Annotated in this window: 52 protein-coding genes and 2 pseudogenes (1 of these 54 running past the window's edge); 26 read left to right on the top strand and 28 right to left on the bottom strand. The window is 74.5% G+C overall.

Annotated elements, in window-relative coordinates; translation table 11 throughout:
* From ACI792_RS15455 to ACI792_RS15445, 3 genes are all read right to left on the bottom strand, one after another.
* On the bottom strand, nt 1–361 hold the beginning of the coding sequence (locus ACI792_RS15455; RefSeq protein WP_456603370.1) for a diguanylate cyclase domain-containing protein. 1,481 nt of this gene lie to the left of the window's left edge; 361 of the gene's 1,842 nt are visible here — the first part of the coding sequence; its start codon is at nt 359–361; the stop codon falls past the left edge of the window.
* Nucleotides 362–429: 68 nt separating this feature from the next.
* Nucleotides 430–1,440: an ATP-dependent DNA ligase gene (locus ACI792_RS15450; protein WP_456603369.1), complete on the bottom strand. Its 1,011-nt coding sequence runs from the start codon at nt 1,438–1,440 to the stop codon at nt 430–432.
* Nucleotides 1,441–1,548: 108 nt separating this feature from the next.
* Entirely contained in the window at nt 1,549–2,070 is a 522-nt protein-coding gene (locus ACI792_RS15445; protein WP_456582120.1) for an NUDIX domain-containing protein, read from the bottom strand.
* A 38-nt stretch (nt 2,071–2,108) separates the two neighbouring features.
* Here ACI792_RS15445 and ACI792_RS15440 point away from each other — a divergent pair, with 38 nt between their 5' ends.
* Complete coding sequence (locus ACI792_RS15440; RefSeq protein WP_456603368.1) at nt 2,109–2,594, top strand: DnaJ family domain-containing protein; 486 nt, start codon at nt 2,109–2,111, stop codon at nt 2,592–2,594.
* A 16-nt stretch (nt 2,595–2,610) separates the two neighbouring features.
* Here the strand turns inward: ACI792_RS15440 and ACI792_RS15435 are convergent, their stop codons facing one another.
* Nucleotides 2,611–3,141, bottom strand: coding sequence for a hypothetical protein (locus ACI792_RS15435; RefSeq protein ID WP_456603367.1), 531 nt, complete (start codon nt 3,139–3,141; stop codon nt 2,611–2,613).
* Between the two features lie 196 nt (nt 3,142–3,337).
* Between ACI792_RS15435 and ACI792_RS15430 the strand changes: the two genes are divergently transcribed.
* Nucleotides 3,338–3,505 (top strand): hypothetical protein, encoded by a 168-nt coding sequence (locus ACI792_RS15430; protein ID WP_456582117.1) that lies wholly within the window; start codon nt 3,338–3,340, stop codon nt 3,503–3,505.
* Nucleotides 3,506–3,559: 54 nt separating this feature from the next.
* Here ACI792_RS15430 and ACI792_RS15425 read toward each other — a convergent pair whose 3' ends face one another.
* The 4 genes from ACI792_RS15425 to ACI792_RS15410 form a co-directional block, all read right to left on the bottom strand.
* Nucleotides 3,560–5,437: a hydantoinase B/oxoprolinase family protein gene (locus tag ACI792_RS15425; RefSeq protein WP_456603366.1), complete on the bottom strand. Its 1,878-nt coding sequence runs from the start codon at nt 5,435–5,437 to the stop codon at nt 3,560–3,562.
* Nucleotides 5,434–7,506 carry a hydantoinase/oxoprolinase family protein gene (locus ACI792_RS15420; RefSeq protein WP_456603365.1) on the bottom strand — a complete coding sequence of 691 codons (2,073 nt, stop codon included), beginning with the start codon at nt 7,504–7,506 and terminating at the stop codon, nt 5,434–5,436. Before ACI792_RS15420 ends, ACI792_RS15425 begins: the two co-directional genes overlap by 4 nt.
* An 85-nt stretch (nt 7,507–7,591) precedes the next feature.
* Complete coding sequence (locus ACI792_RS15415; protein ID WP_456603364.1) at nt 7,592–7,762, bottom strand: hypothetical protein; 171 nt, start codon at nt 7,760–7,762, stop codon at nt 7,592–7,594.
* Between the two features lie 162 nt (nt 7,763–7,924).
* Nucleotides 7,925–8,341 carry a MarR family winged helix-turn-helix transcriptional regulator gene (locus ACI792_RS15410; RefSeq protein WP_456603363.1) on the bottom strand — a complete coding sequence of 139 codons (417 nt, stop codon included), beginning with the start codon at nt 8,339–8,341 and terminating at the stop codon, nt 7,925–7,927.
* A gap of 80 nt (nt 8,342–8,421) precedes the next feature.
* Here ACI792_RS15410 and ACI792_RS15405 point away from each other — a divergent pair, with 80 nt between their 5' ends.
* Nucleotides 8,422–10,269 (top strand): ABC transporter ATP-binding protein, encoded by a 1,848-nt coding sequence (locus ACI792_RS15405; RefSeq protein WP_456603362.1) that lies wholly within the window; start codon nt 8,422–8,424, stop codon nt 10,267–10,269.
* A 12-nt stretch (nt 10,270–10,281) separates the two neighbouring features.
* Here ACI792_RS15405 and ACI792_RS15400 read toward each other — a convergent pair whose 3' ends face one another.
* Together ACI792_RS15400 and ACI792_RS15395 are read right to left on the bottom strand one after the other, a co-directional pair.
* Nucleotides 10,282–10,719, bottom strand: a complete 438-nt coding sequence (locus tag ACI792_RS15400) for an SRPBCC family protein (protein ID WP_456603361.1) — start codon at nt 10,717–10,719, stop codon at nt 10,282–10,284.
* Nucleotides 10,716–11,126 (bottom strand): nuclear transport factor 2 family protein, encoded by a 411-nt coding sequence (locus tag ACI792_RS15395; protein WP_456603360.1) that lies wholly within the window; start codon nt 11,124–11,126, stop codon nt 10,716–10,718. Before ACI792_RS15395 ends, ACI792_RS15400 begins: the two co-directional genes overlap by 4 nt.
* 140 nt (nt 11,127–11,266) lie before the next feature.
* Here ACI792_RS15395 and ACI792_RS15390 point away from each other — a divergent pair, with 140 nt between their 5' ends.
* On the top strand, nt 11,267–11,734 hold the full coding sequence (locus tag ACI792_RS15390; protein ID WP_456603404.1) for a MarR family winged helix-turn-helix transcriptional regulator: 468 nt from the start codon (nt 11,267–11,269) through the stop codon (nt 11,732–11,734).
* Nucleotides 11,735–11,809: 75 nt separating this feature from the next.
* A complete protein-coding gene (locus tag ACI792_RS15385; RefSeq protein ID WP_456603359.1) occupies nt 11,810–12,892 on the top strand; it encodes an alkene reductase in 1,083 nt (360 codons plus the stop codon).
* A gap of 48 nt (nt 12,893–12,940) precedes the next feature.
* Here ACI792_RS15385 and ACI792_RS15380 read toward each other — a convergent pair whose 3' ends face one another.
* Complete coding sequence (locus tag ACI792_RS15380; RefSeq protein WP_456603358.1) at nt 12,941–14,149, bottom strand: globin domain-containing protein; 1,209 nt, start codon at nt 14,147–14,149, stop codon at nt 12,941–12,943.
* A 160-nt stretch (nt 14,150–14,309) separates the two neighbouring features.
* Between ACI792_RS15380 and ACI792_RS15375 the strand changes: the two genes are divergently transcribed.
* The 5 genes from ACI792_RS15375 to ACI792_RS15355 all read left to right on the top strand — a co-directional run bounded on the left by ACI792_RS15375 (nt 14,310) and on the right by ACI792_RS15355 (nt 18,824).
* Entirely contained in the window at nt 14,310–15,218 is a 909-nt protein-coding gene (locus ACI792_RS15375; RefSeq protein WP_456603357.1) for a diguanylate cyclase domain-containing protein, read from the top strand.
* A 73-nt stretch (nt 15,219–15,291) separates the two neighbouring features.
* The gene (locus ACI792_RS15370; RefSeq protein WP_456603356.1) at nt 15,292–15,915 is read left to right on the top strand and encodes a dihydrofolate reductase family protein; all 624 of its coding nucleotides are present in this window, start codon (nt 15,292–15,294) and stop codon (nt 15,913–15,915) included.
* Nucleotides 15,916–16,158: 243 nt separating this feature from the next.
* A complete protein-coding gene (locus tag ACI792_RS15365) occupies nt 16,159–17,292 on the top strand; it encodes a serine hydrolase domain-containing protein (RefSeq protein ID WP_456603355.1) in 1,134 nt (377 codons plus the stop codon).
* Nucleotides 17,292–17,846 (top strand): hypothetical protein, encoded by a 555-nt coding sequence (locus ACI792_RS15360; RefSeq protein WP_456603354.1) that lies wholly within the window; start codon nt 17,292–17,294, stop codon nt 17,844–17,846. The genes ACI792_RS15365 and ACI792_RS15360 overlap by 1 nt, the downstream gene beginning before the upstream one ends.
* Nucleotides 17,847–17,894: 48 nt before the next feature.
* Nucleotides 17,895–18,824, top strand: coding sequence for an SDR family NAD(P)-dependent oxidoreductase (locus ACI792_RS15355; protein ID WP_456603353.1), 930 nt, complete (start codon nt 17,895–17,897; stop codon nt 18,822–18,824).
* A 74-nt stretch (nt 18,825–18,898) separates the two neighbouring features.
* On the opposite strand, the gene ACI792_RS15350 is transcribed toward ACI792_RS15355, so the two are convergent.
* Entirely contained in the window at nt 18,899–19,366 is a 468-nt protein-coding gene (locus tag ACI792_RS15350) for a winged helix-turn-helix transcriptional regulator (protein ID WP_456603352.1), read from the bottom strand.
* 87 nt (nt 19,367–19,453) lie between these two features.
* Between ACI792_RS15350 and ACI792_RS15345 the strand changes: the two genes are divergently transcribed.
* On the top strand, nt 19,454–20,878 hold the full coding sequence (locus ACI792_RS15345) for an MFS transporter (RefSeq protein WP_456603351.1): 1,425 nt from the start codon (nt 19,454–19,456) through the stop codon (nt 20,876–20,878).
* A complete protein-coding gene (locus tag ACI792_RS15340) occupies nt 20,875–21,627 on the top strand; it encodes a thioesterase family protein (protein ID WP_456603350.1) in 753 nt (250 codons plus the stop codon). The genes ACI792_RS15345 and ACI792_RS15340 overlap by 4 nt, the downstream gene beginning before the upstream one ends.
* A 137-nt stretch (nt 21,628–21,764) precedes the next feature.
* Here the strand turns inward: ACI792_RS15340 and ACI792_RS15335 are convergent, their stop codons facing one another.
* Complete coding sequence (locus tag ACI792_RS15335; RefSeq protein WP_456603349.1) at nt 21,765–22,259, bottom strand: winged helix-turn-helix transcriptional regulator; 495 nt, start codon at nt 22,257–22,259, stop codon at nt 21,765–21,767.
* An 89-nt stretch (nt 22,260–22,348) separates the two neighbouring features.
* Here ACI792_RS15335 and ACI792_RS15330 point away from each other — a divergent pair, with 89 nt between their 5' ends.
* Nucleotides 22,349–22,831: an SRPBCC family protein gene (locus ACI792_RS15330; protein WP_456603348.1), complete on the top strand. Its 483-nt coding sequence runs from the start codon at nt 22,349–22,351 to the stop codon at nt 22,829–22,831.
* 47 nt (nt 22,832–22,878) lie between these two features.
* Here the strand turns inward: ACI792_RS15330 and ACI792_RS15325 are convergent, their stop codons facing one another.
* Nucleotides 22,879–23,709 (bottom strand): SDR family oxidoreductase, encoded by an 831-nt coding sequence (locus tag ACI792_RS15325; RefSeq protein ID WP_456603347.1) that lies wholly within the window; start codon nt 23,707–23,709, stop codon nt 22,879–22,881.
* Between the two features lie 225 nt (nt 23,710–23,934).
* On the opposite strand from ACI792_RS15325, the pseudogene ACI792_RS15320 reads away from it, so the two are divergent.
* A pseudogene (locus ACI792_RS15320) lies at nt 23,935–24,495 on the top strand (peroxiredoxin family protein); the annotation flags it as partial.
* A 147-nt stretch (nt 24,496–24,642) separates the two neighbouring features.
* On the opposite strand, the gene ACI792_RS15315 reads toward ACI792_RS15320, so the two are convergent.
* From ACI792_RS15315 to ACI792_RS15295, 5 genes are all read right to left on the bottom strand, one after another.
* Nucleotides 24,643–25,320, bottom strand: coding sequence for an SRPBCC family protein (locus ACI792_RS15315; RefSeq protein ID WP_456603346.1), 678 nt, complete (start codon nt 25,318–25,320; stop codon nt 24,643–24,645).
* Nucleotides 25,317–27,740: an aerobic carbon-monoxide dehydrogenase large subunit gene (gene cutA, locus ACI792_RS15310; RefSeq protein ID WP_456603345.1), complete on the bottom strand. Its 2,424-nt coding sequence runs from the start codon at nt 27,738–27,740 to the stop codon at nt 25,317–25,319. The genes ACI792_RS15315 and cutA overlap by 4 nt, the downstream gene beginning before the upstream one ends.
* Nucleotides 27,737–28,255 (bottom strand): (2Fe-2S)-binding protein, encoded by a 519-nt coding sequence (locus tag ACI792_RS15305; RefSeq protein WP_456603344.1) that lies wholly within the window; start codon nt 28,253–28,255, stop codon nt 27,737–27,739. Before ACI792_RS15305 ends, cutA begins: the two co-directional genes overlap by 4 nt.
* Nucleotides 28,252–29,121, bottom strand: coding sequence for an FAD binding domain-containing protein (locus ACI792_RS15300; RefSeq protein ID WP_456603343.1), 870 nt, complete (start codon nt 29,119–29,121; stop codon nt 28,252–28,254). Before ACI792_RS15300 ends, ACI792_RS15305 begins: the two co-directional genes overlap by 4 nt.
* A 211-nt stretch (nt 29,122–29,332) precedes the next feature.
* Nucleotides 29,333–30,808 carry a uracil-xanthine permease family protein gene (locus ACI792_RS15295; RefSeq protein WP_456603342.1) on the bottom strand — a complete coding sequence of 492 codons (1,476 nt, stop codon included), beginning with the start codon at nt 30,806–30,808 and terminating at the stop codon, nt 29,333–29,335.
* Nucleotides 30,809–30,991: 183 nt separating this feature from the next.
* On the opposite strand from ACI792_RS15295, the gene ACI792_RS15290 reads away from it, so the two are divergent.
* Both ACI792_RS15290 and ACI792_RS15285 read left to right on the top strand, forming a co-directional pair.
* Nucleotides 30,992–32,497, top strand: coding sequence for an FdrA family protein (locus tag ACI792_RS15290; protein ID WP_456603341.1), 1,506 nt, complete (start codon nt 30,992–30,994; stop codon nt 32,495–32,497).
* Nucleotides 32,494–33,912 carry a DUF1116 domain-containing protein gene (locus ACI792_RS15285; protein WP_456603340.1) on the top strand — a complete coding sequence of 473 codons (1,419 nt, stop codon included), beginning with the start codon at nt 32,494–32,496 and terminating at the stop codon, nt 33,910–33,912. Before ACI792_RS15290 ends, ACI792_RS15285 begins: the two co-directional genes overlap by 4 nt.
* A 112-nt stretch (nt 33,913–34,024) precedes the next feature.
* Here the strand turns inward: ACI792_RS15285 and ACI792_RS15280 are convergent, their stop codons facing one another.
* Together ACI792_RS15280 and ACI792_RS15275 are read right to left on the bottom strand one after the other, a co-directional pair.
* On the bottom strand, nt 34,025–34,771 hold the full coding sequence (locus tag ACI792_RS15280; RefSeq protein ID WP_456603339.1) for a PilZ domain-containing protein: 747 nt from the start codon (nt 34,769–34,771) through the stop codon (nt 34,025–34,027).
* A gap of 142 nt (nt 34,772–34,913) precedes the next feature.
* A complete protein-coding gene (locus tag ACI792_RS15275) occupies nt 34,914–35,669 on the bottom strand; it encodes a DUF2470 domain-containing protein (RefSeq protein ID WP_456603338.1) in 756 nt (251 codons plus the stop codon).
* Between the two features lie 63 nt (nt 35,670–35,732).
* On the opposite strand from ACI792_RS15275, the gene rpsD reads away from it, so the two are divergent.
* The 3 genes from rpsD (at nt 35,733) to ACI792_RS15260 (ending at nt 38,850) form a co-directional block, all read left to right on the top strand.
* Nucleotides 35,733–36,335: a 30S ribosomal protein S4 gene (gene rpsD / locus ACI792_RS15270; protein ID WP_456603337.1), complete on the top strand. Its 603-nt coding sequence runs from the start codon at nt 35,733–35,735 to the stop codon at nt 36,333–36,335.
* A gap of 270 nt (nt 36,336–36,605) precedes the next feature.
* Complete coding sequence (locus ACI792_RS15265) at nt 36,606–38,288, top strand: SpoIIE family protein phosphatase (RefSeq protein ID WP_456603336.1); 1,683 nt, start codon at nt 36,606–36,608, stop codon at nt 38,286–38,288.
* A 16-nt stretch (nt 38,289–38,304) separates the two neighbouring features.
* Complete coding sequence (locus ACI792_RS15260) at nt 38,305–38,850, top strand: RNA 2'-phosphotransferase (RefSeq protein ID WP_456603335.1); 546 nt, start codon at nt 38,305–38,307, stop codon at nt 38,848–38,850.
* 5 nt (nt 38,851–38,855) lie between these two features.
* Here ACI792_RS15260 and ACI792_RS15255 read toward each other — a convergent pair whose 3' ends face one another.
* The 3 genes from ACI792_RS15255 to ACI792_RS15245 all read right to left on the bottom strand — a co-directional run bounded on the left by ACI792_RS15255 (nt 38,856) and on the right by ACI792_RS15245 (nt 42,345).
* Entirely contained in the window at nt 38,856–39,830 is a 975-nt protein-coding gene (locus ACI792_RS15255) for a tripartite tricarboxylate transporter substrate binding protein (RefSeq protein WP_456603334.1), read from the bottom strand.
* Between the two features lie 115 nt (nt 39,831–39,945).
* Nucleotides 39,946–41,019, bottom strand: a complete 1,074-nt coding sequence (locus ACI792_RS15250) for a PP2C family protein-serine/threonine phosphatase (protein ID WP_456603333.1) — start codon at nt 41,017–41,019, stop codon at nt 39,946–39,948.
* An 84-nt stretch (nt 41,020–41,103) separates the two neighbouring features.
* Entirely contained in the window at nt 41,104–42,345 is a 1,242-nt protein-coding gene (locus tag ACI792_RS15245; protein ID WP_456603332.1) for a Cache 3/Cache 2 fusion domain-containing protein, read from the bottom strand.
* A 316-nt stretch (nt 42,346–42,661) separates the two neighbouring features.
* Between ACI792_RS15245 and ACI792_RS15240 the strand changes: the two genes are divergently transcribed.
* Entirely contained in the window at nt 42,662–43,063 is a 402-nt protein-coding gene (locus tag ACI792_RS15240) for a hypothetical protein (protein ID WP_456603331.1), read from the top strand.
* A 62-nt stretch (nt 43,064–43,125) separates the two neighbouring features.
* The gene (locus tag ACI792_RS15235; protein WP_456603330.1) at nt 43,126–44,820 is read left to right on the top strand and encodes a signal peptidase I; all 1,695 of its coding nucleotides are present in this window, start codon (nt 43,126–43,128) and stop codon (nt 44,818–44,820) included.
* 170 nt (nt 44,821–44,990) lie between these two features.
* On the opposite strand, the gene bar is transcribed toward ACI792_RS15235, so the two are convergent.
* Both bar and ACI792_RS15225 read right to left on the bottom strand, forming a co-directional pair.
* Nucleotides 44,991–46,094 (bottom strand): barbiturase, encoded by a 1,104-nt coding sequence (gene bar, locus ACI792_RS15230; RefSeq protein WP_456603329.1) that lies wholly within the window; start codon nt 46,092–46,094, stop codon nt 44,991–44,993.
* Between the two features lie 11 nt (nt 46,095–46,105).
* Nucleotides 46,106–47,059, bottom strand: coding sequence for a carbamate kinase (locus tag ACI792_RS15225; protein WP_456603328.1), 954 nt, complete (start codon nt 47,057–47,059; stop codon nt 46,106–46,108).
* Between ACI792_RS15225 and ACI792_RS15220 the strand changes: the two are divergent.
* Nucleotides 46,949–48,223, top strand: a pseudogene (locus tag ACI792_RS15220) (histidine kinase dimerization/phospho-acceptor domain-containing protein); the annotation flags it as partial. The gene ACI792_RS15225 and the pseudogene ACI792_RS15220 overlap by 111 nt on opposite strands.
* A 175-nt stretch (nt 48,224–48,398) precedes the next feature.
* On the top strand, nt 48,399–49,223 hold the full coding sequence (locus ACI792_RS15215) for an ATP-binding protein (protein WP_456603327.1): 825 nt from the start codon (nt 48,399–48,401) through the stop codon (nt 49,221–49,223).
* Between the two features lie 6 nt (nt 49,224–49,229).
* Here the strand turns inward: ACI792_RS15215 and ACI792_RS15210 are convergent, their stop codons facing one another.
* On the bottom strand, nt 49,230–49,760 hold the full coding sequence (locus tag ACI792_RS15210; protein WP_456603326.1) for an N-acetyltransferase family protein: 531 nt from the start codon (nt 49,758–49,760) through the stop codon (nt 49,230–49,232).
* Nucleotides 49,761–49,864: 104 nt separating this feature from the next.
* Between ACI792_RS15210 and ACI792_RS15205 the strand changes: the two genes are divergently transcribed.
* Nucleotides 49,865–51,028, top strand: a complete 1,164-nt coding sequence (locus ACI792_RS15205; protein ID WP_456603325.1) for a benzoate/H(+) symporter BenE family transporter — start codon at nt 49,865–49,867, stop codon at nt 51,026–51,028.
* A 4-nt stretch (nt 51,029–51,032) separates the two neighbouring features.
* On the opposite strand, the gene ACI792_RS15200 is transcribed toward ACI792_RS15205, so the two are convergent.
* A complete protein-coding gene (locus tag ACI792_RS15200; RefSeq protein WP_456603324.1) occupies nt 51,033–51,878 on the bottom strand; it encodes a PHP domain-containing protein in 846 nt (281 codons plus the stop codon).
* A gap of 79 nt (nt 51,879–51,957) precedes the next feature.
* Between ACI792_RS15200 and ACI792_RS15195 the strand changes: the two genes are divergently transcribed.
* Together ACI792_RS15195 and ACI792_RS15190 are read left to right on the top strand one after the other, a co-directional pair.
* A complete protein-coding gene (locus ACI792_RS15195) occupies nt 51,958–54,180 on the top strand; it encodes a DEAD/DEAH box helicase (RefSeq protein WP_456582762.1) in 2,223 nt (740 codons plus the stop codon).
* Between the two features lie 53 nt (nt 54,181–54,233).
* On the top strand, nt 54,234–54,863 hold the full coding sequence (locus ACI792_RS15190; protein WP_456603323.1) for an alpha-ketoglutarate-dependent dioxygenase AlkB: 630 nt from the start codon (nt 54,234–54,236) through the stop codon (nt 54,861–54,863).
* Nucleotides 54,864–55,223 lie beyond the last annotated feature (360 nt).

The following is a 55,223-nucleotide window of genomic DNA, read 5'->3' as shown; positions in this document are numbered from 1 at the left end:
CGCCGCGGACCACGCCCACGGCTCCCAGGCCGACCGCCACGTAGGCGGCCACGTCGAGGACCGACTCCAGCGGCGCGCTGATGCGGGGGGCCACGCCGGCCAGCGCGGCGACGTCGGCGATGCAGCTCAGCGCGAAGAGGGCGAGCCCGGCCGCCAGTCCCGACCAGGCGACGACGAGCGGGGTGCGGTGCCGCCTCAGCGCGGTCAGCACCCCGGCCAGTCCCAGGGCGTACAGGACGATCTCGGCGGCCGGGCGCCACGGCCCGTCCGGGACGACGGTGACGACCAGCGCGATCACCAGCACGACCAGCGCCGCGTGGAGCCAGGCGGCGCGGGCGGTCGGGGTGTCGGGGCCGGTCACGCGAACCCATCGGCACGGGGACCGCGCTCCTTGACGACCCCACCCACACGAGGGGGGCCCGGTGCAGGTCAGACGCCGGGGAGGTCCTCGGGGCGGAGGTCGGGGCGCACCCGGACGAAGCGCAGCGGGTGGCGGAACACCCCGGCCTGCAGGGCCGCGTCGGCGCTCACCTCGACCACGGCGGTCGGCTCGACGCGGGTGAGGGGCACGGCGAGGCGGCCGCCGCCGAAGCGGCCGGTGCCGATGCGCTCGGGCCAGGGGTGGTCCGGGCCGGCGGGGCGCAGGACGGCGGCCAGCTCGGCCGACTGCGCGGGGGAGAGCGGGCTGCTGCGGCCCACGACGACGAGCTCGCCGTCGCGGTACCGGCCGGCCACCAGCTGGCTCGGCCGCTCGACCGGGCCGATGACGCCGCCGGCCAGCACCTCGGTCGTCTCCCAGCTCTTGACCTTGAGCCACTCGCGGCGGCCGGGGGCGTACCGGCTCGCGGCCCCCTTCACGACCAGGCCCTCCACGCCGGCCGGGCGGTAGTCGTCGAACCACCGCCGCGCCTCGGCGGGGTCGGCGGTCACCGGCGAGAGCTGCATCGGAGGGGCCCAGCGGCCGGCCAGCTCCTCCAGGGCGGCCCGGCGGCGGGTGAAGGTCCGGCCGCGGAGGTCCTCCCCGCCGGCGGCGAGCAGGTCGAAGGCGACGTAGGAGGCGGGCGCGGCGGCGGCCTGCGCCGCGATGCGCCCGGGGGAGGCCACCATGCGCCGCTGCAGGAGCCCGAAGTCCAGCCGGTCGTCGTGCCACACGACGACCTCCCCGTCGACGACGGTCCCGGCGGGCACCTGGGCGAGCGCGGCGGCGGCGACGTCGGGGAACCGGTCGGTGAGGTCACGCCCCTGCTTGGACCACAGCCGCGTGGAGCCGCGGTCGCGCACGACGACCAGCCGGTAGCCGTCCCACTTGGGCTCGTACCGGCACCCACCGCTCAGCGCGGGCGGCGCGGGGATGTCCCGGACGGGCTTGGCCAGCTCCACGGCGACCGGCCCGGCGAGCTCGGGCGGCAGCGCGGGCAGGCCGGGCACGGACAGGGGCACCCGGACAGCCTGCTGGTGGGCGGGGCGCCGCGCACGCCGGCGGGAGCGGGTCACACCCGTTCGAGGGCCGGTCACCACGCTGCGTCGCGGCGCGGGCGCGGCGGGCCCTCAGCGGAGCAGCAGGAGGGCGTAGGCGGCCAGGGAGGGCCCGTCGGTGAAGCGGCCGTCGCGGATCATGGCCCGCAGCTCCTGCTCGGGCACGAACGCCGACACCATGTCGGCCTCGGTCACCTCGCGGGCGGTGGGGCCGGCCGTGAGCTCCGTCGCCAGCCAGACGTCGAACTCCTGGGTGCAGAGCCCCGGCGCCAGGTCCAGGTGCCCCAGGTGGGTCAGGGCGCCGGCGCGGAGCCCCGTCTCCTCGGCGAGCTCCGCCCGGGCCAGCTCCTCGGCCGAGCCCTCCGCGCCGTGCGTCCAGGTGCCCTGCGGGAACTCCCAGGCGCGGCGGCCCAGCGGATGGCGGTGCTGCTGCACCAGCCAGAAGCCGTCCCGCTCGGCGGGCAGCACGAGGGCGAAGTGGGGCCTCTCCACCACGCCGTAGATGCCGCGGGATCCGTCGGCGCGTTCCACGGTGTCCTCCCGCACCCGGATCCACGGGTTGCGGTACACCTCCCGGCTGCTCGTCGTCCGCATGGTGGCGAGCCTGGCAGATACGTGGACCATGGACGGCGATGACCGAGCGCAAGCCGCCCGGGGTCTCCTTCGAGACCTGGGTGGACACCCAGATCGCCCGCGCCCGGGAGCGCGGTGACTTCGACGGCCTGGACGGCGCGGGCAAGCCGATCGCCGGCCTGGAGCGCGAGACGACCGCGTACGACTGGGCCGTCGCCAAGGCCCGTCGCGAGGGCATCGAGACCGCGGAGATGCTGCCCCCGGGCCTGGCGCTGCGCCGGGAGCGGGACGTGCTCCCCGAGCGCGCCGCCCGGCTGGCCACCGAGGAGGCCGTGCGGGCGCTGGCCGAGGACTACAACGCCCGCGTCGAGGCCTTCTGGCGCACCCCGCAGCCCAGCCGGTGGTCGCCGGTGCCCGGCCTGGCCGACGTCGAGGCGCTGGTGGAGGGCTGGCGGCTCTCCCGACCCGCCCCGGAGCCGGAGCCGGCGGCCGCCGAGCAGGCCGCGCCGGCGGTCCGGCGCCGCTGGTGGCGTCGGAGCGGCTGACCGGCGCGGCACGCGGTCAGCCGGTTCCGACGACCTGGCCGACGGCCTCGGCGAGCAGGTACGGCTCGCCCTCGAACTCGGCGAGGGCGTCGTCGTCCAGGTCGACACCGAGGTCCTCCTCGGCCGTCGAGGGGGAGAAGGTGCCCTGGACGGTCCCCGAGACCTCCAGCTCCATGCCCTCTTCCACGCCCTCGGCGCCCTGCGGGGCGAGCACCAGGAGCGGCGGCAGTCCCACGTCGTCGAAGCCGGCGATGGTGAAGGCCACGGGGCTGCTGACGGCCTCCACCGACGCGGAGACGACGACGTCCTCGCCGAGGAACTCGTCGATGACGTCGCGGAACCGGGTGTCGTAGGCACCCTCGTAGGCAGGCTCGCGGTCGCCCTCGGTGTAGTCGAAGCCCTGGTCCTCCGCGGACCCCTCCCCGATGGAGGTGCTGGTCTGCTCCTGCTCGGTGGCGTCGTCCCCGCAGGCGGCGAGCGCGAGGGGGGAGAGGGCCAGCGAGGCGGCGGCGGCGACGGTGGTGAGCGGGCGGAGTGGCAGTGACACGGTCGGTCCTCCTGGCCGGTGTTCCGGGGGTGGCTTCCCCTGCGTGCGTCCCCCCAGGCCTTTCCGGAGCGGCTCGGGCTCACGCGCGTCACGGCGGACCGTCGTCCATTCGTCATGCGGCGTCCGCTCCTGGCGGAACCCGCGTCGGCGGTGCCGGGCGGGGGTAGGGGCCGGACCACCCGACGAGGAGGTCCGCATGACCGAGGTACCAGGCACCGACCGCGACGAGGCCCGCGAGAACGTGGTCGAGGAGACGCCGATCACCCCGGACGGCGTCGAGCAGGACACGTCCACCGGGGGCGACGAGGGCCAGTCCGGCGACCAGGCCAAGCCGGAGGCCGGGACCACCGACCCGGTGACGTGAGCCGGGCGCGTCGCTCTCCGCCCCGCCCGACGGGGCGGAGAGCGATGGTCCCGGCTACCCCTGCAGGACGTCGAACTCGTTGAACGCCGCGCCGCCGGAGAGGGTGGCGTAGCCGGGCCCGCGGTCGAAGAACGGCTCCTCGCCGGTACGGGCCGCCCGCAGCGAGGCCCGCAGCTCCTCGGTGGCGGTCAGGTCGGCCTCGCCCGAGTCGAGGACGACGACGCCGTAGTCCTCCCGCGCGCCGGCGACCGACACCTTCCGCCAGGAGATGTCGCGCAGCACCTCCTCGACCGGCCGGTCCAGCGGGTCGCCCCAGCCACCGCCGCCGGTGGTCCGGATGCGGACGACGGTGCCGGCCTTCAGCGGCTCCGCGTCGGCCAGCGCGTCGACCTCGTGCTCGTCGGGGCCGCCCGGGTCGACGGTGATCTGGAACGGCCGGCCGGCCTTGCCGCCCTTGACACCCCAGCAGGCGAGGATCGAGCGGTCGGCGATCGACATGAAGTGGGCGTCGCGAAGCACCCGGATGTGCTTCTCGTAGCCGCAGCCGCCGCGGTAGCGCCCGGGGCCGCCGGAGTCGACCGCCAGGCCCAGCCGCTCGACCCGCAGCGGGAAGCGGCCCTCGGTGAACTCCGTCGGCAGGTTCCGCGAGTCCGGGACGACGTGGATGGTGTCCTCGCCGTCGGCGTAGTACCGCCCGCCCGAGCCGCCGCCGAGCACCTCGCGCATGAGGTACGGCTCGCCGTCGAAGTCCGTGCCGTAGACGCCGGTGTACCGGATCGTCTCCTGGTCGGCGGGCATGCGGCCGCCGGTGGCCTTCGCCAGCACGCCGGCGAGGACGCCGAGCAGCCGCAGGATGACGAAGGTCCGGGCGTTGGTGGGCGCCGGGAAGATGGGCGTCAGCAGCGTCCCCTTCTCGGGGAAGCGCATCTCGATCAGCGGGACGACGCCCTCGTTGACGTCGAGCTGCGCCATCCGCTCCGGCGTCTCGGCCAGGTTCCGCAGGATCGGCGCCAGCCACTTCTTGAGGAAGTTGCCGTCGGCGTAGTCCCCGCAGTGGTTGATCGGCCCCTTCGCCTGCGGCCCGGTGCCGGTGAAGTCGATGACCAGCGGGACGTCCTTCGTGGAGTCCATGGTCAGCGTGATCCGCTGCCGGTGCAGCTGCGGCTCCTCGACGCCGTCGTGCTCGGCGTAGTCCTCCCACACGTAGGTGCCGTCGGGGATCTGCGACAGGATCTCCCGCCGGTAGACGTCGGTGGAGCTGTCGAGGATCGCGTCGAACGCCGCCTCCACGGCCTGCACCCCGTACCGCTCGAAGAGCTCGCTCAGCCGGCGGGCGCCGGCGAGGCAGGCCGAGCACTCGGCGTCGAGGTCGGCGGCGAGCGAGTCGGGCATCCGCGAGTTGCGGGTCATAATCTTCAGCGCGCTCTCGTTGGGCACGCCGCGGTCCCACAGCTTGATCGGGGGGACCATCAGCCCCTCCTCGTACACGCTGGTCGCCGCGCTCGGCATCGAGCCGGGCACCGCGCCGCCGATGTCGTCGTGGTGGCCGAAGGCCTGCACGAAGGCGACGACCCTCTCCTCGCCGTCCACGTGCGCGAACACCGGGACGGTGACGCAGAGGTCCGGCAGGTGGCCGATCCCGCCCTCGGAGAGGTAGACGTCGTTGTGGAAGTAGACGTCGCCCGGGTTCATCGAGCCGATCGGGTAGTCCCGCACCACCGGCTGGACCAGCGCCGAGTAGGAGCGGCCGGTGAGCTTGCGCAGCTGCCGGTCGTGGATGCCGGCGCGGAAGTCGTGCGCGTCGCGGATCATCGGCGAGCGCGAGGTGCGGCCGATCGAGGTCTCGACCTCCTTCTCGATCGCGGCCAGCGTGCCGGCGACGATCTCGACGAGGACCGGGTCGGCGGTCACGGCGTCGTCGGTGAGGCTCATCGGCCGGTCTCCTTCGTGAGCAGCAGGTTCCCGTGGGTGTCGACGGTCGCGGCGAAGCCGGGGTGCACGGGGACGGTGGAGCCGAACTCCTCGACGATCGCCGGCCCGGGCACCACGTCGCCGGGGGCCAGGCGGGCTCGGTCGTAGGTGGGCGTCTCGACCCACTCGTCGAAGAAGACGGGGCGGGAGCCCGTGACGGCCCGGTCCGCCCCACCCTCGCCGGGCTCCAGCTCGACCAGGTCGGGCCGCCGGATCGGGCCGATCCCGCTGACCCGCAGGTTGACCCACTCCACGGCCTGGCGCGGGTCGTCGGCGAAGTCGTAGCCGTACAGCTGGCGGTGGGCGGCGTGGAAGGTCTGGGCGACCTCCTCGGCGGCCGCGCGGTCGAGCTCGCCGTCGCCCACCGGGACGCGGACCTCGAACGCCTGGCCGACGTAGCGCAGGTCCGCCGTCCGCTGCATGCGCTGCTGCTCGCGGCCGAAGCCCTCGCCGTCCAGGGCGACCCGGGCCTGCGCCTCCAGGTCGGCGTACACCGTGCGCACGCGGTGCAGGTCGAGGTCGGCGTGCCGGCTGATGACCGTCTGCACGTAGTCGTTGCGGACGTCGACGGTCAGCAGGCCGAAGGCGCTGACGTTGCCCGGGTTCGGCGGCACCAGCGTGCGCGGCAGGTTGAGGATGTCCATCAGCCGGCAGGCCAGCAGCGAGCCCGAGCCACCGAACGTGGTCAGGGTGAAGTCGCGGACGTCGAGGCCCTTCGCGACCGTCACCTGGCGCAGCGCGTTGGCCTGGTTCCACGCGGAGATCTCCAGGATCCCGGTCGCGGTGCGCTCGAGGTCCATGTCCAGCTTCGCGCCCAGCTGCTGCAGCCCGTCGCGCGCGGCCTCGACCGACAGCGGGATCTCGCCGCCCAGCAGGTGCGGGGGGATCCGGCCGAGGACGACGTGCGCGTCGGTGACGGTCGGCTGGTCGCCGCCGTTCGGGTAGCAGATGGGACCCGGGTCGGCGCCGGCCGACTTGGGGCCGACCTTGAGGGTCCCCTCCGGGGAGAGCCAGGCGATCGAGCCGCCGCCCGCGCCGACGGTGACGACGTCGATCATCGGGATCTTGGACGGGTAGTCACCGACCGAGCCCTCGGTGGTGAGCGCCGGCTCGCCGTCGATGACGACGGTGACGTCGGTGGAGGTGCCGCCGCCGTCGCAGGTGAGCACCCGGTCGAACCCGGCGGTGCCGGCGATCAGCGCCGCGCCCAGGGCGCCGGCGGCCGGGCCGGAGAGCATCGTGGTGATCGGCTGGTGCACCACCTCGCCGGCGCTCAGGACCCCGCCGTTGCTCTTCATCACGTAGAACGGCACGCCCGGCGCGATCTCGTCGAGGCGGGTGCGGATGTTGGTGACGTACGCGGCGACCTTGGGCTTCACCGCGGCGTCGACCAGGGTGGTCACCGAGCGCTCGTACTCGCGGTATTCGCGCAGCACCTGCGAGCTGATGCTCACCACGGCGCCCGGGTGCTCCTCGCGGATGACCTGGAGCATCTGCTGCTCGTGGGTGTCGTCGGCGTAGGCGTGCAGGAAGCAGACGCCGATCGTGGTGATGCCGGCGTCGCGGAAGAACCGGGCCGCCGCGCGGGCGTCGTCCTCGTCGAACGGGCGCACCTCGGCGCCGGTGTGGTCCAGCCGGCCGCGGACGGTGCGGACCAGGTCGGCCGGGACGATCCGCGGCGGCTTGACCCAGAAGTAGCTGTTGCCGTAGCCGTCGGGCACCGACTGCCGGGCGATCTCCAGCACCGACTCGTAGCCCTCGGTGGTGATGAAGCCGAGCCGGTCGAGCTTGCCCTCGAGCAGCTGGTTCGTGGCGACCGTCGTCCCGTGGCTGACGGCGGTCACCGCCTCGCCGGTCAGCCCCATGAGGTCCAGGACCTTGCGGACGCCGGTGAGGAAGCCCTCGGCCGGGTCGGCGGGGGTGGACGGCGTCTTGGTGGTGGTCGTCCGCCCGGTCTCCTCGTCCACCGCGACGACGTCGGTGAACGTCCCGCCGGTGTCGATGCCGATGCGGACCCGGCGCTCGCTCATGGGACGAAACCTTAGCGTTGAGACATCTCTACGGGAAGCGTCCCGCCGGCATTCGCTCCGCGCCCATGCGACCGGACCGGCGAGATCAGGCGCCCCGGTTCAGCTCCGCGATGATCCGGTCCATGGTCCAGCGGCGGGGACGGGCACGGCGCGCCCGGCCGGCGCTGCGGAAGGTGGCCCGGTCGGCGACGCGGCGGGCGAGGCCGGATCGCGTGGTGGTGCCGGTGGTGGTCTGCTGCGCAGCGGAGGTGGTCACGTCGGGTGCCTGCTTCTCGTCGTCGTCCGGGTGGTTCCCGTACCGATTCAACGACTGCGCGGCCCGCATCCTGTGCCGATCTGCTGTGACTCCTGGCACGACCGGGCCCCACGCTGGTGAGATCGGCCACCCGTGCTGCCAGGAGCGGGCCCGGCCCCCGGCTCAGTCGGCGAGCGCGCGCAGGATCCGGGCCAGCGCGGCGCGGTCCTCGGGCCCCAGGCGGGCGAACAGCTCCGCGGAGTCGGCGGCGCGCGCCCGCCCCACCTCCGCGCGCACCCGCCGGCCCTCGTCGGTGGCGCGCAGCAGCACCGCCCGCCGGTCGCCCGGGTCGGCCGTCCGCTCGACCAGCCCGCGCTCCTGGAGCCCGTCGGCCACCTCGGTCGCGGAGCGGGGCGCGATGTGCAGCGCCTCCGCGAGGTCGGAGAGCCGCACGCCGTCGCGTTCGCAGACCACCCGCAGCGCCCGCGCCTGGTGGGGAGAGAGCTCCCAGGGGGCGAGCGCGTCCCGCCAGCGGCGGCGCTGGGTGCGGGCGACGCGCATCAGCAGGTCGCCGAGCTCACCGGTCCCGTCGTCCGCCACGGGGGAATGGTAACGGCGGTGCGGCGGTTCCCGGACAGTGAGGTAACCTCAGCAACGGAGGTGGCGACATCAGCGAGATGATGACCGGCGGCGGCGGCGGTGGCCGTGGCGGTGGCGGTGGCGGTGGCTCCGGCCGCAGGCCCGATCCGGCCGACCTCGCCCAGCTCGAGCGGTCGCCGGTGCGCTGGAGCCGGGTGGCCGCGCTGTTCCGCCCGTACCGCTGGCAGCTCGCCGTCGTCGTCGCGCTGATCGTCGCGTCGTCGGCCGTGGCGCTGGCCACACCGTTCCTCATCCGCCTGGTCATCGACGAGGCGATCCCCGGCCAGGACGTGCCCCTGCTGCTGTGGGCCGTCGGCGGGATGCTCGCCGTCACCGTGGTGACCGCGGTCTTCGGGGTCGTCCAGACGTGGATGAGCACGACCGTCGGCCAGCGGGTCATGCACGGTCTGCGGACGGCGGTCTTCACCCATCTGCAGCGCCAGTCGCTGGGCTTCTTCACCCGCACCAAGGGCGGCGAGGTGCAGTCGCGGCTGATGAACGACGTCGGCAGCATGCAGTCGGTGGTCACCTCGACCGCCACCTCCTTCGCCTCGAGCGCGACCACCGTCATCGGCACCGTCGTGGCCATGGTGGTGCTCAGCTGGCGGCTGTCCCTGCTCTCGCTGATCGTGCTGCCGCCGGCCGTCTGGCTGACCCGCCGGGTCGCCCGCATGCGCCGCACCCTCACCGCCCAGCGGCAGCGGCACCTGGCCGACCTGCACTCCCAGGTGGAGGAGGGGCTGAGCGTCAGCGGTGTCCTGCTGGGCAAGACCCTCGGCGCCGGGCCGGCGCAGTCCCAGCGCTTCGCCGGCACCTCGGAGTACCTCGTCGACCTCGAGGTGCGCTCGCAGCTCGCCGGCCGCTGGCGGATGGCCACGATGAGCGTCGTCTTCGCCGGCATCCCGGCGCTGATCTACCTGGCCGCAGGCCTGCCGGCGACGTCGGGCGGCATGACCATCGGCACCCTGGTCGCCTTCACCACCCTGCAGGGCGCGCTGTTCCGCCCCCTCATGCAGCTGCTCGACATCGGCGTCTCGCTGACCGCCTCGATGGCCCTGTTCAGCCGGGTGTTCGAGTACCTCGACCTGCCCGTCGACATCGACGACCCCGCCTACCCCGTGCCGGTCGAGCCGGCGGCGGTTCGCGGCGAGGTGCGTCTCGACCACGTCGGCTTCCGCTACCCCGACGGCGTCCGCCCCGCGCTCGACGACGTCGACGTCACCGTGCCCGCGGGCTCCACCCTGGCGCTGGTGGGCGAGACCGGTTCGGGCAAGAGCACGCTCGCCTCGCTGGTGGCCCGCCTCAACGACCCCACCACCGGGCGGGTGCTGATCGACGGCGTCGACATCCGCGACCTGCGGCTGGCCGACCTCGCCCAGGTCGTCGGCGTCGTCTCCCAGGAGACCTATCTCCTGCACGGCACCGTGCGCGAGAACCTGCTGCACGCCCGTCCCGACGCCACCGATGCCGAGATCGTCGACGCCGCCCTCCGCGCGCAGGTGCACCACGTCATCGCCGCGTTGCCCGACGGCTACGACACCGTGGTCGGGGCGCGCGGGCACTGCTTCTCCGGCGGGGAGAAGCAGCGCCTGGCGATCGCCCGCACGCTGCTCCGCGACCCGCGGGTGCTGGTGCTCGACGAGGCGACCAGCGCGCTGGACAACGAGACCGAGCGCGCCGTGCAGGCCGCCCTCGACGAGGTGGCGCGCGGCCGGACGACGATCACCATCGCGCACCGGCTCTCGACCGTGCGCGACGCCGACCGCATCGTGGTGCTCGACGCCGGCCGGGTCGTCGAGCAGGGCACCCACGAGGAGCTCCTGGCGCTCGGTGGCCGGTACGCCCGGCTGGCCGGGATCGCGCAACGGGACGCCGTCCTCGCCGGCTGACGGGGTGGGCCGTCAGCCGGCCACCGGCTGCATCGCCACCAGGGCGTCGGCCTCGCTCGCCAGCCGGCGGCGGTACCCCGGCGCCAGGACCGGGTTGAGGAGGGCGAGCACGCCGGTCAACCGCACGTCGACCTCCAGGACGACGGTGCAGCCCCCGTCCGGCTCTGGGACGACGGTGCGCCGCCCCTCCACCGCGACCTGGGCGTTGCCGCCGGCGAAGGACGCCGACCGCTCCTCCCCGGCGGTGATCGTGGTCGGGGTGACGAAGGTGCGGCCGCCGAACCGCAACCACTCCGTGATCCGCTGACCGACGCGGGCCCGGCCCGGCGGCTCGACCTCCATCCGGGTCACCGCAGCGCGCCACTCGCCGTCCCGCGACCAGTCCAGCACCAGCGCGGCGGCCTCGTCGGCCGGCCAGGTCAGCCGGCGGCTCTCCACGGTGCGGCTCACGACGCCACCTCCCGCGCCACCGGCTCCCCCCAGAACTCGTCGACGGCGTACTGGTCGCGGCTGTGCAGCCAGGACTCCGCGATCCGGCCGTCGCGCAGCCGGGCGACGTGGGCCAGGTTGTTCTCCAGGGGCCGGTCGCGGTCGGGGCGGGTGGCGGTGTAGGTCGCCAGGGCCACGCCCCACTCGCCGTCGTCGAGGACGCGGTGGACGGTGAGCCGCAGCGTCCCGCCGGTCACCTCCGCCGCGTGGCCGACGAACGCCAGGACGGCGTCGCGGCCGGTGTAGGTGCCGGTGTTGGTGCTGCGGCCGGGCACGTGCAGCACGGTGTCCTCGGTCAGGTTCTCGGCGGCGCGGGCCAGGTCGCCCGCGGCCAGGGCGTCGTACCACCGCGTCAGGGGTGATGCCATCTCGTCCTCCAGGGAGTCGTCCCCCGTGCCGGTCGGTGTCGGAAAACGACGGATCGTTTCGACGTCGAAAGCATGCTCGCTCTTCATTTCGATGTCAAACTCTTCCTGTGCGGGATGGAGCAGGTGACGCGGTGGACCAGATGGTGGCCCAGTGGCGGGCGGAGCGGCCCGACGTCGACCCCTCGTCGATGGCGGTCTTCGCCCGTCTGACGCGGGCGCACGTGGCGGCGTCGCGGGCGATCGAGGCGACGCTGGGCGGCCACGGCCTCAACCGGGGAGAGTTCGACGTGCTCGCCTCCCTGCGGCGGTCGTCGGCGCCCTACCGCCTGTCGCCGGGGGACCTCGCCCGCGCCCTCGTGCTCTCCCCCGCGGCCATGACGAACCGGCTGCAGCGGCTCGAGGAGCGCGGCCTCGTCGTCCGCCGGCCCGACCCCGAGGACGGCCGCTACGGGGTCGTCGAGCTGACCGCGGCGGGGAAGGCGCTGGTCGACCAGGCGGTCACCGATCACGTGGCCACCCTCGACCGGCTGCTCGCGGACCTGCCGGGGGCCGACCGGCCGACGTTCACCGCCGCGCTGGCGTCGGTGGAGCGCAACGCCGCCGGCTGACCCGCGCGCGTCCGGCGGGGGTGATGAACGACGCACCGCGGAATCACGCGCGCGCGCCCGCCGGTTGCGCGGGACATGGACCTGTTCTCCCCCGTGCGGCTGGGCGAGCTCGAGCTCGCCAACCGCGTCGTCATGGCCCCGCTCACCCGCATGCGCTCCGGCCGCGCCGCGATCCCCCGCGACGTCGTCGTCGAGCACTACGAGCAGCGCGCCGGGGTGGGCCTGATCATCACGGAGGGGACCTTCCCGAACGACGAGTCCCGCGCCTTCGCCGGGCAGCCCGGCATCGTCACCGACGAACAGGCCGCCGGCTGGCGACGGGTGGCCGACGCCGTCCACGCCCGCGGCGGCCGGATCGTCATGCAGGTCATGCACGGCGGGCGCGTCTCGCACCCCGAGCTGACCGGGACGCGCGTCGTCGCCCCCAGCGCGATCGCGATCGACGGCGAGGTGCACGTCGGCGGCGGGGCCAAGCTGCCCTTCCCCGTCCCGCACGCGCTCACGACCGAGGAGGCGCGCGCGACGATCGCCGACTTCGTCGCCGCCTCCCGCCGCGCCGTGGACGCCGGCCTGGACGGCGTGGAGCTGCACGGCGCCAACGGCTACCTGCTGCACGAGTTCCTGTCCCCGGCGTCCAACCGGCGGGACGACGTCTACGGCGGCAGCCCGGAGAACCGGGCCCGGTTCGTGCTGGAGCTCGCCACCGCCGTCGCCGAGGAGGTGGGCGCCGGGCGCGTGGGCCTGCGCATCTCGCCGGAGCACAACATCCAGGGCGCCCTGGAGACCGACCGCGCCGACGTGCTGGCCACCTACGGCGCTCTGGTGGACGGGCTGCGGCCGCTGGGCCTGGCCTACCTCAGCGTGCTGCACGTCGAGCCCGCCGGCGACCTGGTGCAGGAGCTGCGCCGCCGCTTCGGCGGGCCGCTGATCGCCAACAGCGGCTTCGGCACGGTCACCACCCGCCAGGAGGCCGTGCGGCTGATCGACGCCGCGCACGCCGAGGCCGTCGCCGTGGGCCGGCCGGTGCTCGCGAACCCCGACCTGGTGGAGCGGTGGGCCGGGGAACACCCGGAGAACGACCCCGACCCGCGGACCTTCTACACCTCGGGCCCGGAGGGCTACACCGACTACCCCACGCTGGCTGCGGCGGGGCGCTGAGCAGCGGCGGGCCGGGCGGAGCGCCGCCCGGCCCCCGTTGCGCTCAGCTCAGTCCAGGTCGGCCTGCCACAGGTCGGGGCCGAAGACCTCGTACTGGATGTCCTTCGCCGGGACGCCGCGGTCGATGAGCGTGCTGCGCACCGCCTGCATGAACGGCAGCGGGCCGCAGAGGTAGTAGACGGCGCCCGACGGCAGGTCGACCTGCGAGAGGTCCATCTGACCGGCGTGCACGCCCGCGACCGGCAGCGAGCAGTCGGCACCCTGCTCGAACCAGACGTGCACCGAGGCGTTGGGCAGCTTCTGCACGTCGTCGACGACCTGCTGCCGCAGCGCCCACGACGACTCGTCCACATCGGCGTGCCACAGCCGGACGTCCAGACCCGAGCCGGCGTGCGCCAGGTGGGAGAGCATCCCGGCCATCGGGGTGATGCCGATGCCGGCGCTGACGAAGATCACCGGGCGCCCGGAGTCGTCGAGGACGACGTCGCCGAAGGGCACCGAGAGCTCCAGCCGGTCGCCGACGCCCACCGCGTCGTGCAGGAGGTTCGACACCTCGCCGTCGGGCTTGCCGTTCCCCTGGACCCGCTTGACCGAGAACTGGCGGTGCTCGCCGTCGTCGGCGCGGGTGAGGCTGTACTGCCGCGGCTGCCGGACGCCGTCGGGCATGACCGGGCGCACCGTCACGTACTGGCCGGGCAGCGAGGTCTTCACCAGCCGGTCGTCGACCCGCTTGACCTTGAAGGTGACGACGTCGCCGGTCTCGGGGGTCTTCTCGGTGACCTCCCACTGCCGCCAGACGGTGTCCGGGCGGACGCCCCTGGCGCTGTAGAGCCCGCGCTCCTGGTTGATCAGCGCGTTCGCCATCAGCCAGTAGACCTCGTCCCAGGCTGCGGCGACCTCCGGGGTGACGGCGTCGCCGAGGACGTCGACGATCGCCCAGAAGAGGTTGTCGTGCACCACCCGGTACTGCTCCGGGGTGACGCCGAGCGAGGTGTGCTTGTGCGCGATGCGGCTCATCAGGTGCTCGGGGAGCCGGTCCGGGTGGTTGACCAGCGCGCTGGCGAACACCGCCACCGAGCCGGCGAGCGCCACCTGCTGCGTGCCCTCGGCCTGGTTGCCGCGGTTGAACGTGCCGTCGAGCAGCTCGGGGTGTTCCCCGAAGAGATGCGCGTAGAACCGCTGCGCGATCTCCTGGATGTTCTCCGCGACGACCGGCAGCGTGGCCTGGATGACGGGTGCGGACCTGTCGGACAGCATGCGGATCTCCTTCCCCCTCGGTCTCCGGTACCCCGGCCACGTTAGGCAACACCGGGTGCTGGGGCAGGTCCGGAACGTTCCCCGAGACGGGCACCGCGCCGTATGGTCACCGCTCGGGCGCGGAACCGAGCCGTCCGATGAGTGCCAGGAGCGTGCCCCGATGTCTGCGCAGGAAGGCTGGGCGCGACCGTGCGGCTCCAGCCCTGCTGCTCCGGACATCCGGCTCGCGCACGCCTTCGTGGAGGCGGTGGACGCGCTGCTGTGCATCGTCGACTCGGACGGCCGCGTCGTGCTCGCCAACCCCGCCATGCAGCGCTTCACCGGGCTGGACCGCGACGCGCTGCTCGGCCGGCGGTTCGTCGACGTGTGGGTGCTCCCCGCCGACGTCCCCCACGCCGAGGAGGCCCTGCGGTCGGCGATGCAGAGCGGCGAGGCCTACCCGGTGGAGGCCGACTGGGTCGCCGCCCACGGCGAGCTGCGGCGGATCACCATGCGCAACACCGTCCTGCTGGACGACGACGGGCGGCCGTACGCGATCGCCTGCGTGGGCCTCGACGTCACCGAGGAGCGGGCCCGGGAGGCCCGGCTGCACGAGCAGACCCGCACCGACCCGCTCACCGGCGTCGCCAACCGCGGGGCGCTGTTCGAGGAGCTCACCCGGCGACTGCAGACCAGCGGGTGCGGGCTGCTCTTCTGCGACCTCGACGAGTTCAAGGCGGTCAACGACGAGTACGGGCACGGGGTGGGCGACCGCCTGCTCGCCGAGGCGGCCACGCGGCTGGTCGAGGTGGCCGGGCCGGACCACGTGGTGGCGCGCTTCGGGGGCGACGAGTTCGTGATCCTCAGCAGCGAGGCGAACGAGGCAGCGCTGGCCGACCTCGCGCGGCGCGTGGTCGCCCGGCTGGGCACGCCCTTCCCGGGGCCCGAGGAGCGGCTGGTGATCGGGGTGAGCGTCGGGGCGACCATCGGGCGCTCGGGGGAGCCCGCCGACGACGTCATCGCCCGGGCGGACCGCGCGATGTACGGGGCCAAGAGCACCCAGCGGCGGCGGGCGCGGCGGCTGCCCTGAGCCGGCGGCGATGAGTTCGGGGGAGCGCGGCCGTCTACCCCGCGACATCCGTCCCCGCGCGAAGGAGAGCCCCGTGCGCCCGCTCGTCGTCACCACGTTCCTGACCCTCGACGGGGTCATGCAGGCACCCGGCGGACCGGAGGAGGACACCTCCGGCGGGTTCGGCCACGGCGGGTGGCTCGTCCCGTTCTTCGACGAGGCCATGGGCGCCCGGATGGAGTCGTGGTTCGCCCCCGCGGAGGACTTCCTGCTGGGCCGCGGGACGTACGAGATCTTCGCCGCGCACTGGCCGAAGGCGCCGACGGAGGGGGACCCGGTCGGCACCGCCCTCAACACCAAGACCAAGCACGTGGCGTCCCGCACGCTCACCGGGCCGCTGGAGTGGGACACCGCGCGGCTGCTCGAGCGCGACGTGCCCACGGCGGTGCGGGCGCTGACGGAGCAGGACGGCGGCGAGCTGCAGGTCCACGGCTCGGCGGGGCTGGTGCAGACGCTGCTGCGCGAGGACCTCGTCGACGAGCTCCGGGTGATCACCTTCCCGGTCGTCGTGGGCGGCGGGAAGCGTCTCTTCACCGAGGGCGCCGCGGCACGCACCTGGCGGCTGGCGTCGTCCGAGGTGACCTCCACGGGCGCGGTCATGGCGGCCTACCAGCGGGTCGGAGACCTGCAGACCGGGGACTTCAGCCTGCCCGAGTGAGCCGGCGGGTTCCACGTGGAACCCGCCGCCCGGCCCAGGGCCGGCGGCCGGCAGGGCACGCGCGGTGTCGTGCGGGAGCGGGGACGACCCGGGGACCGGCGGCGGCTGCGAGCGGGCACCTGGTGGGCCGGCCGCGCGCGGTCGTGGACCCCGGACGGGTGGCGCAGCAGGCCCGGGCCGGGGAGTGTGGCCCATGATCGGTTCGGGCGCGACGACGAGGTCGCGGGTGAGCGAGGAGGGTCCATGGCGGAGGTCCACGGCAGGTGCGACGAGCGGTTCGCGGGGGTGCGCGAGGCGCTGGCGCAGCAGCTGGACGGCGAGGAGCTCGGCGCATCGGTCGCCGTGGACCTCGACGGCGAGACCGTCGTCGACCTCTGGGGCGGTCACCGCGACGAGGCCCGCACCCTCCCGTGGTCCGAGCACACGATCGTCAACGTCTGGTCGACGACGAAGTGCGTGGTGGCGCTGGCCGCGCTCGTGCTCGTCGACCGCGGCGAGCTGGACCTCGACGCCCCGGTGGGGGACTACTGGCCGGAGTTCTGCGCGAAGGGCAAGAAGGACGTGCGGGTGCGGCAGCTGCTGTCGCACACCTCCGGCGTCTCCGGCTGGGAGCAGCCCTTCTCCATCCGCGACATGTACGACTGGACCTCGGCCGTCGAGCGGCTCGCCCAGCAGTCGCCCTGGTGGGAGCCGGGGACGGCGTCGGGCTACCACGCCAACAACCAGGGGCACCTGGTCGGCGAGGTCATCCGGCGGATCACCAACACGACGTTCAAGAAGTTCGTGGCCGACCGCATCGCCGACCCGTTGGGCGCGGACTTCCAGATCGGTGCGCGCGAGTCGGAGGTCTCCCGCATCGCGCCGGTGGTGGCGCCGCCGCCCCCGGACGTCGACCCGCGCACGCTGGACCCCGAGTCGGTGGCCGTGAAGACCTTCACGGGCCCCACCGCGTCGGCGAAGGCGGCGAACACCCCGCAGTGGCGGGCCGCGGACCTGGGGGCGCTGAACGGCCACTCGAACGCCCGCGGCGTGATGCGGGTGCTGCGGACGCTCTCGCTCGGCGGTGAGGCCGGCGGGGTGCGGCTGCTCTCGCCGGAGACCGTGGAGAAGGTCTTCGAGGTGCAGGCCGACGGCGTCGACCTGGTGCTCGGCGCTCCGTTCCGCTGGGGGACGGGCTTCTGCCTGGGCTCGCCGACGGTGCCCTACGTGCCCGAGGGCCGGACCTTCTTCTGGGGCGGCTGGGGCGGTTCGCTGGCGGTGATGGACCTGGACCGGCGACTGACGATCACCTACATGATGAACCGGATGGGCGGCGGGCTGATCGGCTCGCCCCGCAGCGAGGCCTACGTCCGGGCCGTGTACGACGCGCTCGGCTGATGGAGCTCGACGACGTCCTGCCGCGGCCGGAGCACGTCACCCGGCAAGCGCGCTGGATCGCGGCCGAGCCGGCGGTCGTCTGGGACGCGCTGCACGCCGTCCGGCTCTCCCGGCTGCCGGTGACGCTGGTGCTCGGTGCCGCCCGCTTCCTGCCGGTGGTGCTCTCCGGCCGGGGGCTCGGGCAGCTCCACGACCGGCCGTTCCTCGACGCCCTCCCGGTGCCGCTGCTGGACGCCGAGGCGCCGTCGTCCGTGGTGTTCGGCGGCCCCCTGCAGGCCTGGCGGCTCGACGGCGGCGACGACGGGCCGGTGCTCGACGCCGACGGGTTCCGCCGGTTCACCCAGCGCGGCTGGGTCAAGGCGGCGATCGACTTCCGGCTCACCCCCCGCGGCAGCGGGACGGAGCTGAGCTCGGAGACCCGCGTCATGGCCACCGACGCGGTCACCCGGCGCCGGTTCGACCGCTACTGGCGGCTGATCCGGCCGGGCAGCTCCGCGGTCCGCTGGGAGGTGCTGACGGCGGTCGAGCTCCGGGCCACCGGCCGCCTGCCCTGAGCCCGCCCGCGGAGCTCATCGCCCGGGCCCGTCGGGGAGGATCTGCCCATGGTGTGGACCGAGGCCGACATCCCCGGCCTGGGCGGGCGCACCGCGGTGGTGACCGGAGCGAACGGCGGGCTGGGCCTGCAGACGTCGCTGGCCCTCGCCGGCGCCGGCGCGCACGTGGTCCTCGCCGCGCGCGAGCCGCGGAAGACCGACGCCGCGGTCGCGCGGATCGCCGAGCGGTACCCGGCCGCGTCGCTCGAGGTCGTGCCCCTGGACCTGGGGGACCTCTCGGCGGTGGCGACGGCGGCGCAGCGGGTGCTCTCGGCCCACCCGCGCGTCGACCTCCTCGTGAACAACGCCGGCGTGATGGCGATGCCGCAGCGCACCACCACCGACGGGTTCGAGCTGCAGTTCGGGGTGAACCACCTCGGGCACTGGGCGCTCACCGCGCACCTGCTCCCGGCGCTGCTGGCGGCGCCGGCGGCACGCGTGGTGACGGTGACGAGCACGGCGCGCCACCGCGCCCGGCGGCTGGACCCGGCCGACCCGCACCTGCGGCAGGGCTACGGGGCGTGGGCCTCCTACGCCCGGTCCAAGATGGCCAACCTGCACTTCGGGCTGGGCCTGCACGAGCGGTTCTCCCGGGCAGGGGTGGCGGCGCAGAGCCTCGTCGCGCACCCGGGCCTGTCCAACACCGATCTGCAGGCGCGCTCGGTGCGGGAGGGCGGCGCCGGGTGGGTGGGCGCGTTCTTCGAGGCGCTGACGGCCCGGTCGGGGATGGCGCCGTTCGAGGGCGCCCGGCCGCAACTGCGCGCGGCGACCGATCCGCAGGCCCGGGGCGGGGAGCTGTACGCGCCCCGGTTCGGCTCCCACGGCCCGGCGGTGCGGCGGCCGGTCCTGCGCCGGCGCGGCCTGCAGGAGCAGATCGACGTCCTGTGGGAGGTGTCGGCACGGCAGACCGGCATCCCGCTGGAGGTGCCGCAGGCCTGACCCGCTACCGGGCCGCGGGCTCCGCGAGATCGGGGCCCGGGGAGGCCGCCGGCCCGGTCTCCCCGACGTCGGGGTCAGCGGGGGAGCGGGCCGTGCCCCGGCTCGGCCTCGTCGGCGACCCGCCGCTCGGTTCCGCGGCCCACCCGCTCCCCGCAGACGTCGCACACCCACGAGGCGGCGATGCGGTGCCCGTGGTGGTGCAGCTCGACCGGCGGGGTGTCCGCGACGTAGCGGTCGCCCCACTGCATGAGCGCCTGGAGCACCGGCAGCAGGTCGCGGCCGGCCTTCGTCAGGTGGTAGCCGGCCCGTGGCGGGCTCTGGCTGTACTCCCGGCGCTCCAGGACCCCTGCGTCCACGAGCGCGCCGAGGCGGACCGCCAGCCGCTCCCGCGGAGCACCGGTGCCGCGCAGGATCTCGCTGAACCGGTGCGCGCCCAGCGACACCTCGCGGACGATCAGCAGCGCCCACCTGTCGCCGACGACGTCCAGCGCGCCCGCGATGGAGCACCGCCGGCCCGGGAGCCCGTCGAGTCGCGTCGTCATGCCACTAGGTTCGCATATCGAACCGACTCGTGTAGCGTCCCGGCTCAGTCGGTTCGGATGTCGAACCGCTTTGGTCCGGGGGTGCGCATGAGCACGACGGTGGAGCCGCAGGCAGCGCGGGGGACCCGGCCGGGGCTGGTCCTGCTCGTCGTGTCGGCGGCGGTCTTCCTGGCCAGCCTCGACCTGTTCATCGTCAACGTGGCGTTCCCGGCGCTGAGCCGGTCGCTGGACGCCTCCACCGCGGCGCTGTCCTGGGTGCTCAACGGCTACACGATCGGCTTCGCCGCCCTGCTCGCCCCGGCGGGCCGGGTCGCCGACCGCATCGGCCGGCGACGGGTCTTCCTCACCGGGCTCGCGACGTTCGGCGCCGGGTCGCTGGGCTGCGCCCTGGCCTGGGACGTCGGCAGCCTGGTCGCCTTCCGCGTCGTCCAGTCCACCGGTGCCGCCCTGGTGACGGCGACGTCGCTCGCGCTGCTGCTGCACACCTTCCCGCCGGCCCGGCGGGCGCACGCGATCGCGATCTGGTCCGCCGTCGGCGGGGTCGCCGCCGCGCTGGGGCCGCCGATCGGCGGGCTGCTGGTCGAGGCCTCCTGGCGGTGGGTGTTCCTGGTGAACCTGCCCGTCGTCGTCGCGGCGCTGGTCGTGGGCCTGCGGGTGCTGCCCGAGTCGCGGGACGGGTCCGAGACCCGCCGCCCGGACGTCGTCGGCACCACCATGCTGGTGCTCGCCGTCGGCCTGCTCGCCTACGCCCTGGTCGAGGCCCCCGAGCGGGGCTGGGACGACGCCGTCGTGATCGGGTCGTTCGCCGCGGCCGTGGTCGGCGCCGTGCTCGTCGTCGTCCGGGCGGCCCGGGCCCCGGCGGGCACGGTGCCGGTGCTGCCGCTGCGGCTGTTCCGGGCGCGGGCGTTCTCGCTGGCCTGCCTGTCGATCGCCGCCTTCATGGCCGCCTTCGCCGCCATGCTGCTGGGGAACGTCCTCTGGCTGACCGGCGGCTGGGGCTACACCGCGGTCGAGGCCGGCTTCGCGCTGGTGCCGGGCCCGCTGCTGGCCGCGCTGGCGGCGGTGCCGGCCGGGCGGCTGGGGGCCCGGGTGGGTTGCGGGGTCGTGGCGGCGGCCGGGACGGCGCTGTTCGCGCTCGGGTCGCTGTGGTGGCTCACCGAGGTGGGCGGCGAGGCCGAGTACCTGACCGCCTTCCTGCCCGGGCAGCTGCTCGCCGGGCTGGGCGTCGGGCTCACGCTGACCAACCTCTCGGCGGCGGCGGCGTCCGCCCTGCCCCCGGGCGCCCTGGCCACCGGGACCGCCACCTTCGGCGCCGCCCGGCAGCTCGGCGCGACCCTCGGCGTCGCCCTGCTGCTGGCCGCGGTCGCCCGCAGCGGCGGCGAGCTCCCCGGCGCCGACCGCGGCTGGCTGCTCGTCGTCGTCCTCGCCGCCGGGGCCAGCGCGCTGGCGCTCGCCATCGGCCGCGCCCAGCACCCCGATCTCCGTCCCGTTGCCCGAGAGGAAGCCCCATGACCGCCGTGACCACCGCCGGACGCCGGCTCTCGTTCGACCCCACCTGGCGGTCGTTCACCAGCACGCAGGGTGGGCTGGTCGTCGGCCACCTGCTGGCCGCGGCCGGCGAGCTCGCGGGGGCCGCACCGCGCGCGGTGACCGCGCACCTCACCGGCGGGGTCGCCGCCGACCTCGAGGCCGAGGTGGGCGCCGTCGCCGATCGGGCCGGCCGCACGGGCAGCGTGCGCGCCGAGCTGCGGCAGGGCGGCGAGCTGAGAGCGGTCGCGCAGGTCCTCACGCTGGCCCGCCCGGCGTCGCCGGGCGTCGAGCACGGGGCGCCGGCGGAGCAGCCCCGGGTGGCCGACGGCGTCCCGTTCGAGCTGCCGCGCGAGTACGTGCCCGTGGCGGAGCACACCGAGATCCGGGCGCTGGGGGCCGCGCGCCCGCTGGGGGGTGGTGTCGAGCCGCGGCTGCACGCGTGGGTGCGCATCCGGGGCGCGGAGCTGGCGCCCCTGGTCCAGCTGGGCGTGCTCCTGGACGCGCTCCCGCCGTCGCTGTTCGCCGTCCGCACCCTGCCCGCGGCCATGCCGACCGTGGAGCTGACCGCGCACCTGGCCGGGCCGGTGCCGGCGACGGGGGCGTGGGTGCGGGTGGACCAGCGGACCGTGTGGTGCGACGACGACGTGGCGGTCGACGACGTGGAGCTGCGCGCGGAGGACGGCGCGCTGGTCGCCCTGGGCCGGCAGACCCGGCGGCTGCTCGTCGGCTGAGCCGCCGGTGTGGCGTCCGGTCCAGGCAACGCTGGAGCTCGCCCAGGGGGAACCGGTGAGGCAGTCGGTGCTCGTGCTCGCCGGCTGGGTCGTCTCCGCGGTGGCCGGCTGGGTAGTCACCTCGCGGCGCGCTGCGCCTACCGGCCGGCGGCGCGCTGCTCCATGCGCTGCCGGCGGTCGGCAGGCATGCCCGGCCCGGGCAGCGCCCGCACCTCGGCCGGCTCGTCGACCGGGCCGCAGGTCGCGCAGACCACCTCGTGGGTGACGGCCGATCCGCAGGTCGCGTGGCGGTAGAGGACCGGCGGGCCGTCGGGGGCTGCCCAGCGGTCGCCCCACTCGGTGAGCGCGATGAGCGCGGGGGCGAGGTCGCGGCCCTTGGCCGTGAGGAGGTACTCGTAGGCCTCGGGCTGCTCGGAGTAGCGGCGCCGCTCCATGATGCCGGCGGCCACGAAGCCGTCGAGCCGCGACGCCAGGACGTTGGTCGCGATGCCCAGGCTCCGCTGGAAGTCGCCGAACCGCGTCGACCCGGCGAACAGCGCGTTCCGGACGATCAGCACGCTCCAGCGCTCACCGACCACCTCGAGCGCCCGCGCGATGGAGCACACCTCGGCGTCGTACGTCCTGCCCAGCATGCCGACCAGCGTACCCAGCCACTTGCATCACGAAAGCGCGCTCCCTAGAGTGACTTGCGTCATGCAAGTCCCTCGCTGATCGGAGCGCCATGGACGAGACGAGCTACCGCACGAGCTTCACGGTCGACCGCACGCCGGAGGAGGTGACCGAGGCCGTCGCCGACGTCCGCAGCTGGTGGATGACCCAGGTCCAGGGCAGCGCCGAGGCGGTCGGGGACGAGTTCGGGTACGAGGTGGCGGGCGTCCACCGCGTGCGCATGAGGGTCGAGGAGCTGGTGCCCGGCCGGACGGTCGTCTGGCGGGTGGTCGACAACTGGTTCGGGTTCGTCCAGGACCAGCGGGAGTGGAAGGACACCGCGATCCGGTTCGACGTCTCCGCCGTGGACGGGGGGACGGAGCTCCGGTTCACCCACGCCGGGCTGACCCCCGCCGACGAGTGCTTCGACGTCTGCTCGGCGTCCTGGGACCGCTACGCCGCGGAGAGCCTGCGGCGCCGCATCACCACGGGCACCGGCACGCCGGGGTCGGACGACGAGGCGACCCGGTCGCGCGCGCCCCAGCACGCGGGATAGGAACCGGGCGAGCGGTGCCCCTCCGCTCGGGAGGGGCACCTGCCACGTCAGCGCTTCGGGCCGTGCGCAGCCTTGGACAGCGGCTCCCAGGCGCGCCACTCGGCCAGCCGGGACTCGTAGTCGCGGGTGGCGATCGACAGCGGGCCGTCGCCGAAGAAGACGCGCAGCGGCGGGTTCTCCATGTCGACCAGCTGGAGCACGGCCTCGCGGGTGGCCAGCGGGTCACCGGGGTTGCCGGCGCGGGCCTTGCGCGCCTCCGCGGCCTGCACCCGGAAGTCGTCGTAGGCGGGTTCCGGGGCGGCGTGCCGTGCCGAGGATCCGGCCCAGTCGGTGGCGTAGGCGCCGGGCTCGATGATCGTGACCTTGATGCCGAAGCCGGCGACCTCCGCGGCCAGTGACTGGCTGAAACCCTCCAGCGCCCACTTGGAGGCGTTGTAGATGCCGATGTTCGGGAAGGCGCTGATCCCGCCGATGCTGCTCACCTGGAGGATGTGGCCCGACCCCTGGGCGCGCAGGTGGGGCAGCGCCGCCTGGGTGACGAACAGGGCCCCGAAGACGTTGGTGTCGAACTGGGCGCGGGCCTCGGCCTCGCTGACCTCCTCCACCATGCCGAACTGGCCGTAGCCGGCGTTGTTGACGACGACGTCGAGCCCGCCGAAGTGCTCGCGCGCCTGCTGCACGGCCGCGAAGACGGCGTCCCGGTCGTCGACGTCGAGCCGGATCGGCAGCACCCGGTCGCCGAACTGCTGCACCAGGCCTTCGAGGCTCGCCGTGTCGCGGGCGGTGGCGGCCACGTTGTCACCGCGTTCGAGGGCGGCGATCGACCACTCGCGGCCGAAGCCGCGGGATGCGCCGGTGATGAACCAGGTCTTGGCCATGCGGGGGTCTCCTTCGTCGGGCGTCCGCCGTCGTCAGCGCGTGCGTCCCCCGTCCTGTTCCGGCGCGGGCACCTCGGAAACCTGGGCTGCGTCGGGAGGCGGGCCGGGGGCCGCCCTCCCTAGGCTCGGGCGATGGAACCCGCCGACCTGCTCTCCCTGCGCTCCGACGAGCGCGCCGCCCTGCTCCTGATCGGCCTGCGGGGCGACTGGTAGCCGTACTGCTGCGCCCAGGCGGTCCGCCTGGCCCGGTCGACCTCCCGCCTCGCCGACGCCGGCACCGAGGTGGTGCTCGCCTCCACCGACCCACCTGAGGTGCAGGCGGCGATGAACCGCACCTGGCACCTGCCGTTCCGGTGGGTGAGCGATCCGGACGGCTCGCGGCTGGCGAAGCCGCTGGACGCGTGGAACCCGGATCGGCAGATCTTCAAGCCGCTCGTCGTCGCGGTGGCGCCGGACGGTCGGGAGGTGTTCCGCGAGCTGTCGCGCGACTTCACCGACCGCCCGGACGACGAGCCGGTCCTCTCCGCCCTCGAGTCGCTGGGCCTCGACCCGGTACCGGTCCTGCCCTGGGAGCCGGACGTCGAGCCGCAGCCCACGGAACGGGCCTTCAAGCCGCAGTCGTTCATCCCGTACTTCCGTGCGATCAAGATGAACACGGGCGCGCTGGCGGAGCGGATGGTCGACGAGCGCGACCGCGAGCAACTGCTCACCGAGCACCGGATGGCCGACTCGTTCCTCGCCGCCTTCGACGAGTGGCGGGCCGAGCACCCGCCGCACCGCCAGTAGCGGGGCTCGGGTCCCCCACCGCCGCCCGTCGGCTCGGGCGGTCGCCCTCTGCCCACTCCTGGTGGGCAGAGGGCGACTGGTCCGGGCAGTGCTGCCGCGGCGCCGCGGCGACCAGGAGGGCCCGGCCGGGGCGCCCGCGCCCCGGGCTCAGCGGCGACCGAGGCGGTAGCCGACCAGGATGCCGATCAGCGTCAGCACCGCGCCACCCACGGCGCCGAGCGCCAGGGTCTGCACGTCGCCGCCCACACCGGCCGGAGCGGCGGCGCGGCCGGCGAACACCGCCGGCGCGGCCTCGGCCGCCGGGGCGGGGTGCTTGGCCGCCGTGTCCGCCTCCGCCGTCGAGCTCACCGCGGCCGCGGACGGCACCGCCACCGCCGGCACCGCGGCACCGGTCAGCTCCGCGTCGATCGCCTTGAAGAACTGCCCGGCCATCCGCTTGGCGACGCCGGTGATCATCCGCTGCCCCACGCCCGCCACGGGGCCGCCGATGACGGCGTCCGCGGAGTAGGTCAGGTTCGTCGCGCCGTCCTCGGCGGGGGACAGGTCGATCCGCACCGTCGCCCGCGCGTTCCCCGGGGCGCCCGCGCCGGATGCGTGCATCACGTAGGAGGACGGCCGCTGCTGGTCCGACAGGCGCACCTCGCCCGCGTAGGTCCCCTTGATCGCCCCCACGCCGACGGAGACGTTCATCTTGTACTCGTCGTCCCCGACCTGCTCCAGGGTCTCGCAGCCGGGGATCGTGCGCGCCAGCACCGCCGGGTCGGTGATGACGGCCCACACCTTCTCGGGGTCGCCGTGCAGCACCGCAGAGCCGTCGAGCTTCACGCCATCACTCCAGTCCCCGCCCGGCGCCCGGCCGTGGCGGTCATCTCCGAATCAGGGGAACGCACCAGGTCGTACAGCTCGGTCGGGGAGATCGGCATCGAGGCGATCCGCCGGCCCACCGCGTCCTCGATCGCCGAGGCGAGCGCCGCCGTCCCCGGGATCACACCGGCCTCGCCGGCGCCCTTGATCCCCAGCGGGTTCAGCGGCGAGGGCGTCTGCTGGTGGTCGATGTCGATGTCGGGCACCTCGGAGGCGTACGGCATCAGGAAGTCCATGAACGAGGCGTTCTGGAGCTGCCCGTCGGCGTCGTAGGCCATCCGCTCGTACAGCGCGCCGCCGATGCCCTGGGCGACGCCACCGTGCACCTGCCCCTCGACGATCATCGGGTTCACCACGTTGCCGCAGTCGTGCACGACGGCGTACTTCACGACGTCGATCTCCCACGTCGCCGGGTCGATCTCCACGATCGCCGCGTGCGCGCCGGACGCGAACGTCGACCGGATCGGCGAGTAGTAGTCGCGGTGCTCCAGCCCCGGCGCGTCGCCCACGGCGACCGGCGGCTTGTCGTCGTCGCCGGCCTTGGCGAACTGCGTCGCCTGCTTGGCCGCCTCGTCGAAGGCGTAGCGCAGCGGGTTGGACAGGACGGCGACGGTGCGCAGCGGGATGGATGTCCCCGGCACGCCCTTCACCTGCACCAGGCCCTCGTCGATCTCGAGGTCCTCCGGCGAGGCCTCCAGCACGTCTGCGGCGATCCGCAGCGCCTTCTCCCGCACCCCGCGGGCGGCCAGCGCGATCGCGTTGCCGCTCATCACCGCGGCCCGGGAGGCGAACGTGCCGACGGCGTACCCGAAGCGCCGGGTGTCCCCGGTGGTCACCTCGACGTCCTCGATCGGCACCCCGAGCTCGCTCGCGACGATCTGCGCGAAGGCCGTCTCGTGCCCCTGGCCCTGCGAGGTGAGACCGGTCGACACCAGCACCTTGCCGCTGCCCAGGACCTGCACGTGCCCGCCCTCGTACGGCCCGGGGCCGGTGCCCTCCACGTACAGCGCCATCCCGACGCCGAGCAGCCGGCCGCGCGCCTCGGCGTCGGCCCGGAGCTCCTCGGCCGCCGACCAGCCGACCAGCGCCTTCAGCTTCTCCAGCAGCCCCGGGTAGTCGCCCGAGTCGTAGATGACCGGCCGGCCGTCCTGGAACGTCAGGTGGTGGTCGTAGGGGAACTGGTCGGGCCGGATCAGGTTGCGCTCGCGCACCAGTGCCCGGTCCAGGCCCAGCTCGTCGGCGATGCGGTCCATCGTCCGCTCCATCGCGTAGCAGCCCTGGGGCCGCCCGGCGCCGCGGTACGGCGTCACGATGACGGTGTTGGTGAAGACCGACTCCACGATCACCCGGTACACCGGGATCGCGTACGGCCCGACCAGCTGGGTCGCCGTCACGATCGGCACGATGATCCCGTAGGGCGTGTAGGCGCCGTTGTCGTGCCAGATGTGGACGTCGAGAGCGGTGACCCGGCCCTCGTCGTCGTAGCCGACGGTGATCTCCTGCCGCTGCTGGCGCTCGTGGGCCGAGCCGATGAAGTGCTCGCGCCGGTCCTCGGTCCACTTCACCTCGCGGCCCAGGGCGATGGCGGCCATCGGCACCAGCAGCTCCTCGGGCCACGGGTGGACAATCTTCACGCCGAACCCGCCGCCGACGTCGGGCGCGATCACCTCGACCGTGTCCAGCGAGAGCTCCAGCTTCGCCGCGATCGCCGCGCGCACCGACGTCGACGCCTGGGTGCTCGTGTAGACCCGCAGCGAGGAGTCGTCGGCGTCCCACTTCGCGTGCACGCCCTTCCCCTCCATGGGCATGCAGGCGCTGCGCTCGATGTACTGGGTGAAGGAGAGCGTCCGCGGCGAGGAGGCCAGCACCGGCTCGACGTCGCCGGTCTCCTGGTGGTGCCGGGCCGCGACGTTGTCGGGGATCTCCTCGTGCACCGCGTGCTCCGCGGCGCGCGCGGCGTCCACCCCGACGACGACGGGCAGCTCCTCGTAGGTGACGACGATGCGGTCGCAGGCGTCCTCGGCGACGTACCGGTCGGTGGCCACGACCATGACCACCGGCTCGCCGACGTGGTTGACCTCGCCGTTCGCCAGCGGGAACCCCGTGCGGGGTGAGTGCAGCTGGGGGTGGGGGATGAGGACCGGCAGCGGCTCGGCCATCGGGCCGGTGAGGTCCTCGTAGGTGTAGATCGCCACCAGGCCCTCGACGTCCAGCGCCTCGTCCACGTCGATCGAGACGATCCGGGCGTGCGCGTGCGGCGAGCGCACGAAGGCGGCGGCCAGGGCGTCGTGCCCGATGTCGTCCAGGTAGCGGCCCTTGCCGGTGATCAGCCGCTGGTCCTCCCGCCGGCGGACCGGCTCGCCGAAGAGCTTGGTGGTCATGCGTCGCCGTCCCGCATCGCGGCGGCCGCGTGGTGCACGGCCTTCTTGATGTTGGCGTAGCCGGTGCACCGGCAGAGGTTGCCGCCGACCATGTCGTCGACCTCCTCCTCGGTGAGCTCCTCGGAGTTGTCGCGCCCTTCGAGCCCGGCCGCGATCGTCATGAGGAAGCCCGGTGTACAGAAGCCGCACTGCAGGGCGTGGCACTCGCGGAAGGCCTCCTGGACCGGGTGCAGCACCTGCCCGCCCTGGTGGTCCCCGCGCGCCAGCCCCTCGACCGTGCGCACCTCCGCGCCGTCCACCTGCACGGCGAGCATCAGGCACGAGCGCACCGGGGCCCCGTCCACGACCACCGTGCAGGCCCCGCAGACGCCGTGCTCGCAGCCGACGTGCGTGCCGGTCAGCCCGAGGTCGTGGCGCAGCGCGTCGGAGAGCAGCCGGCGCACCGGTACGGTCGCTTCACGTGGAACACCGTTCACGGTGACGGTGATGGTCCGCTCGGTGTCGATGCTGGTCATGTCGCCTTCTCCCCGGCCTCGGCAGCCGCCGAGGTCAGCGTTCGCTCGGTGAGCACCCCCACCAGCAGGCGCCGGTAGTCGGCGCTGGCGTGGATGTCGGTGTCCGGGTCGACCAGGGTGCGCGCGAGCGCCCCGGCGGCGGCCCAGTCGGCCTTCTCCACCGGAACCCCGGCGACGGCCTCGGTCAGGTCGTGCACCTCGGGGGTCAGCCCCACCGAGACGTAGGAGGCCAGCACGCGCTCCACCCGCCGGTCCTCGGAGAGGGTGACGACGACGCCGGCTCCGCAGACCGCGTAGTCGCCCTTGCGCCGCGCGACCTCCGCGAAGGCGGTGCCCGAGCGCGGCGGCAGCGCGGGGAAGGTTGCCGCGGTGACGACGGCGCCGGGGGCGATCGAGGTCTCCAGCGGCCCGACGAAGAAGTCGCGCCAGCCGACCTGCTCGGTGCCGGCCGTCGTCGCCACGGTGACCGAGCCGTCGGTCAGCGCCAGCACCGAGGTCATCTCGCCCGAGGGGTCGGCGTGGGCGATCGAGCCCACGGTGGTGCCCCGGTTGCGGATCGCCGGGTGGGCGACGTTGGCGGTGGCGCGGCCCAGCAGCGGCTGCACCCCGGCGGCGCCCTCGTGCCGGAGCAGTGCGCCGTGGCGGACGAGCGCCCCCACCGTCACGCCGTCGTCGGTCACCTCGACGGTGTCCAGACCGGGGATCCGGTTGATGTCGACCAGCGTGGTCGGCGCCGCCAGGCGCATGGAGAGCAGCGGCAGCAGGGACTGGCCACCGGCGAGCACCTTGGCGCCCTCGTCGGACAGGACCGCCAGGGCCTCTCCCAGGGTGCTGGGATCGGCGTAGCGGAAGGGGGCGGGCTTCACCGGCTCCGGTCACCTCCGTGCTCGCTGCGAGACGTCACTCTGTCACCGGCGGGAGGGTGGGCGAAAGTACCTCAGTGCTAAAACTTCGTCGCGAGTTTCCGTAGCGGACGGTTCCGGGCGGCGGCGCCGGTGGCCGACGCCCGTCCGCAGACGCACGCCGCCCCCGGTGCCGGACGGTGGGTCCGGGCGCCGGGGGCGGCGGGAGAACGGGTCAGCGGTTGCGGCTGTCCGTCCCTGGGGTGTTGCCACCCAGCACGCCGGGGCGGCCCACCTCGTCGACCGACGACGGGTCGGAGCTGACCTCGTCGCCGGCGTCGTGGCCGAAGGTGCTGCCCGCGGCCGGGTGCGCGCCCTCGCGGAGCAGCGCGGCCTTCATGTCGGCCGGCGCCAGCGCCCGCGCGACGTGCCAGGCGACGACCGCGACGATCGACCCGAGGGCGATGCCGGTCAGCGAGAACTCGTCGGAGAAGACCAGGGTCACGTTGCCGATGCCGATGATGATCCCGGCGGCCAGCGGCACCAGGTTGATCGGGTTGGCGAAGTCGACCCGGTTCTCCTTCCAGATCTTGGCGCCGAGCAGGCCGATCATCCCGTAGAGGACGACGGTGATCCCGCCGAGCACCCCACCGGGGACGATGCTGATCAGCGCGCCGAACTTGGGGATCAGCCCCAGCAGGATCGCCACGAGCGCCGCGACGTAGTAGGCCGCCGTCGAGTAGACGCGGGTGGCCGCCATGACGCCGATGTTCTCGGCGTAGGTGGTGGTGGGGGAGCCGCCGACCGAGGTGGCGACGACGGTCGCGATGCCGTCGGCCGCGACCGCGCGGCCCATGTACGGGTCGAGGTCGCGCTTGGTCATCTCCGCGACCGCCTTGACGTGGCCGGCGTTCTCCGCCACCAGGGCGATCACCGCGGGGATGACCAGCAGGCTGAAGTTCAGCGAGAAGGTCGGCCCGGTGAAGTCGGGGAGGCCGAACCAGTCGGCGTCGGCGACCGAGTCGAAGTTGATCCGGTCGCGGGTGGACTCGGCGCCGGTGCCGTCGGGCGAGGTGATCGGGCCGGCCGTGACGTCCAGCAGCACCGAGAGCAGGTAGCCGAAGATCAGGCCCAGCAGGATCGAGATGCGGGCGAGGAAGCCGCGCAGCGCCAGCGAGGCGACGATCACGAACGTCATCGTGGCCAGGGCGACCCACTGGTCCTGCGGCCAGTAGATGCCCGCGGCGACCGGGGCGAGGTTGAAGCCGATCAGCATGACGACGGCGCCGGTGACGGCCGGGGGCAGCACCTTGTTGATCAGCCCGAGCCCGGCGAAGTGGATCAGCACACCGACGAGGGCCAGGACGATGCCGGCGATCAGCAGCGCGCCGACGACGTCGCTCGAGTCACCGCCGTTGGCCCGGATCGCCGCCACACCGCCGACGAAGGCGGCGCTGGTGCCCAGGTAGCTCGGTACCCGGTTCTTCACGATCAGCAGGAAGATGATCGTGGCGACGCCGCTCATCATGATGGCGAGGTTGGGGTCCAGGCCCATGATGATCGGGAAGACGAAGGTCGCCCCGAACATCGCGACGACGTGCTGCGCGCCGATCCCGGCGGTGCGCGGCCAGGAGAGGCGTTCGTCGGGGGCGACGGCCTCTCCCAGTGGGGGCGTCTTACCGTCCCCGTAGAGCTTCCACCCGAACGACATGAGTGCCTCCTCGACGTGCACTTCCGATGTGGTCCGGTGCTGGTCGACGGGGGTGTGCCCGCACCGGGAGGCGCCAATGTGGCACGGCTCCCAGGTGTCGCGGAAGTACCTCAGTGCTAAATCGTTGTTGCACTGAGATGCCGATACTTCACCGCTGAGAGATCCATCGGTACGGTTTCGAGGATGAGCCCCTCAACCCCCTCCGGTGGAGACGCCGCGGTCTCGGTGCAGTTGCGATCCGGCGTCTACGCCGACTCGGTGAAGCTCATGCAGGTGAGCCGCCGGATCGGCGCGCGCGAGGGCGTCTCCGCCGTCCTCGTCGCCATGGCCACCCCGCTCAACCTCGAGCTCGCCGCCGGCATGGGCCTGGCCCCCGAGGAGCCGACGAGCCCCGAGCAGCTGCTGGTCGCCGTCCGTGCCGCCGACGACGAGACGCTCGCCGCCGCGCTTGCCGACGTCGACGCCGCGCTGGCCGAGCGCGAGCGCTCCACCGGCAGCGCCGCCGCGGTCCCGCACCGCACCATCGGCGCGGGGCTCGACGAGCTCTCCCCCGAGTCGCCCGCCCTGGCGATCGTCAGCGTGCCCGGGCAGTACGCCGTCGCCGAGGCCGCCGACGCGATCGCCGCCGGGCGCAGCGTGCTGGTCTTCTCCGACGGCGTCCCGGTCGAGCACGAGGTCGCGCTCAAGCGAGCCGCGCACCAGGCCGGCGTGCTGGTCATGGGGCCCGACTGCGGGACGGCGATCGTCTCCGGCGTCGCCCTGGGGTTCGCCAACGTCGTCCGCCCCGGCCCGGTGGGCCTGGTCGCGGCGAGCGGCACCGGTGCGCAGCAGGTGTCCTGCCTGCTGGACATGGCCGGGGTCGGCGTCTCGCACGTGCTCGGCGTGGGCGGGCGCGACCTCAAGGAGGAGGTCGGCGGGCTGGCCACCCTCGACGCGCTCGCCGCCCTCGACGCCGACCCCGCCACCGAGCGGGTGCTGCTGGTCTCCAAGCCGCCCGCGCCCTCGGTCGCCGCCGCGGTGACCGACGCCGCCGGGCAGCTCTCCGTGCCGGTGCGCTCCGCCGTCCTCTCGCCCGAGACCCCCGACCTCACCGCCGCCGTCGAGGCGCTCCTCGCCGACATGGGGCTCGACGTGCCGGTGTGGCCGTCGCGCCCGGGCTCCGCCGAGGCCGCCGTCCCGGGCGCGGCGCTCAAGGGGCTCTACTCCGGCGGCACGCTCGCCGACGAGGCGATGCTGCTGGCCTCCCCGGCGCTGGGCGGCATCCGCTCCAACATCCCGCTGCGGCCCGATCTCGACCTGGGTACGGACCTGTCCGCCACCGGCCACCTGGTCGTCGACTTCGGCGACGACGCCCTCACGGTGGGCCGCGCGCACCCGATGATCGACCCGACGCTGCGGCTGGAGGCGATCGAGGCGCTGGCCGCCTCCGACGAGCCCGCCGTCCTGCTGCTCGACGTCGTCCTCGGGTACGGCGCCGACCCCGACCCCGCCGGCGCGCTCGTGCCCGCGCTCACCGCCGCCCGCGAGCGGCGCGCGCTGCCGGTCGTCGTCGCGCTGATCGGCACCGAGGGCGACCCGCAGGGCTGGTCCCGGCAGGCCGACGCCCTCGCCACCGCGGGAGCCGCGGTCTTCTCCTCCAACGCCGCGGCCACGCGGTACGCCCTCGACCTGCTGGGAGCCACCGCATGAGCCTGCAGAACCTGCTCTCCGGCCCGCCGGCGATCGTCGCCGCCGGCGTCGACGTCTTCTCCGATGCGCTGCGCGCGCAGGGCGCCGACGTCCAGGACGTCGACTGGCGCCCGCCGGGCTTCGGCGACGCGGCCGACCTCGCCGCGCTGGCCCTGGACCCCCGCCGCGCCACCGCGAACCGCACCGCCGTCGAGCGGCTGATGGCCGCGGGCTCGCTGCTGGTGGACGTCCGCCCCGCGCGCGAGGTCATCGGCCTCACCGACCGCACGCTCCTGCACTCCGGCCCGCCACTGGAGTGGGAGAACGCCTCGGGCCCCATGCGCGGCGCGCTGGTCGGGGCCTGCCTGTTCGAGGGCTGGGCCGACGACGTCGAGGAGGCCGAGATCCTCCTCTCCACCGGCGCGGTGACCCTCGAGCCCTGCCACCACCACCGCACCGTCGGGCCGATGGCCGGCGTGACCAGCCCGTCGATGTGGATGTGGTGCCTGGAGGACCCGGTCACCGGCGGCCAGGCGTTCTGCAACCTCAACGAGGGCCTCGGCAAGGTGCTGCGCATGGGTGCCTTCAACGAGGAGGTCCAGATCCGGCTGCGGTGGATGCGCGACGTCCTCGGCCCGGTGCTGTCCAAGGCCGTGCGCGGTTCGATCGACGCCGGCAACGACCCGCTGGACGTCAAGGGCGTGCTCGCCCAGATGCTGCAGATGGGCGACGAGGGGCACAACCGCAACCGCGCCGGCTCGCTGATGGCGCTGCGCGAGCTCTCGCCGTCGATCGTGGCCAGCGGCGCCCCCTCGTCCGACATCGCCGACGTGCTGCGCTTCATCGGCGGCAACGAGCACTTCTTCCTCAACCTCGGCATGCCGACGGCGAAGCTCGCGCTGGACGCGGCCAGGAACATCCCGGGCTCCACGATGCTCACCGTCATGTCGCGCAACGGCACCGAGTTCGGCATCCAGACCTCGGGCACCGGTGACCGCTGGTTCACCGGCCCGGCGAACACCCCGGTCGGCCTGTTCCTCGGCGACTACGGCCCGGACGACGCCAACCCCGACATCGGCGACTCCGCGATCATGGAGACCTACGGCATCGGCGGCTTCGCCATGGCCGCGGCGCCGGCGATCGTCCGGTTCGTCGGCGGCACCGTGCCGGACGCGCTCGCCACCACCGAGCGCATGTACCAGCTGACGCTCGCGGAGAACCCGGCGATGCAGATCCCGATCATGGGCTTCCGCGGCTCGCCCACCGGGATCGATGTGCTGAAGGTCGCCCGCACCGGCTGGCTGCCGCAGATCAACACCGGGATGGCGGGGCGGGTCGCAGGCACCGGCCAGGTGGGCGCCGGGCTGGTGCAGCCTCCGCAGCAGTGCTTCGAGCAGGCGCTGGCGGCGCTGGCCGAGGAGGCCCGCACCGCCTGAGCCCCCCAGCGCGACGAACCCGTGGCCATGGGCAGGGCTGATGACCACGGGTTCGTCGCGCTCGGGGGAGCGTCGGGTCAGGGGCGGCCGGTGCCGCCGGACGGGGGCCGGATCAGAGCAGGCCGCGGGCCCGCAGCGACCGCAGCCCGGCGAAGACGTGCCGGCGGACCAGGTCCTGGGTCTTCTCCGGCATGTCGACGAACCGCAGGCTCAGCTCGATGCCGCGATCCTGCCGCGGGATCCGCCGGATCACCTCACCGCGGCAGGGCAGCTGCTCGCCGTCCTCCAGGCAGACGACCAGCGGGAGCACCGCCCCGAGGCGCAGCGGGCTCTCCGGTTCCGCGGGGGGTGCGTCCTCGGCCACCGGTTGCTCGGCCACCGGTTGCTCGGCCACCAGTTCCTCGGCCGCGGGCTGCGACGCGGACGCGCGCGCCGGGTCGGGCGGCGAGAAGAGCGCCCGGATGCCGCCCTCGCTGATGTCCACGGTCAGGCCGTTCAGGACGTCCGGTCCGACCGCCATCTGCACCTGCAGGCTCAGCGGCGCGCGGACCGCGGACCGCCGCTGACCCCGGGTGGACGGGCCGACGGGGCGCAGCCGCCACTGCGCCGGGTGGAGCTCCGCCGCGACCAGTTCGGTGGGGAGGGAGCGGAGCTCCTCGGGTCCGCGCCAGAGCACCTCGACGTGCTCGCCGACGTCCAGGCGGACCCGCCGTCGCGTGCGGTCCTCGCCGATGGACACGACGATCTCGGTGGGGTCCGAGGACTCGACGAGGCTGATCAGCACGTCGCCCCTGCTCGTGGCGAGAAGGTCGACGACGGTGCGCGCCTCCGGGTAGTCCACCCCCGGGTTCTCCAGCATCCCTGGCCCCTCCTCCTACTAGAACGGACGCGTCTTGGATCGCGCGCAGGCTAGTGGGGCGAGCCGGGCATCGGGCTGCATTGGCGGCGAACTCCCGTCCCGGCGTGTCGTCGCGATCAGCGACCGGGAAGGCCGAGCGCGGTCAGGCGGGGCCGCAGGTGAGCAGGTGGTCGACGGCGGCGGCGAACCCCTCGACGTCGTCCAGAGCCTCGGTGAAGGGGACCCGCAGGTCGGAGCAGCCGCTGCGGCCCTGCACCCGGAACCGGACGCCGAACCGGTCCAGCCCGAGCAGCCGCACGTCGTCGCGCCGCCCGGCCCAGTCCTGCACGCGCGCGCAGAGCCGGCCCAGCGGCTCCCGGTGGGCAGACATCAGCTCGGTCTCCGCGCCGCTGACCGCGTCGGGCCGGGCGGCGCGGAAGTCGTCGGGGTCCACAACGGCGCGGGTGCCGGACTCCTCGAGCTCCACCTCGGCGAGGTCCAGCCGCACCAGCGTCGCGCCGAGCCCCACCTCGAACAACGCGTCCGCCGGCGTGGACTCGGCGAAGTCGAGCAGCAGCCGCGGGACCTCCGGCTCGGCCACCGGCGCGAGCCAGCCCGTCAGCTGCACCAGCCCCCGGACGGGGAGGCGCAGGGGGAAGGGGGCGCGGTCGGCGACGGTGAGCCGGGCGGGGGCGTCGCCCAGCGGCGAGCGGCGCAGCGCCGCCATCGCGCCGCCGTCGGTGGGGACGACGAGCAGGACGTCGCCGCCGGCGGTCGTGGTCGCCGCGCGCACCTGGCAGGAGCCGGCCCCCGCCAGGTGCAGCGTGGCGGCCGGGCGGATCGCGACGGTTCGGGCGCGCTCGGCGGCGGGCGGCTGCCGGTCGACGGCCGTGGGCGGGTGGGTCGGGCCGGCCGTCATGGACCACCTCGGGGAGCTCGTGGAGGAGTAGTAAGGTGAGCCTAACCAAACCGGAGGTCCCCAGTGAACACCCCCCGTCCCAAGGTCCGGCTCAGCCGCGCGCTGGGCATCCCGCTCACCCCGAAGTGCGTCCCGTACTTCGAGCGCCGCCCCTACCCGCCGGGCGAGCACGGGCGGAAGCGTCGCAAGGACAGCGACTACTCCACCCGCCTCAAGGAGAAGCAGCGGCTCCGGGCGCAGTACGACATCAGCGAGACCCAGCTGCGAGCCGCCTTCGACCGCGCCAAGCGCACCGGCGGCAAGACCGGCGAGGCGCTGATCCAGGACCTCGAGTCGCGCCTGGACGCGACCGTGTTGCGCGCCGGCTTCGCCCGCACCATCTACCAGGCCCGCCAGTTCGTCACCCACCAGCACGTGCTGGTCAACGGCAAGCGCGTCGACCGCCCCTCCTACCGGCTCGACCCGGGCGACTTCGTGCAGATCGCCGAGAAGTCGCGTGCCAAGGACCCGTTCGTCGTCGCCGCCTCCGGGGCGCACGCCGAGGCGCCGACGTACCTCGAGGTGCACCTCGCCGACCTGGTCTGCCGCTACGAGCGGACCCCCACCCGCGAGGAGGTGCCCGTCGTCTGCGAGGAGCAGCTCGTGGTGGAGTACTACTCCCGCTGACCGCTGCGAGACCTGCGCACCGGCCTCGATCGCCCGTTCGGCGGGGCCGGTGCGGCGATCCCGCCCCGGCCGAGGTGGCAACCCGGCGGGGTGGCTTCTGATCGCGCCCAATACGCCGGCTGCGGCCGCGGGTGCGAAGATGCCGGGCAGCACGAGCGAACGGCCGCCGGGACGGCGGCGCGAGGCGTGCCCGGGCGGGCGGGGAGCGGAGCGCTGAACAGGCATCTGGCGGAGTTGATCCCCGGCGGTCCGCGGTCGGAGCTGCAGCGCATGGTCCTCGAGCACGACTGGTCGACCACCCCCCTGGGGCCGCAGGCAGAGTGGTCGTCGACGCTCCGGACCGCACTGAGCAGCGCGCTGAACTCGCGCTTCCCGTTCCTGCTCATGTGGGGCCCGGAGCTCGTCATGATCTACAACGACGCCTACGCCCCGATGCTGGGGGCCCGCCACCCCGCCGCCCTGGGTCGCTCGGCGCGGGAGGTCTGGTCGGACATCTGGAGCGCCCTCGACCCCATGGTCGGGGAGGTGATGGCCGGGCGGGCCACCTACTCCGAGGACCTGCCCCTCGTCATGACGCGCAACGGGTTCGAGGAGGAGACCTACTTCTCCTTCTCGTTCAGCCCGGTGGTGGAGCCGGGCGGCGCGGTGGTCGGCCTGCTCGACACCGTCGTGGAGACCACCCACCGCGTGCTCGCCGCCCGCCGGCTCGGCGTCCTCCAGCGGCTCGGCAGCCTCCCCCGGGCCGCGCACGGGGACACGACCGAGGCGGTGTCCACGGCCCTCGGGGTGCTGGCCGACGCCCGGGCCGACTGCCCGTTCGGGCTGGTCTACCTGTCGGACGGGGGCGACGGTGCCCCGCGGTTCGTCGCCGGCCAGGGCCTCGCCGTCGACGGCGAGCTCGCCACCAGCTCGATTCCCGAGCGGGTGCGCCGGGCCGTGGCGACCGGGGAAGCGCAGACGGTGACCGGGCTCGCCGCGCGGTTGCCCGGACTGTCCAGCGCCGGTGCGAGCCCCGCCGGCCAGGCCGACGTCGACACCGCCGTCGTCCTGCCGCTCACCGCCGCCGGCGCCGAGCGGCCGATCGGCGCCCTGGTCCTGGGTGCCAGCCCGCACCTCCCCCTCGACGACGACTACCGCATCTTCATGACGCTGGCCGCGGGCCAGGTCGCCGCGGCGGTCGGCGATGCCCAGGCGGTCGCGGCCGAGCGCCGGCGGGCCGAGGAACGGGCGCGCTCCGAGCGGGTGCGGGCGCAGTTCTTCACCGACGTCGCCGTCACCCTGCAGCGGGCGGTCCTCGGCCCCACCGTGCTGCCCGAGGGGTTCGCCGTCCACTACGAGCCGGCCACCGGGACCCTCGAGGTGGGCGGCGACTGGTACGACGTGGTGGACCTGCCCGACGGCGGCTACGGCGTGGTGGTGGGTGACGTGGTCGGTCGCGGGTTGCCCGCCGCCGCGGTGATGGGTCAGCTGCGCAGCGCCGGGCGGGCGCTGCTGCTCGAGAGCCGGTCGCCCTCCCACGTGCTCGAGGCGCTGGACCGGTTCGCCGCCATGGTGCCCGGCGCCGCCGTCAGCACCATGTTCTGCGCCGTCATCGACGTCCACGCCGGCACCCTCTGCTACAGCAGCGCGGGGCACCTGCCGGCGGTGCTGGTCCAGGAGGACGGCACCAGCCTGCTGCTGGAGGACGCGCGCGGCCTCCCGCTCGCCGTGGTGGACGGCGCCCGCCCGGAGGTGGAGCGGCCGCTGCCCGCCGGCTCGACGCTCCTGCTCTACACCGACGGCCTGGTGGAGCGGCGGGACGAGGTGCTCGACGAGGGGATCGACCGGGCCGCGGCGGCGCTCGTGGAGGGCCGCCACCTGGGCCCCGCGGAGCTGAAGACCCTGCTCACCGAGCGGCTGCTGGGCGACGCCCCGGACGACGACGTCGCCTTCGTCCTCCTCCGCCGGGGCTGAGGCGGGCGGAGCGGGGGTGGACGTCGTGCGGACGAGCAAGCGGCTGTCGTTCCTGCTGCGCCACCGCCCCGACGCGGCGGGCCTCACCCTGGACGCGGCCGGCTGGGCCGACGTCGACCGGCTGCTCGCGGCGCTGGGGATCTCCCGGGAGGAGCTCGAGCACGTCGTGGCCGCGAACGACAAGCGCAGGTTCGCCTTCGACGACACGGGCACCCGGATCCGGGCGAGCCAGGGGCACAGCGTGCCGGTCGAGCTCGGCTACCTGCCCGAGCCGCCGCCGGAGGAGCTGTTCCACGGCACGGTCGAGCGGTTCCTCCCGGCCATCCTGGCCGAGGGGCTGCGGCCGGGCCGCCGGCACGCGGTGCACCTCTCGGCCGACGTCGCCACCGCCCGGGCCGTCGGCGGACGACGGGGACGCGCGGTGGTGCTCCGGGTGGACGCGGCCGGCATGGCCGCGGACGGGTTCGCCTTCCGCCGTTCCGCCAACGGCGTGTGGCTGGTGGACGACGTCCCCCGGCGGTACCTGACCGTGGTGGGCGGCGGCTCCGACCGAGGAGGGTGACCGGCTCAGTCGCCCAGGACGCCGCGGAACGTCTCCTCGGTCTCGGCGAACAGCTCCTCCAGCCCGGCGCTGCCGATGAACTCCTCGGGGACGTAGCGCTCGTCGAGCGTCTCGACCACGGCCGGCTCCTCCCCGGCGCTGCGCAGCGTGTCCTCCAGGGTCTGCCGCACGTCGTCGGGGAGGCCGGCGGGGGCGATGACCCCGAAGGTGGTCGTGCTCTGGACCAGCTCGGGGTACCCCTCCTCGACGAAGGTGGGGGCGTCCACGTACGGCAGCGGCTCCTCGCTGCCGACGGCGAGGACGCGGAGGTCGCCGGACTCGATCGCCGGCAGCACGTCCTGGGAGAGGTTGAGGAAGCCGGCGGTCACGTTCTCGCCCAGCAGCGCCGTCTGCACCTCGGAGTTGCCGTCGAACGGGACGACCGTCAGCGGCACGTCGTAGAGCTGGGTGATCCGCCGCGTCTCGGCGGCGTGCGTGTTCGTGGCGCCGGGGGTGCCGACGGTGACCGAGTCGGGATCCGACTGCGCGGCCCCGAACAGCGAGGCCAGGTCCTGGTGCGGCGAGTCGGCCGGCACCACGATGCCCGACGGCACGCGCGTGACGACGCCGATCGGGGTGAAGTCCTCACGGGTGTAGCCGACGTCGTTGGTCAGGTAGTTGAGGACCGCCGTCGGCAGCGCCGTCATGGACAGGGTGTGGCCGTCGGCCTCGGACTGGATCAGCTGCTGGTACGCGGTGGCGCCCGACGCCCCGGGGAGGTTCTCCACGACGACGGTCTCGCCGAGCTCCTCCTCCATGTGCGCCGCCAGGGCCCGCGCCGCGATGTCGGTCGGCCCGCCGGCGGTGTAGGGGACCAGCAGGCGGATGCTCTCCGTGGGGAAGCCGGCCGCCTCCCCTCCTCCCGGTCCGGGGTCGTCGCCGCCGCACGCGGTCAGCAGGGCGGCGGTGAGCAGGGCGGCGGGCACGCGGGCAGATCGCATGATGGCTCCTGACGTGGGGATGCCGGCATCGCCGTCCCCGGCGGGTGACCGTCCGTGTCCGGCGGTGGCACCCATCGTCCGGCATGGTGGCCGCCGCGGCACCCGCGCACGCCGGTCAGGCGGGGAGGCGGACCGCCAGCAGCGCGATGTCGTCGTCGCCGCGGCTGCCCAGGGCGCTGAGCAGCCCGTCGCACATGCGGTCCAGCGGCTCCCGGCCGAGCTCCCGCAGCGTCCGCACCAGCCAGGTCGTGCCGTCGTCGAGGGTCATGCCGCGGCGCTCGACCAGCCCGTCGGTGTAGAGCAGCAGCGTGTCGCCCCGGTGCAGCAGCAGGTCGTGGTCGGTGCGCGCCGGGCCGTCGCCCGGGCCGGCGCCGAGCAGCCGGTCGGGCATCCGCTCCAGCACCTCGACGCGGCCGTCGGCCCGCACGACCACCGGCGGGGGGTGACCCGCGTTGGACCACTGCAGCGGCACCGAGCCCGCGGGGACGCCCTCCGGGTCGATCGTGGCGACGGCGACGGTGACCAGCGTGTCCAGGCCCAGGCCCGCCAGGACGTCGTCCAGCACGGTCAGGGCGGCCGCGGGGGAGCCGTGCCCCACGCGGGCCAGGGCCCGGAGCATGCCGCGCGTCTGCGCCATGGTGGCCGCGGCGGGCGCATCGTGGCCGGCGACGTCGCCGATGACCAGCATCGTCCGCCCGTCGGCCAGCGGGAAGGCGTCGTACCAGTCCCCGCCCACCTGCGCGTCCCGGGCACCGGGGAGGTAGCGCGCGGCCGTCTCCAGCCCCGGCACGCTCGGGATCTCGCCCAGCAGCGCCCGCTGCAGCGTCTCCCCGGTCCGGACGGCGGCCCGCGTCGCGGCGGCCTCCGCGCCGAGCCGGGCGACGTGGGCCTCCCGGCGCAGCCGCAGCTCGCAGGTGACCACGGCGAGAGCGCCGCCGAGGGCGACGGCGACCAGGCGGATCGTCTGCGCCACCGCCGTCTCGGCGGTGTACTGCTGGCTGTAGAGGCCCAGCAGGGTGGCGACGACGAACGCGGCCGCCGCGTAGAGCACCGTGGCCCGGCGGCCGAGGAAGGTGGCCGAGGCGAGCGGGGCGATGACGCTGAGCCCCAGGACCACCTGCCCACGGCCGCTGACGACCTCCGCGATCACGACGAGCAGCAGCACCAGGGCCGGGAGCGCGGCGTTCACGCGACGTGACCGCTTCACCGCATCCCCCTCGTGCTCGCCCAGCGACGCGGCGCGTCCGGTGGACAACCTAGACGGAGGACGTCGTCACGGGGCGGTGCCGGGCATCGCGTCCATCGGCAGCCCGACGTAGAGCATGCCGATCAGGGCGCCGTCCTGGGCTCGCAGTCCGGTGTAGGCGGTGAAGTAGGGCCGGTCGGCCACCGTCGCGGCACCGGTGTAGGTCTCGCCGGCGAGGACCGCCGCGAGCACCGGGTTCGGGCGGCCGTCGGGGCCGGTGCGCCCGATGGCGGTGCCCACGTTGCGCCGCCCGGCCGGGGTGAGGACGGTCGTCGCGACCCGGACCATGCCGCCGTCACCGTTCAGGCGCTGGAACAGCGTGCAGCTGCCCCCGACCTGGCGCACCACGTCGTCGACGAGCGGGGCCGGCCGGCGGGGGTCGTCGCTGCGCTCCAGCGGCCGCCCGCCGAGCAGGAGGTCGGGGAGCGCGGCGGTGTGCGTCGCGCCGGTGGTCTGGTCGCGCACGGTCAGGGAGGTGCGGCCCTCGCCGAGGCCTGCGCCGCCCAGGTCGGCCAGGTGCTGCTCGGCGACCGCGAGCGCCCGGCGGACGTAGACCACCCGCTGGCTCTCGGCCAGCTGCCCGACGGCGTCGCTGATCCGCGCGGAGCCACCGGCGGCGCGCTCGACGTTCTCGACGACGCGGTCGGTGGCCGCCCGCTGCTGCTCGACGGCGGCGGCGATCGTGTCCTGCGCCTCGGCGATGGAGCCGAGCGTCCCGGTGATCCGCTGCACCGCTTCCACGGCCTGCTGCGTCTCCCGCTGCACCGCCGTGATCTGGGCGTCGATGTCGCGGGCGGCCTGGGCGGTGCGGTCGGCGAGCTCCTTCACCTCGTCGGCCACGACGGCGAAGCCGCGGCCGAGGTCGCCGGCCCGGGCGGCCTCGACCGAGGCGTTGAGCGCGAGGAAGCGGCTCTGCTGGCTGATCGCGCCGATCAGGCGGACGAACTGGGTGATGGACTCGCTGGCGGTCTGCAGGGCGGCGATCCGCTCGTCGACGGCGCGCGCGTCCCGCACCGCCTCCTCGGCGATGGCGGAGGCCCGGCCGGTGCTCGTGGAGATGTCGCCGATCGCGGCGCGCAGCTCGGCGAGCGTCGCGGCGGCCTCCGCGGACGTGTCGGAGACCTCGCGCGAGGCCTGGGCGAGGACGCCTGCCTGCCGCGCCGCGTCCTCCATGCTGGTGTCGCGCTCGGGCGCGCGCCGCGGCGTCGGGGAGGCCGGGGCGACCGCCGGGGGGAGCGGCGCGGAGCCTGACGACGTGGACGAGCGCACGACCCGTTCCTCCCTGCGGTCGACCGGCGGACCGGCCCGCGGACGGGCCGTCCCGGAACCGTAGGCCGCTGGTCGCCGGGCCGGGGAAGGCGCGCCGGGTGGGGCCGGAGGAGCCGCCGGAACGCCATTTCATCGCCATTCGGTGACCGCCCTGTAATTGTCGACTCGGCGACTCGAGTTTCTTTTGGGGCAGGAGTTGAGAATGCGCGGGGCTGTGCCGAGAACAGTGCCGTCAATGATTCGGCGCAGCCAGCACGTGGACCGGGTGACCAGCATCCCGGCGGGTCTGGGCCACTGAGAGAACGGGATCACTGCCATGCGCCTGTCGCGCGTTCTGCTCGCCGGTGTCGCGGTCGCCGGCGTCGCCGCCACCACCTCCGCCTTCACCGCCAGCAACAACTTCACCGGCGTCGACAACAACGTCGCCGGCTACGGGGAGATGACGGCGACCGGTGTGGCCGTCAGCAACATCGCCTACAACCCGGCATCGGACGCGACGAAGCTCGCCAGCGTCGTCTTCACGGTGGGCCAGGACACCAGCAGCATGGACGCGGTGATGACGCTCACCTCCGGTGAGCCCGACGTCGTGACGCCGGGCAGCACGTCGGTGTGCTCCCCTTCGGGCACCAGCGCGCCGTACCTGGTCACGTGCGTGCTCGACGCCGCTGTTGATTTCACCGCGTTCGACAAGACGGCCCTCACGGTCACCTCGAACTAGCAGTCCGCCTGGTCGAGGCGGCCTCGGGTCGCCTCGCCCGAGATCCCGATCGGTGCCTTGACATGACCGCCGCGTCACGAGTCGCGAGCACCAGCGCCGTCGTCGCGCTGGTGCTCGCGACCGTGTGGCTGTTCTGGCCGCAGGGCCTGGGCGGTGGCACGACGTACGTGACCACCTTCGGGCAGAGCATGGAACCCGGGTTTTCTGCCGGTGACCTGGCCGTCCTCAGCAGGGCCGGGTCCTACTCGGTCGGTGACGTCGTCGCCTACGAGAGCGAGTCGCTCGGCACGATCGTCATGCACCGCATCGTCGCGGCGGACGCCGAGGGCTTCGTGACCCAGGGCGACAACAACGACTGGCTCGACGAGGACCGCCCGACGCAGGAGGAGATCCTCGGCCGGCTGCTCGTGCGCATCCCGCAGGGCGGCACGGCGCTCGAGGCGATCGGTTCCCCGTGGGTGCTCGGAGCCGTGGGCGTCGCGACCTCGCTGGTCCTCTCCGCGACCCGGCGCAGGGGCGGCGGCCACCGTGCCCGCGCGCTCCGCCGCCGGCTGCCCGCCCTGCGTACGCCGTCGTTCTCCCTGCCGGCCTTCTCCGCGCCGGCGGTCTCGCTGCCCCGCGTCGCCGGTGGCTCCGTGCCGATGATCGTCCGGGCACGCGCCCGGCAGGTGGCGCTGACCGCCGCGGCCGTCGCCCTGGTCGCCGCCCTCGGTGCCGGCGCCCTGCACCTCCTCCCCGGCACCGAGACGGTCGAGGAGCCGGCCACGGTCACCCAGCAGGGGCGCTTCTCCTACACCGGGACCGCCGAGCGCGGCACCACCTACCCGGACGGGGCGGTGGCGACCGGCGACACCGTCTGGACCAAGCTGTCCACCGGCCTGGCCGTCTCCTACGAGGGCACCGTCACCGGTCCCGACCTCGCCCACCTCCAGGGCGCCCTGCGCCTCGACGTCACCATGACGGCCGCCGACGGCTGGAGCACCTACCTGGACAGCGGCCCGGTCGTCGGTTTCGCCGACGGCCTCGCGACGGCGTCGGTCGACGTCGACGCCGCCCGCGCCGCGGAGGTGCTGGCCCGGCACTACGCCGAGGTCGGCGTCTCCGGCAGCTCCGCGACGCTGACCGTCACCCCTACCGTGGCGCTCTCCGGCACCACACGCGGCACCGCTTTCGAGGCGGGCTCCCCGGCCGGCCTGGACTTCGCGCTCGACCCGACGGCCCTGCGCCTGGCCGGAGACCCCGAGACCGTGCTCTCCACGCTGACCCCGACGTCGGTGCCGGTGACGACGGTCGGGCCGCGCTCGTTCGACGTCCTCGCGCTGTCGGTCCCCATCGGGCTCGCCCGCGGCCTGGCCCTCGTCGTGCTGGCGCTCGCGCTGCTCGTCGCCGGCATCGGGACGCTGCTCGGCCGGGCAGGCCCCGGTGACGCGGCCGACGAGTTCCTCGTGCGGCACGCCGACCGGATCGTGCCGGTGGCCGGCCTCGGCCCGGGCGGCACGGTCATCGACGTTTCCGACGCGGACTCCCTGCGTCGGGTCGCCGAGCGGTTCGACACCGTCGTCCTGCACCACGCCGGCCCGGACGGCGACGTCTTCGCCGTCCGGGACGTGGACGCCACCTACCGCTTCGTCGTCCCGGGTGGTGCGGGGCGCCGCGCGCGGCCGCCGGTGCCGGCGCCGACCCCGGGACGGCGTCCGGCCGCGGACGAGGACCTCACCGCGCCCCTCCCGACCGGCCTGCCCGGCCTCCTGGCCTGAGGCCCCGGGGACGACTTCGGGGAAGCAGGGCTCCGGACCGCCGTCCGGACCCCCGCTTCCCCGAAGTCGTGCTGTGGGCTCTTACGCCTCGCTCGTGGCGCGACTCCGCGCCCCGGTCCGCTCCCCGCTCGCCCCTCGCTGCGGGGCTCCCGGGGCTCCCGGGGCTGTCGTCACGCCTTGACGATCGCGGCGACCGGACCGCCGCCGGACGGGCCCTGGTGCACCGCGGCCACCGAGACGAAGACCGCCGGGTCGCCGGTCACCGACGCCGTCACGCCACCGACGCACGCCTTGATCTGGCGGTGCCACGAGACGTCGGAGTCGTCGAGCATCGCGTTGCGCCGCCCGCGCACCTTGCCGTCGGGCGAGGCCTCGCACTTGAGGAAGACGTTGACCAGCCGGTCGCCCAGATCGGTGTGGTGCGGCCGCTCGGGCAGCTCCAGGCCGGCGTCGCGGATCGCGGCCCAGATGCCGTCCTGGTCCAGCGCGTCCTTCATGACCGAGTGGCCCACGCGGTAGCTACCGCCGTGGCCGCGGGCGTTGCCGACGACGACGATCTGCGCCCGGTCCAGCTCCACGCCCGACGAGCACGAGGCGACGGAGGAGTACAGGGAAAGGTCCCGCATGATCTGCTCCTGCGTCGGCATCTCGATCTCGCCGAGCGCCACCGCGATCCCCAGTGCCGTCGTGCCGTTGGAGATGTCCATCGAGCCGTGCGGCTCCTCCAGGATCGTCGTCTCCCCGCGCTGGTGGGCGTCGCGGATCGTGTCGATCGTCAGCAGCGGCGTCTTCGTCTGCACGTAGTGGACGTCGGCCGGGTCGGTGATGCCGGCGGCCGCCATCGCCTTCTTCACGCCCTCGGCGACCTTCTCCACCATCGCGACGCGGCCGATGTCCTCGGGCAGCAGGACGTCGCTCATCGCGTAGCCGACGGTCAGCCGCGGCTCGTCGGTCTTCTCGACCGCGTCCTCGGGCAGCGTGGCGAAGATCGTGGCGTGCGGGCTGATGACGCCGTCGGTGCCGCCGGACCACACGATGGGGATGTCACCGACCTCCTCCTTGCTCCGCGAGCCCTTCTCGAGCAGCACCTCGCGGAAGGCGCGGTCGGCGATGATCCGCGTGTAGTCGTTGATCCCGCCGTTGCCCTCGGTCTTGCCGATGACGGCGACGACGCGGTCGGCGTCCATCACGCCGTCGTCGATGAGCTTGGCGAGCTCGGAGGCGTCGCTGACGTTGTGCAGCGGGACCTTGCGGACCTCGATCGGTGCGGGCATGCGCATTCCCTTCAGGAGGAGGTGAGGACGGTGCCGGCGTCGTCGCCACGGACGGCGTCGGCGATGTGGTCGAGCGAGGTGATGACGGCGCGCGTTCCGCCTGCCTCCACGAAACGTAGGGCCGCCTCGACCTTGGGGCCCATCGAGCCGCGGGCGAACTGCCCGGCCTCGGCGAGCTCCCGCAGCTCGGCGGCGGTGACCCGGCCCAGGGGGCGCTGGTCGGGCGTCCCGAAGTCGACCATCACGTTCGGGACGTCGGTGGCGATCACCAGGGTGTCGGCGTCGACGTCACGGGCGAGGATCGCGGCGGTCAGGTCCTTGTCGATGACCGCCTCCACGCCGCGCAGCGCGTGCCCGTCCACGTGGTCGTCGACCACCGGGATGCCGCCACCGCCGGCGCAGACGACGACGAACCCCGCCGCGGCCAGGGCGTGGATGGCGGGGGAGTCGACGACGGCCAGCGGTTCGGGGGAGGCGACGACGCGCCGCCAGCCCTTCTCCCCGCGGTCCTCCCACCGCTGCCCGAGCGAGACGAACCGTTCCGCCCGCTCGCGGGGCAGGAAGCGGCCGACCGGCTTGGAGGGCTCGGCGAAGTGCGGGTCGTCGGCGTCGACGAGGGTGCGGGTGACCAGTGCCGCGGTGCGCTGGGCGAGGCCGCGTGCGGCGAGGGCGGCGTCGAGCTCGTCGGCGACGGTGAACCCGATCGTGGCCTGGGTCTGCGCGACGTTCCAGTCCAGCGGGACGGGCGGCACCTCGTGCGCGGCCAGCTCGTTCTTGACGAGCAGGTTGCCGACCTGGGGCCCGTTGCCGTGCGTGAGCACCACCTGGACACCGGCGGCGACCACCTCGGCGACGTGCCCGGCGGCCTCCCGGATCGCGCCGCGCTGGGCCTCCGGCGTGGCGGAGCCGTCGGCGCCGGTCATGGCGTTGCCGCCGAGGGCGATCACCACGCGCGTCGACGTCACCCCGGGGACCCTAGCCGCATTTTCCTTAGCGGTGAAGTAGTTGTGGGGGAGGTGTTCAAGGACCTGTCCCCGGACGCCGACAAGGGCAGGGTGACGCCGCACCCCGTCCCGCCGACGGCCACCCCCGCGCAGGACCTGCTCGCCGAGTACGGGTTGCCGGACGACGCTCCGCACGAGCAGCTGCGTGCGGTGACGCGGGTCGCCGCCACGGTCTGCGGCGTCCCGAACGCGGTGGTGAACCTGCTCGACGAGTGCTTCCAGCACGGCGTGGGTTCCGTGGGCTTCGAGGGCGGCCGGACCGATGTCCGGTCGTCCATGTGCTACTACGCGCAGCGCGACGAGTCGCTGCGGTACGTGCCCGACGCCACGCTCGAGCCCGTCTTCGCGGTCAACCCGTGGGTCGACGGCCGGTCGGGCTCCATCCGCCTCTACGCGTCGGCACCGCTGGAGCTGCCCGACGGCCGGGTGCTCGGCAGCCTCTGCGTGTTCGACGAGGAGCCGGGCCGCATGTCCCCGGCTCAGATCTCGGCGCTCGAGGACCTCGCCGCGCAGGCGGTGGCCCTGTTCGAGCAGGGGCGGCTGGTCCGCGAGGCGGAGCGGCGCGGCGCGCTGACCGCGGCCCTGCTGGAGAGCATCGACGTCGGCGTGGTGGCCTGCGACGCCGAGGGGCGCCTCACCCTGTTCAACCGGGCGTCCCGCGACTTCCACGGGCTGGCGGAGGACGCCGGGCTGGACGAGGAGCAGCAGGCCGTCGCCTACTCGCTCTTCGAGACCGACGGCGTGACGCCGATGCCGGCCGGGCGCATCCCGCTGTTCCGCGCGCTGCGCGAGGGCGGGGTGCACGACGCGACCCTCGTCATCCGCCCGGCCGACCGCGAGGCGCGTACCCTGCGCTGCGACGGCGCGGCGATGCGGGACAGCTCCGGTCGCCTGCTCGGGGCCGTCGTCGCCATGAAGGACGTGACGGGGGAGCGCGCCGCCGCCCGCGAGCTCGCCGCGGCGCGCGACCAGGCGCTGGCCGCGACCCGTGCGAAGACGGCGTTCCTGGCCGCCGCCAGCCACGAGATCCGCACCCCGCTCAACGGCGTCCTCGGCATGCTCGAGGCGCTCACCCTCGGCTCGCTCGACCCGCGGCAGGCGGAGTACGTGCAGCTCGCCCGCAGCTCGGGTGAGTCCCTGATGGCGCTGCTCAACGACGTCCTGGACCTGTCCAAGGCCGAGACCACCTCGGTCACCCTCGCCGAACGCGAGCTGCGGCCGGGCGACGTCGCCACCGAGGTCGTGACGGCGCTGGCCCCGCTGGCCCACCGGAAGGGGCTGGACCTCGTCGTCGCGGCCGGTGACCACCCCGTGGTCGTCGGCGACCCCCGTGCGGCTGCGCCAGGTCGTCATGAATCTCGTCGGGAACGCGCTGAAGTTCACCGAGCGCGGCCGGGTGGACGTCGCCGTCCGCACCGACAGCTGCGCCACCGGGTCGACGGTCCGCCTCCGGCTGTCGGTCCGGGACACCGGCCCCGGCATGGAGCCCGACGAGATCGACCGGCTGTTCCGGCCGTTCACCCAGGGCGCCCAGGGGGCCCGGGCCGGGGGGACCGGGCTCGGGCTGGCCCTGAGCCGGCAGATCGTGGAGCTCATGGGCGGGCGGATCGACGTCGTCAGCAGGCCCGGCGCCGGCTCGCTGTTCACCCTGGTCGTCGACCTGCCCGCCGCGGCCGCGCGGCCGGACGCCCCGGCGCCCGCGCCGGAGCTCGCCGCCCCACCCGCCGGCACCACCCCGGCCGCCCCGCTCCGCGGGATCCGGGTGCTGGTCGCCGACGACAACGACATCAACCTGCGCGTCGCCGAGGCGCTGCTGCGCGCCGAGGGCGCCGACGTCGTCACCGTCGGGGACGGCGAGGAGGCCGTGCGGGCCGTGGAGCTCGGGGACTTCGACCTCGTCCTGCTGGACATGCAGATGCCCCGCATGTCGGGTCCGGAGGCGGCGCGGGCCATCCGCGGCCTGCCCGGCCCCGCGGCCGGGACGACGCTTCTCGCGCTCACGGCCGCCACCGCCGAGGAGGAGCGGGCCACCTGCCTGCGGGCCGGGATGCAGGGCGTGCTGACCAAGCCGGTCCGCCGGGCGCAGCTGCGGACCCTGCTCGACGGCCTCCCCGCCCGGGTCTGAGCACGGTCAGGCGGGCTCGGCCGGGTCCTCGTCGTAGGGGCCCAGCGGCCGCTGCGCCCACAGCACGTCCCGCCACCGGCCGTGCTTCCACCCGATCCGCCGGTAGGTGCCGATCGGCTCGAAGCCCATCGCCGCGTGCAGCCCCTCGCTGGGCTCGTTCGGCAGGGTCATGCCGGCGATCGCGGTGCGGTAGCCGCGCCGGGCGAGCCGCTCGAAGAGGGCGGCGTAGAGCGCGCGCCCGCCCCCGCGCCGTCCTCGGCCCTCGGCCAGGTAGACGCTGACCTCGCAGGACCACCGGTAGGCGGCGCGCTCCTTGTACGGCCCGGCGTAGGCGTACCCGACGACGCCGCCGTCGTCCTCGAGCACCAGCCAGGCGTGCGTGCGCAGGGCCGCGGCGATCCGACCGGCCATCTGCTCGGCCGTCGGCGGCTCCGTCTCGAAGGTGATCGCCGTACCCGTGACGTAGGGCGCGTAGATCGCCGCGCAGGCCGCGGCATCGGCCACGGTGGCGTCCCGGACGGTCGGAGCGAGGCCCATGATCAGCAACGTAGGCCCGGTGCGTCCTCGCGCGGGCGTGAGGTCGGCCACCTCGGCCCGCCGAGGGCGGGGCGCCCGGGGCCGCTGGGCTACCGTCCCGCGCCGTGCCTGCCGCCCCCTCCTCGACGACTGTCGCGGGGCTGGTGACGGCGCTCGTCGGGTTCCTCAGCTCCTTCGCGGTCGTGCTGACCGGGCTCCGGGCGGTCGGCGCCACCCCGGGGCAGGCGGCCTCGGGCCTGGTCGTCCTCTCGCTCGCGATGGGGCTGGCCACCGTGCTGCTGGCCCAGCGGACCCGCATGCCGATCACCGTGGCCTGGTCCACGCCCGGCGCCGCGCTGCTGGCGACGGCCTCCGCGCCCTCCTGGGAGGTGGCCGTCGCCGCCTTCGTGGTGGTCGGCGCGCTCGTCCTGCTCACCGCGGCGTGGCCCCGGCTGGGCGGCGCGATCGCGGCCATCCCGCCGGTGCTGGCCCAGGCGATGCTGGCCGGCGTCCTCGTCCCGCTGTGCCTGGAGCCGGTCCGGTCCGCGCTGGAGATGCCGTGGCTGGTGGTGCCCGTCGTCCTCGTCTGGGCGCTGCTGCTGCGGTTCTCCGCGCGCTGGGCGGTGCCGGCCGCGTTTGCCGTCACCCTCGGCATCATCGGGGTGCTCGCCCACCGCGAGGGCGGGGTCGAGGTGTCCGCGCTCGTCCCGGCCCTGGAGTGGACGACACCGGACTTCACCTCCACGGCCGTGCTCGGGCTGGCGCTGCCCCTGTTCGTGGTGACCATGGCCTCGCAGAACGTGCCGGGCATGGCGGTGCTGGCCGCCTACGGGTACCGGGCGCCCTGGCGGTCGGCCATGGCGGTGACCGGCGCCGGGACGGTGCTCGGCGCCCCGTTCGGCGGCCACGCGGTCAACCTGGCCGCCATCAGCGCCGCCCTCGCCGCCGGCCCGGAGGCGGACGCCGACCCGGCGCGCCGCTACCTGGCCGCGCGGACCGCGGGCCTGGCCTACGTCGGTTTCGCGCTGGTCTCGGCCGCCGTCGCCGCGCTCGTGGTCACGGCGCCCGCCGGCTTCGTCGCGGCGGCCGCGGGGCTGGCGCTGTGGCCGGTGCTGGCTGCCTCGCTGAGCGGGGCGCTCGCGCGGGCGGAGGACCGGATCCCCGTCGTCGCCACCTTCCTCGTGGCGATCAGCGGCGTCACCGTGGGCGGCATCGGATCGGCGTTCTGGTCGCTCGTCGTCGGCCTGGCCTTCTGGGCCTGGTACCGGCCGGCGCCGGCCGTCGCCTGATCCCTCAGCGGCGCCAGAAGTCGAAGCGGTCGCGCCCGGGCCGGAAGCCGGCGGCCTCCGCGACGGCGACGGCGAGGTCGAACTTCTGCCCGACGGGGGCGGGCGCGTGCGCGTCGCTGCCGAAGCTGACCGCCTCGCCGCCGGCCTCGTGGAACCAGCGCACCTGGTCGGCCGACGCCAGCGGGCTGCTGGTGTTGATCTCCAGCGCGCGGCCGCTGCCGGCGAGGGCCCGGAAGACCGCCCGGTACTCCTCCTCGTAGTCCTTCTCGACGTACCGGTGGCTGCCGCCGGGCCAGTAGCGCCGCGGGAAGTCCACGTGGGCGAGCACCTGGAAGACGTCGCTGCTCTCGATCATCCCGACCATCTCGCCGAGGTAGCGGCGCATGGTCGCGTCGGCGTCGACGTGCAGCAGCCGCCCCACCCCGACCAGCCGCCCTTCGTCGGTCAGCGAGTGCAGCGAGCCCAGGATCCGGTCGACGGGGGAGTCCTCGAGGTGGCGGGCGATGCTGGCGGCGAAGAGGTGCGGCTCGCCGGTCTCGACGCCCGACCAGATGCGCAGCTCAGGGAACCGGTCGCGCACCTCGGCCAGCTCGGCGAAGTACCCCTCGACGTCGATGGGCAGCTGGTGGGCCGGGTGGCGGTCGACCAGCCCCTCGGCGGTCGCCCGGTCCTCGTCGTGCCAGACGGTGAAGTCCAGGTGCTCGGTGAACGCGACCGCCGGCAGCCCCTGGGCGATCGCCCGCTCGCAGGCCCTGCGCATGGTCGACGAGTCGGGCGTGTCCCACGACCAGTGGGTGTGCACGTGGTTGTCGGGCGGCAGCTGCCCCTGGTGTGCCCTGTCCCTTGCCATCGCCTGTGGATTCTCCCCGCCGTCCCCAGGTGGCGCGCGGCCACCCGTTCCGTCCCTGGTCGTGCCTACTGTCGTCGCCATGAGCACCGCCGCACCGCCGTCCTCGATCGCCGACGAGGCCCTGGAGATCCTCCGGGAGCTCACCGGCCGTCCCGACGCCGTCTTCCGCGAGGGGCAGGACGCCGCGGTGGCCGCGCTGGTGGAGCGCTCCCAGCGCGCGCTGGTCGTCCAGCGCACCGGCTGGGGCAAGTCCGCGGTGTACTTCGTGTCCACCGCGCTGCTGCGCCGCCGCGGCGCCGGGCCGACGCTCCTGGTGTCGCCGCTGCTGGCGCTCATGCGCGACCAGGTGGCGGCGGCGGCCCGCGCCGGCATCCGGGCGGTCGAGATCTCCAGCGCCAACATGACCGAGTGGGACGACATCGCCGCCCGCCTGGCCGCCGACGACGTCGACGTCCTGCTCGTCTCCCCCGAGCGGCTGACCAACCCGCGCTTCCGCGAGGAGCAGCTGCCGGGCCTGGTCGCCCGGTGCGGCCTGGTCGTGGTCGACGAGGCGCACTGCGTCTCCGACTGGGGGCACGACTTCCGGCCCGACTACCGCCGCATCCGCGACCTGCTGGGCACCCTGCCCACGGGGACGCCGGTGCTGGCGACCACCGCGACCGCCAACGAGCGGGTGGTGGAGGACGTCGCCGAGCAGCTGGGCGCCGGCGGGGTCGAGGTGACCACGGTCCGCGGCCCGCTCTCCCGGGACTCCCTGCGGCTCGGGGTGCTGCGCCTGCCGTCGGACCGCGCGCGCCTGGCCTGGCTCGCCGCGCACCTCGGCGACCTCCCGGGCAGCGGCATCGTCTACACGCTCACGGTGGCGGCGGCGGAGGAGACGGCGAACCTGCTGCGCGACGCCGGCCACGAGGTGCGCGCCTACACCGGCCGCCTCGACGACGCCGACCGCAAGGACGCCGAGGAGGCGCTGCGGGAGAACCGGGTGAAGGCGCTGGTCGCCACCTCCGCGCTCGGCATGGGCTTCGACAAGCCCGATCTCGGCTTCGTCGTCCACCTGGGTGCGCCATCGTCGCCGGTCAGCTACTACCAGCAGGTCGGCCGCGCGGGCCGCGCCGTCGAGCACGCCGACGTCCTGCTGCTGCCCGGGCCCGAGGACATCGCCATCTGGCAGTGGTTCGCCACCTCCTCCATGCCGCGGGAGGACCACGCGGCCGCGGTGCTCACCGCCATGGCGGACGGCAAGGCCTGGTCGGTGGCGCGGCTGGAGACGGTCGCCGACGTCCGCCGCTCGCGGCTCGAGCTGCTGCTCAAGGTGCTCGCCGTCGACGGCGCGGTCGAGCGCGTGCAGGGCGGGTGGCGGTCCACCGGGCGGCCGTGGGTCTACGACGCCGACCGCTATGCCCGGGTCACCCGCACCCGGGAGGCCGAGCAGCGGGCGATGCTCGCCTACGCCAAGCCCGTCGACGAGGCCGAGTGCCGCATGGCTTTCCTGCAGTCCGCGCTCGACGACCCGACGGCGTCCCCCTGTGGCCGCTGCGACGTCTGCGCGGGCCCCTGGTACGCGACCGACGTGCCCGAGGCGGCGTCCGAGGCGGCGTCGGCCGCGCTCGACCGGCCCGGTGTGGAGCTGGCGCCCCGCGCGATGTGGCCGACCGGCGCCGACCGGCTCGGTGTCGACGTCAAGGGCAAGATCGCGCCCGGGGAGCAGCTGCAGACCGGCCGCGCCGTCGCCCGGCTCACCGACCTCGGCTGGGGTCAGCGGCTGCGCTCCCTCCTCGGTGACGACGGCGTCGGCGGGGTCGTCGAGCTCGACCTCGAGGCGCCGAGCATCGAGGAGGACCCGGACGCCGCCTTCGACGTCCCGGTGCGCCGGTCGGTCTCCGACGTGCCGCCGGACGAGGAGCTCCTGCGGGCCTGCGGCCGGGTGCTCGCCGCCTGGGACTGGGCGGAGCGCCCGGCGGCCGTGGTGGCGATGCCGTCGCGACGCCGTCCGCAGCTGGTGGACGGCGTCGCGCAGGGCCTGGCCCGGATGGGGCGGCTGCCCTACCTCGGCGAGCTCTCGCTCGCCCACGGCGGGCCGACGGGACAGCCTGGTGGCAACAGCGCGTTCCGGCTGGCCGCGGTCTGGGACCGCATCGCCGTGGGCCCGGAGCTGCGCGCCCGGCTGGCGGAGGTGACCGGGCCGGTCCTGCTCGTCGACGACCTGGCCGACTCGCGCTGGACCATGACGGTCGCCGGCCGGGAGCTGCGCCGGGCGGGTGCGGTCGCCGTGCTCCCGTTCGCCCTGGCTCTCACCGCCTGAGTTCTCCACAGGTTTTCGCACACATGTGCGAAAAGTCGGGGTAGCGTGCCGGCATGCACGTGGCGCACCAGCCCTCGATGTGGGACCTCGCCGAAGAGGCCGCGGTCACGCCCCTCGCCGGGCACGTCGTCCGGCACCGGCTGTCTGCCGGCGCCTGGGTCGACCATCTCCCGGGTTGGGTGACCGGCTCGGACGAGGTGCTCGAGGTGCTGCTGGGCGACATCGGCTGGCGGGCGGACCGCCGCCAGATGTACGAGCGGGAGGTCGCCGTTCCGCGGCTCCTCCGGTGGTACTCCGGTCACGAGCCGCTGCCGCACCCGCTGCTCACCGACGCCCGCGACCTGCTGAACCGTCACTACCTGCCGGAACTGGGCGAACCCTTCGTCACCGCCGGCATGTGCCTCTACCGGGACGGGCGGGACAGCGTGGCCTGGCACGGCGACCGCATCGGCCGCGGCCGGTCGGCGGACACGATGGTCGCCATCGTCTCCTTCGGCTCACCCCGCCCGTTGCTGCTGCGCCCGGTCGGGGGCGGGGAGTCGCTGCGCTTCCCCTTGGGCCACGGCGACCTGGTCGTCATGGGCGGCTCGTGCCAGCGCACGTGGGAGCACTGCATCCCGAAGACGACGAAGCCGGTCGGTCCCCGGGTGAGCGTCCAGTTCCGCCCCCGCGGGGTCGCCTGAGCCCCGGAAGGCCCGGAACGACGCGGCTCGGGGGGCTTCGGAGGCGACCGAGGGACCCCCCCTGCAGACCCCCCTCCAGAGCGTGTATCGTTCTCCATGCACCGAGCGAGAACGGACCGGGCCGCGAGGCCTGGGAAACCGCCGGCGGAGCCCCTGAGGGCGAGCTGCTGCGGAACTCGGTGTACAGTGGGGAAACCGCCTAGGACGAGGGCCAAGAAATTGGCCGGACTTCTTGCGCGTCCGCTCCTTGAGAACTCAACAGCGTGCCGAAAGTCAGTGCCAAGTAATACCCCGTGCCGCGATTCTTGTGGTCGTGGCTGGGATTCCTTTGGTTGATTGATATCGCGAGTGTCAGCTCGC

The organism is Blastococcus sp. SYSU DS0669, from assembly GCF_054050895.1.
The sequence above is the reverse complement of the archived record's forward strand: the minus strand, read 5'-3'. Positions and strand labels throughout refer to the sequence as shown.

What these genes read in the sequence shown, in the direction of transcription:
- ACI792_RS15445 (WP_456582120.1), bottom strand. Translation starts at nt 2,070, where the DNA reads ATGCGGACGACGAGCAGCCGGGAGGTGTACCGCAACCCGTGGATCCGG.
- ACI792_RS15440 (WP_456603368.1), top strand. Translation starts at nt 2,109, where the DNA reads ATGACCGAGCGCAAGCCGCCCGGGGTCTCCTTCGAGACCTGGGTGGAC.
- ACI792_RS15430 (WP_456582117.1), top strand. Translation starts at nt 3,338, where the DNA reads ATGACCGAGGTACCAGGCACCGACCGCGACGAGGCCCGCGAGAACGTG.
- ACI792_RS15425 (WP_456603366.1), bottom strand. Translation starts at nt 5,437, where the DNA reads ATGAGCCTCACCGACGACGCCGTGACCGCCGACCCGGTCCTCGTCGAG.
- ACI792_RS15420 (WP_456603365.1), bottom strand. Translation starts at nt 7,506, where the DNA reads ATGAGCGAGCGCCGGGTCCGCATCGGCATCGACACCGGCGGGACGTTC.
- ACI792_RS15405 (WP_456603362.1), top strand. Translation starts at nt 8,422, where the DNA reads ATGACCGGCGGCGGCGGCGGTGGCCGTGGCGGTGGCGGTGGCGGTGGC.
- ACI792_RS15395 (WP_456603360.1), bottom strand. Translation starts at nt 11,126, where the DNA reads ATGGCATCACCCCTGACGCGGTGGTACGACGCCCTGGCCGCGGGCGAC.
- ACI792_RS15390 (WP_456603404.1), top strand. Translation starts at nt 11,267, where the DNA reads ATGGTGGCCCAGTGGCGGGCGGAGCGGCCCGACGTCGACCCCTCGTCG.
- ACI792_RS15385 (WP_456603359.1), top strand. Translation starts at nt 11,810, where the DNA reads ATGGACCTGTTCTCCCCCGTGCGGCTGGGCGAGCTCGAGCTCGCCAAC.
- ACI792_RS15380 (WP_456603358.1), bottom strand. Translation starts at nt 14,149, where the DNA reads ATGCTGTCCGACAGGTCCGCACCCGTCATCCAGGCCACGCTGCCGGTC.
- ACI792_RS15375 (WP_456603357.1), top strand. Translation starts at nt 14,310, where the DNA reads ATGTCTGCGCAGGAAGGCTGGGCGCGACCGTGCGGCTCCAGCCCTGCT.
- ACI792_RS15365 (WP_456603355.1), top strand. Translation starts at nt 16,159, where the DNA reads ATGGCGGAGGTCCACGGCAGGTGCGACGAGCGGTTCGCGGGGGTGCGC.
- ACI792_RS15360 (WP_456603354.1), top strand. Translation starts at nt 17,292, where the DNA reads ATGGAGCTCGACGACGTCCTGCCGCGGCCGGAGCACGTCACCCGGCAA.
- ACI792_RS15355 (WP_456603353.1), top strand. Translation starts at nt 17,895, where the DNA reads ATGGTGTGGACCGAGGCCGACATCCCCGGCCTGGGCGGGCGCACCGCG.
- ACI792_RS15350 (WP_456603352.1), bottom strand. Translation starts at nt 19,366, where the DNA reads ATGACGACGCGACTCGACGGGCTCCCGGGCCGGCGGTGCTCCATCGCG.
- ACI792_RS15345 (WP_456603351.1), top strand. Translation starts at nt 19,454, where the DNA reads ATGAGCACGACGGTGGAGCCGCAGGCAGCGCGGGGGACCCGGCCGGGG.
- ACI792_RS15340 (WP_456603350.1), top strand. Translation starts at nt 20,875, where the DNA reads ATGACCGCCGTGACCACCGCCGGACGCCGGCTCTCGTTCGACCCCACC.
- ACI792_RS15335 (WP_456603349.1), bottom strand. Translation starts at nt 22,259, where the DNA reads ATGCTGGGCAGGACGTACGACGCCGAGGTGTGCTCCATCGCGCGGGCG.
- ACI792_RS15330 (WP_456603348.1), top strand. Translation starts at nt 22,349, where the DNA reads ATGGACGAGACGAGCTACCGCACGAGCTTCACGGTCGACCGCACGCCG.
- ACI792_RS15325 (WP_456603347.1), bottom strand. Translation starts at nt 23,709, where the DNA reads ATGGCCAAGACCTGGTTCATCACCGGCGCATCCCGCGGCTTCGGCCGC.
- cutA (WP_456603345.1), bottom strand. Translation starts at nt 27,740, where the DNA reads ATGACCACCAAGCTCTTCGGCGAGCCGGTCCGCCGGCGGGAGGACCAG.
- ACI792_RS15305 (WP_456603344.1), bottom strand. Translation starts at nt 28,255, where the DNA reads ATGACCAGCATCGACACCGAGCGGACCATCACCGTCACCGTGAACGGT.
- ACI792_RS15295 (WP_456603342.1), bottom strand. Translation starts at nt 30,808, where the DNA reads ATGTCGTTCGGGTGGAAGCTCTACGGGGACGGTAAGACGCCCCCACTG.
- ACI792_RS15290 (WP_456603341.1), top strand. Translation starts at nt 30,992, where the DNA reads ATGAGCCCCTCAACCCCCTCCGGTGGAGACGCCGCGGTCTCGGTGCAG.
- ACI792_RS15285 (WP_456603340.1), top strand. Translation starts at nt 32,494, where the DNA reads ATGAGCCTGCAGAACCTGCTCTCCGGCCCGCCGGCGATCGTCGCCGCC.
- ACI792_RS15280 (WP_456603339.1), bottom strand. Translation starts at nt 34,771, where the DNA reads ATGCTGGAGAACCCGGGGGTGGACTACCCGGAGGCGCGCACCGTCGTC.
- ACI792_RS15275 (WP_456603338.1), bottom strand. Translation starts at nt 35,669, where the DNA reads ATGACGGCCGGCCCGACCCACCCGCCCACGGCCGTCGACCGGCAGCCG.
- ACI792_RS15265 (WP_456603336.1), top strand. Translation starts at nt 36,606, where the DNA reads ATGGTCCTCGAGCACGACTGGTCGACCACCCCCCTGGGGCCGCAGGCA.
- ACI792_RS15255 (WP_456603334.1), bottom strand. Translation starts at nt 39,830, where the DNA reads ATGCGATCTGCCCGCGTGCCCGCCGCCCTGCTCACCGCCGCCCTGCTG.
- ACI792_RS15240 (WP_456603331.1), top strand. Translation starts at nt 42,662, where the DNA reads ATGCGCCTGTCGCGCGTTCTGCTCGCCGGTGTCGCGGTCGCCGGCGTC.
- ACI792_RS15235 (WP_456603330.1), top strand. Translation starts at nt 43,126, where the DNA reads ATGACCGCCGCGTCACGAGTCGCGAGCACCAGCGCCGTCGTCGCGCTG.
- bar (WP_456603329.1), bottom strand. Translation starts at nt 46,094, where the DNA reads ATGCCCGCACCGATCGAGGTCCGCAAGGTCCCGCTGCACAACGTCAGC.
- ACI792_RS15210 (WP_456603326.1), bottom strand. Translation starts at nt 49,760, where the DNA reads ATGGGCCTCGCTCCGACCGTCCGGGACGCCACCGTGGCCGATGCCGCG.
- ACI792_RS15200 (WP_456603324.1), bottom strand. Translation starts at nt 51,878, where the DNA reads ATGGCAAGGGACAGGGCACACCAGGGGCAGCTGCCGCCCGACAACCAC.
- ACI792_RS15195 (WP_456582762.1), top strand. Translation starts at nt 51,958, where the DNA reads ATGAGCACCGCCGCACCGCCGTCCTCGATCGCCGACGAGGCCCTGGAG.
- ACI792_RS15190 (WP_456603323.1), top strand. Translation starts at nt 54,234, where the DNA reads ATGCACGTGGCGCACCAGCCCTCGATGTGGGACCTCGCCGAAGAGGCC.